This window comes from Paramicrobacterium agarici (assembly GCF_002563955.1).
GTDB classification, from domain to species: Bacteria; Actinomycetota; Actinomycetes; order Actinomycetales; family Microbacteriaceae; genus Paramicrobacterium; species Paramicrobacterium agarici.
Window position 1 is genome coordinate 2,210,662 of record NZ_PDJE01000001.1, and the last position, 57,043, is coordinate 2,267,704.

50 protein-coding genes, 3 tRNA genes and 1 other RNA gene (2 of these 54 running past the window's edge) are annotated in these 57,043 nt (G+C 63.1%); 31 read left to right on the forward strand and 23 right to left on the reverse strand.

Features of this window, described 5'->3' with window-relative positions:
- Together dnaG and ATJ78_RS10810 are read left to right on the forward strand one after the other, a co-directional pair.
- Nucleotides 1-988, forward strand: the 3' portion of a protein-coding gene (dnaG, locus tag ATJ78_RS10805; RefSeq protein WP_098407599.1) for a DNA primase. It extends 863 nt beyond the left edge of the window; 988 of the gene's 1,851 nt are visible here — the last part of the coding sequence; the start codon falls outside the window, past its left edge; the stop codon is at nt 986-988.
- Between the two features lie 35 nt (nt 989-1,023).
- Entirely contained in the window at nt 1,024-1,848 is an 825-nt protein-coding gene (locus tag ATJ78_RS10810) for an ATP-binding cassette domain-containing protein (RefSeq protein WP_169923441.1), read from the forward strand.
- 83 nt (nt 1,849-1,931) lie between these two features.
- Here ATJ78_RS10810 and ATJ78_RS10815 read toward each other — a convergent pair.
- Both ATJ78_RS10815 and def read right to left on the reverse strand, forming a co-directional pair.
- Nucleotides 1,932-2,004: transfer RNA gene (locus tag ATJ78_RS10815), tRNA-Asn, on the reverse strand.
- 81 nt (nt 2,005-2,085) lie between these two features.
- Nucleotides 2,086-2,655 (reverse strand): peptide deformylase, encoded by a 570-nt coding sequence (gene def, locus ATJ78_RS10820; RefSeq protein WP_098407601.1) that lies wholly within the window; start codon nt 2,653-2,655, stop codon nt 2,086-2,088.
- Nucleotides 2,656-2,700: 45 nt separating this feature from the next.
- Between def and ATJ78_RS10825 the strand changes: the two genes are divergently transcribed.
- The 4 genes from ATJ78_RS10825 to ATJ78_RS10840 all read left to right on the forward strand — a co-directional run bounded on the left by ATJ78_RS10825 (nt 2,701) and on the right by ATJ78_RS10840 (nt 6,661).
- A complete protein-coding gene (locus tag ATJ78_RS10825; protein WP_098407602.1) occupies nt 2,701-3,624 on the forward strand; it encodes a DMT family transporter in 924 nt (307 codons plus the stop codon).
- A gap of 134 nt (nt 3,625-3,758) precedes the next feature.
- On the forward strand, nt 3,759-5,018 hold the full coding sequence (locus ATJ78_RS10830; RefSeq protein WP_434061511.1) for a glycosyltransferase: 1,260 nt from the start codon (nt 3,759-3,761) through the stop codon (nt 5,016-5,018).
- Nucleotides 5,009-5,082, forward strand: a tRNA-Ile gene (locus ATJ78_RS10835). Before ATJ78_RS10830 ends, ATJ78_RS10835 begins: the two co-directional genes overlap by 10 nt.
- An 88-nt stretch (nt 5,083-5,170) precedes the next feature.
- Nucleotides 5,171-6,661, forward strand: a complete 1,491-nt coding sequence (locus tag ATJ78_RS10840; protein ID WP_143741409.1) for a glycosyltransferase — start codon at nt 5,171-5,173, stop codon at nt 6,659-6,661.
- Here ATJ78_RS10840 and ATJ78_RS10845 read toward each other — a convergent pair.
- Nucleotides 6,658-7,779 (reverse strand): acyltransferase family protein, encoded by a 1,122-nt coding sequence (locus ATJ78_RS10845; protein ID WP_098407604.1) that lies wholly within the window; start codon nt 7,777-7,779, stop codon nt 6,658-6,660. The genes ATJ78_RS10840 and ATJ78_RS10845 overlap by 4 nt on opposite strands.
- A 54-nt stretch (nt 7,780-7,833) precedes the next feature.
- Entirely contained in the window at nt 7,834-8,382 is a 549-nt protein-coding gene (locus ATJ78_RS10850) for a PadR family transcriptional regulator (RefSeq protein ID WP_169923442.1), read from the reverse strand.
- 222 nt (nt 8,383-8,604) lie between these two features.
- Here ATJ78_RS10850 and ATJ78_RS10855 point away from each other — a divergent pair, with 222 nt between their 5' ends.
- A complete protein-coding gene (locus ATJ78_RS10855) occupies nt 8,605-9,108 on the forward strand; it encodes a DUF3145 domain-containing protein (protein ID WP_098407606.1) in 504 nt (167 codons plus the stop codon).
- A gap of 84 nt (nt 9,109-9,192) precedes the next feature.
- Here the strand turns inward: ATJ78_RS10855 and ATJ78_RS10860 are convergent, their stop codons facing one another.
- From ATJ78_RS10860 to ATJ78_RS10880, 5 genes are all read right to left on the reverse strand, one after another.
- Nucleotides 9,193-10,431 carry a beta-ketoacyl-[acyl-carrier-protein] synthase family protein gene (locus ATJ78_RS10860; protein ID WP_098407607.1) on the reverse strand — a complete coding sequence of 413 codons (1,239 nt, stop codon included), beginning with the start codon at nt 10,429-10,431 and terminating at the stop codon, nt 9,193-9,195.
- A gap of 84 nt (nt 10,432-10,515) precedes the next feature.
- Nucleotides 10,516-10,764: an acyl carrier protein gene (locus ATJ78_RS10865; protein WP_098407608.1), complete on the reverse strand. Its 249-nt coding sequence runs from the start codon at nt 10,762-10,764 to the stop codon at nt 10,516-10,518.
- 72 nt (nt 10,765-10,836) lie between these two features.
- Nucleotides 10,837-11,841, reverse strand: a complete 1,005-nt coding sequence (locus ATJ78_RS10870) for a beta-ketoacyl-ACP synthase III (protein WP_098407609.1) — start codon at nt 11,839-11,841, stop codon at nt 10,837-10,839.
- A gap of 14 nt (nt 11,842-11,855) precedes the next feature.
- On the reverse strand, nt 11,856-12,773 hold the full coding sequence (locus tag ATJ78_RS10875) for an ACP S-malonyltransferase (RefSeq protein ID WP_098407610.1): 918 nt from the start codon (nt 12,771-12,773) through the stop codon (nt 11,856-11,858).
- 84 nt (nt 12,774-12,857) lie between these two features.
- Nucleotides 12,858-14,057 carry a PucR family transcriptional regulator gene (locus tag ATJ78_RS10880; RefSeq protein WP_098407611.1) on the reverse strand — a complete coding sequence of 400 codons (1,200 nt, stop codon included), beginning with the start codon at nt 14,055-14,057 and terminating at the stop codon, nt 12,858-12,860.
- Nucleotides 14,058-14,185: 128 nt separating this feature from the next.
- Between ATJ78_RS10880 and ATJ78_RS10885 the strand changes: the two genes are divergently transcribed.
- Entirely contained in the window at nt 14,186-14,650 is a 465-nt protein-coding gene (locus ATJ78_RS10885; protein ID WP_098407612.1) for a redoxin domain-containing protein, read from the forward strand.
- Nucleotides 14,651-14,683: 33 nt separating this feature from the next.
- Nucleotides 14,684-14,756 (forward strand) — tRNA-Val (locus ATJ78_RS10890).
- Nucleotides 14,757-14,791: 35 nt separating this feature from the next.
- On the opposite strand, the gene ATJ78_RS10895 is transcribed toward ATJ78_RS10890, so the two are convergent.
- On the reverse strand, nt 14,792-15,463 hold the full coding sequence (locus ATJ78_RS10895; protein WP_098407613.1) for a DNA alkylation repair protein: 672 nt from the start codon (nt 15,461-15,463) through the stop codon (nt 14,792-14,794).
- A gap of 71 nt (nt 15,464-15,534) precedes the next feature.
- Between ATJ78_RS10895 and ATJ78_RS10900 the strand changes: the two genes are divergently transcribed.
- The 3 genes from ATJ78_RS10900 to rnpB all read left to right on the forward strand — a co-directional run bounded on the left by ATJ78_RS10900 (nt 15,535) and on the right by rnpB (nt 17,495).
- Nucleotides 15,535-16,356: a Nif3-like dinuclear metal center hexameric protein gene (locus ATJ78_RS10900; protein ID WP_098407614.1), complete on the forward strand. Its 822-nt coding sequence runs from the start codon at nt 15,535-15,537 to the stop codon at nt 16,354-16,356.
- A gap of 14 nt (nt 16,357-16,370) precedes the next feature.
- Nucleotides 16,371-17,108 (forward strand): zinc ribbon domain-containing protein, encoded by a 738-nt coding sequence (locus ATJ78_RS10905; protein ID WP_169923443.1) that lies wholly within the window; start codon nt 16,371-16,373, stop codon nt 17,106-17,108.
- 23 nt (nt 17,109-17,131) lie between these two features.
- Nucleotides 17,132-17,495: RNase P RNA component class A (gene rnpB, locus ATJ78_RS10910), an RNA gene on the forward strand.
- Here rnpB and ppgK read toward each other — a convergent pair.
- Complete coding sequence (gene ppgK, locus ATJ78_RS10915; RefSeq protein WP_098407616.1) at nt 17,493-18,272, reverse strand: polyphosphate--glucose phosphotransferase; 780 nt, start codon at nt 18,270-18,272, stop codon at nt 17,493-17,495. The two genes, rnpB and ppgK, sit on opposite strands and share 3 nt — an antisense overlap.
- 18 nt (nt 18,273-18,290) lie before the next feature.
- On the reverse strand, nt 18,291-19,157 hold the full coding sequence (gene map / locus ATJ78_RS10920) for a type I methionyl aminopeptidase (protein WP_098407617.1): 867 nt from the start codon (nt 19,155-19,157) through the stop codon (nt 18,291-18,293).
- A 33-nt stretch (nt 19,158-19,190) separates the two neighbouring features.
- Between map and ATJ78_RS10925 the strand changes: the two genes are divergently transcribed.
- The 3 genes from ATJ78_RS10925 (at nt 19,191) to ATJ78_RS10935 (ending at nt 23,813) form a co-directional block, all read left to right on the forward strand.
- Nucleotides 19,191-19,379 carry a hypothetical protein gene (locus ATJ78_RS10925; RefSeq protein ID WP_098407618.1) on the forward strand — a complete coding sequence of 63 codons (189 nt, stop codon included), beginning with the start codon at nt 19,191-19,193 and terminating at the stop codon, nt 19,377-19,379.
- A 77-nt stretch (nt 19,380-19,456) separates the two neighbouring features.
- Entirely contained in the window at nt 19,457-20,794 is a 1,338-nt protein-coding gene (gene glnA, locus ATJ78_RS10930; protein ID WP_098407619.1) for a type I glutamate--ammonia ligase, read from the forward strand.
- Between the two features lie 7 nt (nt 20,795-20,801).
- On the forward strand, nt 20,802-23,813 hold the full coding sequence (locus tag ATJ78_RS10935) for a bifunctional [glutamine synthetase] adenylyltransferase/[glutamine synthetase]-adenylyl-L-tyrosine phosphorylase (protein ID WP_098407620.1): 3,012 nt from the start codon (nt 20,802-20,804) through the stop codon (nt 23,811-23,813).
- A 49-nt stretch (nt 23,814-23,862) separates the two neighbouring features.
- Here ATJ78_RS10935 and glnA (ATJ78_RS10940) read toward each other — a convergent pair whose 3' ends face one another.
- Nucleotides 23,863-25,287, reverse strand: coding sequence for a type I glutamate--ammonia ligase (gene glnA, locus ATJ78_RS10940; RefSeq protein ID WP_098407621.1), 1,425 nt, complete (start codon nt 25,285-25,287; stop codon nt 23,863-23,865).
- Between the two features lie 137 nt (nt 25,288-25,424).
- Here glnA (ATJ78_RS10940) and ATJ78_RS10945 point away from each other — a divergent pair, with 137 nt between their 5' ends.
- Nucleotides 25,425-25,880 carry an RDD family protein gene (locus ATJ78_RS10945; RefSeq protein WP_434061496.1) on the forward strand — a complete coding sequence of 152 codons (456 nt, stop codon included), beginning with the start codon at nt 25,425-25,427 and terminating at the stop codon, nt 25,878-25,880.
- A 4-nt stretch (nt 25,881-25,884) separates the two neighbouring features.
- Here ATJ78_RS10945 and ATJ78_RS10950 read toward each other — a convergent pair whose 3' ends face one another.
- Nucleotides 25,885-26,592: a DUF4191 domain-containing protein gene (locus tag ATJ78_RS10950; RefSeq protein ID WP_098407623.1), complete on the reverse strand. Its 708-nt coding sequence runs from the start codon at nt 26,590-26,592 to the stop codon at nt 25,885-25,887.
- Nucleotides 26,593-27,183: 591 nt separating this feature from the next.
- Here ATJ78_RS10950 and ATJ78_RS10960 point away from each other — a divergent pair.
- Nucleotides 27,184-28,125 (forward strand): hypothetical protein, encoded by a 942-nt coding sequence (locus ATJ78_RS10960; RefSeq protein WP_211288459.1) that lies wholly within the window; start codon nt 27,184-27,186, stop codon nt 28,123-28,125.
- Here ATJ78_RS10960 and ATJ78_RS10965 read toward each other — a convergent pair.
- The 3 genes from ATJ78_RS10965 to ATJ78_RS10975 all read right to left on the reverse strand — a co-directional run bounded on the left by ATJ78_RS10965 (nt 28,122) and on the right by ATJ78_RS10975 (nt 32,547).
- Nucleotides 28,122-29,552, reverse strand: a complete 1,431-nt coding sequence (locus ATJ78_RS10965; RefSeq protein WP_098407626.1) for a 2-oxo acid dehydrogenase subunit E2 — start codon at nt 29,550-29,552, stop codon at nt 28,122-28,124. The genes ATJ78_RS10960 and ATJ78_RS10965 overlap by 4 nt on opposite strands.
- Before the next feature lie 44 nt (nt 29,553-29,596).
- Entirely contained in the window at nt 29,597-30,970 is a 1,374-nt protein-coding gene (lpdA, locus tag ATJ78_RS10970; RefSeq protein ID WP_098407627.1) for a dihydrolipoyl dehydrogenase, read from the reverse strand.
- Nucleotides 30,971-31,068: 98 nt separating this feature from the next.
- Entirely contained in the window at nt 31,069-32,547 is a 1,479-nt protein-coding gene (locus ATJ78_RS10975; protein ID WP_098407628.1) for a leucyl aminopeptidase, read from the reverse strand.
- Between the two features lie 84 nt (nt 32,548-32,631).
- Here ATJ78_RS10975 and ATJ78_RS10980 point away from each other — a divergent pair, with 84 nt between their 5' ends.
- The 4 genes from ATJ78_RS10980 (at nt 32,632) to ATJ78_RS10995 (ending at nt 37,108) form a co-directional block, all read left to right on the forward strand.
- Nucleotides 32,632-33,549 carry a proteasome assembly chaperone family protein gene (locus ATJ78_RS10980; RefSeq protein ID WP_098407629.1) on the forward strand — a complete coding sequence of 306 codons (918 nt, stop codon included), beginning with the start codon at nt 32,632-32,634 and terminating at the stop codon, nt 33,547-33,549.
- A gap of 34 nt (nt 33,550-33,583) precedes the next feature.
- Nucleotides 33,584-34,903, forward strand: coding sequence for an MFS transporter (locus tag ATJ78_RS10985; RefSeq protein WP_098407630.1), 1,320 nt, complete (start codon nt 33,584-33,586; stop codon nt 34,901-34,903).
- A gap of 199 nt (nt 34,904-35,102) precedes the next feature.
- A complete protein-coding gene (locus ATJ78_RS10990) occupies nt 35,103-36,368 on the forward strand; it encodes an RNA polymerase sigma factor (protein ID WP_098407631.1) in 1,266 nt (421 codons plus the stop codon).
- Between the two features lie 38 nt (nt 36,369-36,406).
- Nucleotides 36,407-37,108 (forward strand): coenzyme F420-0:L-glutamate ligase, encoded by a 702-nt coding sequence (locus ATJ78_RS10995; RefSeq protein WP_098407632.1) that lies wholly within the window; start codon nt 36,407-36,409, stop codon nt 37,106-37,108.
- A 62-nt stretch (nt 37,109-37,170) separates the two neighbouring features.
- On the opposite strand, the gene ATJ78_RS11000 is transcribed toward ATJ78_RS10995, so the two are convergent.
- Nucleotides 37,171-38,190, reverse strand: coding sequence for a sugar-transfer associated ATP-grasp domain-containing protein (locus ATJ78_RS11000; protein WP_098407633.1), 1,020 nt, complete (start codon nt 38,188-38,190; stop codon nt 37,171-37,173).
- 128 nt (nt 38,191-38,318) lie between these two features.
- Between ATJ78_RS11000 and ATJ78_RS11005 the strand changes: the two genes are divergently transcribed.
- Together ATJ78_RS11005 and ATJ78_RS11010 are read left to right on the forward strand one after the other, a co-directional pair.
- Nucleotides 38,319-38,855, forward strand: a complete 537-nt coding sequence (locus tag ATJ78_RS11005; protein WP_169923444.1) for an alanine racemase C-terminal domain-containing protein — start codon at nt 38,319-38,321, stop codon at nt 38,853-38,855.
- A complete protein-coding gene (locus tag ATJ78_RS11010; protein ID WP_098407635.1) occupies nt 38,852-39,922 on the forward strand; it encodes an alanine racemase in 1,071 nt (356 codons plus the stop codon). The genes ATJ78_RS11005 and ATJ78_RS11010 overlap by 4 nt, the downstream gene beginning before the upstream one ends.
- Before the next feature lie 67 nt (nt 39,923-39,989).
- On the opposite strand, the gene ATJ78_RS11015 is transcribed toward ATJ78_RS11010, so the two are convergent.
- Entirely contained in the window at nt 39,990-40,214 is a 225-nt protein-coding gene (locus tag ATJ78_RS11015) for a DUF7455 domain-containing protein (protein ID WP_098407636.1), read from the reverse strand.
- A 171-nt stretch (nt 40,215-40,385) separates the two neighbouring features.
- Here ATJ78_RS11015 and ATJ78_RS11020 point away from each other — a divergent pair, with 171 nt between their 5' ends.
- Nucleotides 40,386-42,482 (forward strand): DNA gyrase/topoisomerase IV subunit B, encoded by a 2,097-nt coding sequence (locus tag ATJ78_RS11020; protein WP_098407637.1) that lies wholly within the window; start codon nt 40,386-40,388, stop codon nt 42,480-42,482.
- A gap of 24 nt (nt 42,483-42,506) precedes the next feature.
- Here ATJ78_RS11020 and ATJ78_RS11025 read toward each other — a convergent pair whose 3' ends face one another.
- Nucleotides 42,507-44,966 (reverse strand): DNA gyrase/topoisomerase IV subunit A, encoded by a 2,460-nt coding sequence (locus ATJ78_RS11025; protein WP_098407638.1) that lies wholly within the window; start codon nt 44,964-44,966, stop codon nt 42,507-42,509.
- 68 nt (nt 44,967-45,034) lie between these two features.
- Here ATJ78_RS11025 and ATJ78_RS11030 point away from each other — a divergent pair, with 68 nt between their 5' ends.
- Complete coding sequence (locus tag ATJ78_RS11030; RefSeq protein ID WP_098407639.1) at nt 45,035-46,165, forward strand: alkaline phosphatase family protein; 1,131 nt, start codon at nt 45,035-45,037, stop codon at nt 46,163-46,165.
- Between the two features lie 4 nt (nt 46,166-46,169).
- Here the strand turns inward: ATJ78_RS11030 and sepH are convergent, their stop codons facing one another.
- Entirely contained in the window at nt 46,170-47,237 is a 1,068-nt protein-coding gene (gene sepH / locus ATJ78_RS11035; RefSeq protein WP_098407640.1) for a septation protein SepH, read from the reverse strand.
- Between the two features lie 231 nt (nt 47,238-47,468).
- Here sepH and ATJ78_RS11040 point away from each other — a divergent pair, with 231 nt between their 5' ends.
- The gene (locus ATJ78_RS11040) at nt 47,469-47,762 is read left to right on the forward strand and encodes a DUF4193 domain-containing protein (protein WP_098407641.1); all 294 of its coding nucleotides are present in this window, start codon (nt 47,469-47,471) and stop codon (nt 47,760-47,762) included.
- Here the strand turns inward: ATJ78_RS11040 and ATJ78_RS11045 are convergent, their stop codons facing one another.
- Nucleotides 47,763-48,227 (reverse strand): DUF3093 domain-containing protein, encoded by a 465-nt coding sequence (locus tag ATJ78_RS11045; protein WP_245836290.1) that lies wholly within the window; start codon nt 48,225-48,227, stop codon nt 47,763-47,765. It lies immediately after the preceding gene.
- Nucleotides 48,228-48,266: 39 nt separating this feature from the next.
- On the opposite strand from ATJ78_RS11045, the gene dut reads away from it, so the two are divergent.
- From dut to dxs, 5 genes are all read left to right on the forward strand, one after another.
- Complete coding sequence (gene dut / locus ATJ78_RS11050) at nt 48,267-48,725, forward strand: dUTP diphosphatase (RefSeq protein ID WP_098407643.1); 459 nt, start codon at nt 48,267-48,269, stop codon at nt 48,723-48,725.
- Nucleotides 48,722-49,414, forward strand: a complete 693-nt coding sequence (locus ATJ78_RS11055) for a DUF3710 domain-containing protein (RefSeq protein ID WP_098407644.1) — start codon at nt 48,722-48,724, stop codon at nt 49,412-49,414. Before dut ends, ATJ78_RS11055 begins: the two co-directional genes overlap by 4 nt.
- Nucleotides 49,415-50,155, forward strand: coding sequence for a DUF3159 domain-containing protein (locus ATJ78_RS11060; protein ID WP_098407645.1), 741 nt, complete (start codon nt 49,415-49,417; stop codon nt 50,153-50,155).
- A gap of 144 nt (nt 50,156-50,299) precedes the next feature.
- Entirely contained in the window at nt 50,300-53,113 is a 2,814-nt protein-coding gene (gene acnA / locus ATJ78_RS11065; protein ID WP_098407646.1) for an aconitate hydratase AcnA, read from the forward strand.
- Nucleotides 53,114-53,212: 99 nt separating this feature from the next.
- A complete protein-coding gene (gene dxs, locus ATJ78_RS11070) occupies nt 53,213-55,159 on the forward strand; it encodes a 1-deoxy-D-xylulose-5-phosphate synthase (RefSeq protein ID WP_098407647.1) in 1,947 nt (648 codons plus the stop codon).
- A 54-nt stretch (nt 55,160-55,213) separates the two neighbouring features.
- Here the strand turns inward: dxs and ATJ78_RS11075 are convergent, their stop codons facing one another.
- Nucleotides 55,214-57,043, reverse strand: the 3' portion of a protein-coding gene (locus ATJ78_RS11075; protein ID WP_098409336.1) for a 3-hydroxyacyl-CoA dehydrogenase NAD-binding domain-containing protein. The gene runs 267 nt beyond the window's last position; only the last 1,830 of its 2,097 coding nucleotides appear in the window; its start codon lies beyond the right edge, outside the window; the stop codon is at nt 55,214-55,216.

The window sequence follows — 57,043 nt, forward strand, 5'->3', positions numbered from 1 at the left end:
GGCGTTCGGCGTCGATCACATCAAAGTCATTCGGCGCATCATGGGCGACGACTCGCGCAATGGAGAAGTCGTGTTCACATTCGATCCGGATGCTGCGGGGCAGAAGGCAGCGCTGAGGGCTTTCTCTGAAGAGAAGCGCTTCGCCGCGCAGACCTACGTCGCTGTCGCACCCGCAGGACTCGACCCGTGTGATCTCCGGCTCAAGCGTGGCGATGCCGCGGTCAGGCGTCTGCTCGAGACGAAAGAGCCCATGTTCGAGTTCGTGATCAAGCAGGTGCTCTCTGAGTACAACCTCGACACCGTCGAAGGGCGCGTCGGCGCCTTGCGTTCGGCAGCCCCGATCGTCTCTGAGATTCGCGATGCGTCGCTTCGTCCCGGTTACACGCGAGTGCTGGCCCGCCAGCTCGGCATGGACCTGGGAGAGGTGCAGCGCGCGGTGCGCTCGTCGGGGACGGGAGCTTCGCAGAATCGCCGCGAGCCCGCGGGCGAGTCGGACGGCGCGCACAGCGAGCGACCGGTCGGCCTCTCCGACCTTCCTCGCGATCCGTCGACACGGCTTGAGCGGGACGCTCTCATGGCCATCGTGCAGCATCCCCAGTCGATCGGTGCAGATCTCGTGCTCGCCGCGGTACACACCGGGTTCACCAACCACTCGCTGTCCGTCGTGCGCGACGCGATCGCAGCGCATATGGAGGTGTTCGGCTCCACGGACTGGTTCCAGAGAATCAGCGATGACACTCCCGAGCCATACCGTGATCTGCTGCATCAGCTGGGCGTCGCTCCTCTGCCCGAGAGAGGTGAGCGCGAACTCGAAGTGTATGTTCGCGACGTCACGGTGTCGCTCATCGAGCGAGACATGCTGCGCCGAAAGGCCGAGCTTCTCGGCTCTCTGCAGCGCCACGATCCACACGACGCCGAGGGGTCCCGCACCATTCAGCAGAAGCTCGTGCAGCTCGAGACAGAACGGCGCCGTCTCCGCGCGGGATGACCCGTCCCTTCAATCGCTGCGGCATGATGGGACTCATGCAGTCTGCGTCCGACCCTGTCCTGGCAGCATCCGACCTCACCGTGAGCTACCCGGCACACGGTGCAAGCCCGGAGCACATCGCTCTCGACGGCGTCACGTTCACCGTGGCTCCCGGGGAGATCGTCGGCGTCATCGGAGAAGCTGGTTCTGGAAAGTCGACACTTGCACGCGTGCTCTCCGCCGAATTCAAATCGACTCCGAACAAGAAGGTCGCGCCGGTGATCACGGGCGGCGAGGCCCGGCTCTTCGACACACCGCTGAGGGGCCGGGTCTCCAAACGGCGTCTCGCAGAGTTGCAGTTTCGCACGGCCTTTCTTCCGCAGGATGCTGCCATGCAGCTGCCCGCCGAGTACACGGTGTCGGAAATTCTCGGCCAGCCTATCCTCGAGCGCGACAAACGGTTCGACCGAGCGGTTCTCGGGCGACATGTCGCAACTCTGCTGGATGCTGTGCACATGCCGTTCTCGGCCCTCGAAGCGTATCCGTTCGAACTCTCGAGCGGCCAGCGTCAGCGCGTCGCGCTGGCCAGAGCACTCGTCCTCGGGCCACGGGTTCTGATTGCCGACGAACCCACCACGGGCATCGACGTTCTTGCACGTGAAGCGCTCCACGAACTCCTGCGCACGCTGCGCGATGAGAAGGGGCTTGCCGCACTCGTCATCAGTCATGATTTCGCTCTGCTGCGTCACGTCACATCACGCGTCATCGCGCTGCACAGGGGCGGGCTCGTCGGTCTCGACGCCATCGACTCTCTTCTGCAAGACCGCACTCACCCATATCTGAGCGCCCTGGGGGCGAACGAAGAAGGCGGAACGGCGTAGTTTCACCGCGCCCGGCCCCTCGAGCGCGGACACCGCGCCTCACCAACGCAAAAGCCCCCTCCGCGCACGGAGAGGGCCAGACGCTCCTCGAGTTGGACTCGAACCAACAACCTATCGGTTAACAGCCGATTGCTCTGCCAATTGAGCTATCGAGGATCACTGTCGAACAGCACAGCTACTTTACCAAAGGATTGGCACGCGCCAAATCCGGCGTTGCGCCCGGGCGTTTTCCCGACGCTACCCTTCCAAGCGCTCGTCCATCGGATTCCAGCTGTTGCCCGCGACACCCCAGCCGCGCTTGCGCACGATGCGCAGCAGCACGCGGTCGAACGCCGAGTCGAGCCGATCGATATAGATCGTGCCGTCGAGATGGTCGTACTCGTGCTGCAGAATCCGCGCGCGCCAGCCCTCCGCCTCGATCCTGAGCGGCTGCCCGTGCGCATCGAATCCGGTCACCACTACGCGCTCCGAGCGTCGCAGGGGGAATCGTTCGCCAGGAAACGAGAGGCAGCCCTCTGCCTCATCGTGCTCGTCGGGAACGCCCGCAGCTGGCGGCGTCATGTACAGGGTCGGATTCACGACAACGCCGCGCCATGGCTTCTCAGATGCATCGTTTCCGTAGCTGTACACGAAGACACGCAATCCGACGCCGACCTGGGGGGCCGCAAGGCCGACGCCCGGCGCAGCATCCATCGTCTCGAACATGTCGGCGACGAGGTGGCGCAGCGCGTCGTCAAATTCGGTCACGGGTGCCGCGGGTTCATGCAGGACGGGATCGCCGTGGATACGGATCGGAAGCACGGTCATGAAATCAGCCTATCTTTCGCACGCGCACGGTAGTCTCGGTTCGTGATGTTTCCGCTCGACGATCTCTCGGGGCTGACCGACCAGTTCACTCAGGATCCGGCGAGGCTCATCGGCATCCCCTTCGCTCTCGTTGGCGCGGTGCTGATGTCGCTCGGTGCGCAGTTTCAGCACCGTGGAGTGGTGAAGGTCGAGAGCTCCAGCGGGCGGGAAGCGGCGAGCGGCCTGAACTTCGCACAGCTCAAGGCGCTGCTGCAGAGGCCGTCGTGGGTGATTGGCACAGTCATGCTCGCCCTTGCGATCGTCTTTCAGCTCTCGGCACTGGCGTTCTCTCCGCTGATCCTCGTGCAGCCTCTCGGCGCGATCGCACTCGTGATCACGTCGGTGCTTAACGCCCGCATCGCGAAGATCACGCTCAATCGTCGGTCGGTCGTTGCCATCGTCGCCTGCGTCGCAGGTGTCGCGCTGTTCGTGACGACGGCGGCGATCGTCGGTGTCGACCGACCGGTTACGTCGACGGCCCTCATCGTCATACTCGTCGCGATGGTGGCGGTTCTGGCCATCTTCGCTGTGGTGTTTGCGGTGACGAGGTCGCGGGCGAAGGCCATCTTCTACATCGTGGCTGCCGGCTGCATCTACGGTTTCGTCGCCACACTTGCAAAGGTCATCTTGAGCCGCGTCTCGCACGGCAATGTCGGCTGGCTGACGATTCTGTGCATCGTGGGACTCATCGCCGGAACGGCCCTCGGGGCCTACTTCGTGCAGAATGCGTACGCTTCGGGGCCCCCTGATCTCGTGATCGCCGGTCTCACGGTGATCGACCCGCTTGTCGCTGTCGCCGTCGGCATCATCGTGCTGCGAGAGGCTGCCAACGCTCCACTGTGGGCGATCTTCTCGTTCGTCATCGCCGGGACCGTGGCGATCTGGGGCGTCTTCCAGCTCGCGCGCCACCATCCTCAGGCGAAACCGTGAGCTTGCTGACACGCCGCAATTCGCAAAAGCGACGACGCGCTTCATTTGACTAGACTGACCACGTCCGTGCGCGTCCCAACCGATCGCCGCACCTGTGACCGCGTGCGACCAGCACCGGCCGAGACGGAGGAACGATCCCCACCTTGTCTGAGAACGAACGTCGCACCGGCGATTCACGCCGCAGCCCTCTTCGCGTGCTGATCGCTGCAGATACGTTTGCTCCAGATGTGAACGGCGCAGCGCGCTTCGCAGAGCGTCTCGCTGCAGGTCTCGTAGAACGCGGTCACGATGTTCACGTCGTCGCACCGGCATCGTCGCGTCGCCACGGTACGTGGACGGAGACTCACGAGGGGCAGCGCATGACGGTCCATCGGCTGTACAGCTGGCGCTGGTTCCCGCACGACTGGCTTCGGTTCGCTCTCCCGTGGCGGTCGCGTAAGAACGCGGCACGAATCCTGGATGCTGTGAAGCCCGACGTCGTGCACTCCCAATCGTTCCTCGTCGTCGGGCGGGGAATGACCATTGAGGCAGCACGACGGGGCATCCGCGTCGTCGCGACGAACCACCTGATGCCCGAGAACCTGCTCGAGTTCACTCTTCTGCCGAGGTTCGTTCAAGAACCCGCCGTGAAGACAATGTGGCGCGACGCACGGAAGATTCTCTCGCTCGCGTCCGCGGTGACGACGCCGACCAGGCGCGCAGCCGACTTTCTCGAGCGCTCTGCCGGTCGCAACGACGTGCACGCGATCTCGTGCGGAATCGATGCGTCGCTCTACCATCCCGTCTTCGAGAAGCGCACCGAGAACCGCATCATCTTCGTCGGTCGCATTACTGGAGAGAAGCAGATTGATGTGCTCATTAAGGCGTTCTCCAGGCTCGACGAGAGCCTCGATGCCAAGCTCGAGATCATTGGCGGAGGAGACCAGAAGCGCAATCTCGAGGCGCTTGCTCAGCAACTCGGCGTCGCCGACCGTGTGACGTTTACGGGCTATGTCACAGATGAGCAGCTCAAAACCGCGTACAGCCGCGCGACTGTGCTCGCGATGCCCTCGATCGCTGAGCTGCAGAGCATTGTGACGATGGAAGCCATGGCGACGGCCTTGCCCGTGGTCGCGGCGAACGCTATGGCGCTGCCGCATCTTGTGCACGATGGCGAGAACGGATACCTGTTTACGCCGGGCGATGAACATGAGCTCGCTGCCCGTCTCACCGACGTGCTCACGCTCGACGAGAAGCAGCTTGAGGCGATGAAGCGCGCGTCACTGCGAATGATCCGGCCACACGACATCCAGAACACGCTCACGACCTTCGAAAGCCTGTATCGTGGTGAAGCGGTGATCGACCCGGTCACTGACGTCTCGGACGTGTCCGATGACGAGCGTCGGGGGCGTTAGCTCAGCCGGTTAGAGCAGCGGACTCATAATCCGTCGGTCGCGGGTTCAAGTCCCGCACGCCCCACCTCTGCGCCGAGACCTTTCAGTGCGCATCCCTGACCTATTCGGCGAGGTCACAGCTTCTGCAAAGTTCAGAGACCTAGCCTCTGAATGTGTCGATTGCACAAGTGCGATTCCCGCGGGGGCGGCAGTTCGCTCTGACATGGGGGATACCAGACCATTTCGGCGGCATGACTGCGGCCATGCTCCATCGATCGAGAGCCTTCGTCCGCGAAGGCGGTGGCTCGCTGACCGTCCTCACGCTCGACGATCGACCCGATTATCCGGAACTTGAATGGAAGCTCCGGGCCGAGGGTGAGCTCATCGACGAGATGCAACTGCTCAACATCTGGGACTGGCTCCGTGAGCATGGCGTCAAGCGCAAGCCTGGAGGGCACGACGCCGTGACGGAGCTTGAACCGCGTGCAGACGACGAGGTGCACGTTCGCGATGGCACCGTGCTGTGCCGTCGACGAAGCAAAGACTCGGGGGAGTCGGCTGTCGACCGGTTCCGTGAAGACGGCTCACTGCTGATGACTGACCGGGAGACCGACTCGAAGCGCGTGGTCGTCTTCTACGACGAGTCGGGGGCACCGGTGCGGTCCTGGAAGAGCGTGTGGGCCGTGTACCGTTACTGGCTCGACGCGCTGACAGAGGGCAAGCGCAGCTTCATTGTCATTGACTCCAAGACGGCCGCGCGCTTCGTTCACAGTTATCAGCGCGACAACGTGATCACCATGCATATCATGCACGGCTCGCACCGCCGATCCGGCGACTCCGACGCTCTCCGGGCGTCACGCCGAGAGCCATTCGAGCACGCGCAGGAGTACGACGCACTGGTCACTCTGACACAGCGGCAGCGCCATGACATGCTTGCCGACGGTGCTCATCCGAATGAGCTGTTCGCGATACCCAACAGCCGTGCTCAGACTCCGTCCGTTCCTGCATCCGCTCATCATCGCGGACGTGGCGTCATGCTCGCTTCGCTGACCAAACGGAAGCGCGTGGACCACGCGATCCGAGCGGTCTCTGTCGTGCGCAGCCGGGGGTTCGACGTGACCCTCGACATCTACGGCGACGGTCCGGAGCGCGATCGGTTGCAGCAGCTCGTCGACGAGCTCTCACTTAGTGATGTTGTCGTCTTGAGGCCCTTCGAACGCCACGCCGCTGCTCGCTTCGCCGATGCTGACTTCAGCCTGCTGTCGTCAACGGCGGAGGGCTTGCCGCTCGTGCTTGTCGAAGCAATGGCTTACGGGTGCATTCCGATCTCTTACGACATTCGCTATGGTCCCGCAGACATCATTGCAGACGGTCGTGCGGGTTTCCTTGCTGACGATGGGGACGTCGAGTCGCTCGCTCGCGCCATTCTGCGCGAGCAGACGACGACGCACGATCGGCTCGCGCGCATGAGGCGCCGAGCCCAGACAATTTCCCTCCGCTACTCAGACCCGGTTGTCTCACGCCAGTGGGCGCGCGCGATGGAGATCGCACTTGAATCGAAGCGCGCGCGACGGTCGGGAGACGTCCGTCCCCTGGTTCGTGCGCGAAAGAGTCTTGGTCGACTGAAGCGCCGAATTCAGCGCGTGACGGGACTCGACCGTTAGCTCGCTTGAGTGGCTGGCGCACGTCGCACCACTCGTCCGCTCCATCGCCCGACGCGTCGACTCAGTTTCTGGGATGGTGCTTCGACGAGACTGTAGAAGCCGGCAGCGACGGCGAGACTGACGGGAACTCCGACTACTCCGCTCATCCACCAGAGCTCGTCGCCGAAGAGGAACCCGAACGTGCCGAGGATCGGCGCGTGCACGAGATAGAGACTGAACGATATTTTCCCCAGCCATTGCACGGGCGCAACCTCAAGCAGTCTCCTGCACGCGGGCCATGCCACCGCGAGCACGATGATGATCGCAGCCCCGGTACCGGCCAGCCCCCAGAGAAAGAGATTGCCGATGGTTCCCGATTCGAAGATCGGGCGCGCCACCCAGCTGGAGACCATGAACAGCGCGGCGGTTGCCGCCAGGCCTATCCAGACCCGGCGCCTCCGCTCTCGAGCTCCCCAGGCGACGATATCTTCGAGTCGGACGGCGATGAGCGTTCCCATCATGAATACCGGCAGGTACACCAGCGCGTCAACACTCGTGATCCGTCCAACCACGGTCAATGCCCCGCATGCCGCACCCAGGAGAAGTGCATACTTGCGGAACGCCGATGCGACGATGACAAAGACCGGTAGCAGGAGCGAGAAGAAGAGCTCCCAGCGCAGTGACCACAGGACGTTATTGATGTCATACGTCGTCTGGAAGAGCGAGGCTTCGCTGAGCAAGCTCTCAAAGCTGACGGTCGAGGCCTGGGCATCGCGCATCCACGATCCCTCGGGTACCGTCGCTGGATCTCTGGGAATGAGCACGATGAGTATCGCAGCCAGCACAAGCGACATGATCACAGGCAGATACAGCCGAAGTACGCGGTGAGGATAGTACGTCGTCCACCCAAAGCCTTCCTTGAGGGCAGGCAGAGCGACCACGAGTCCGGAGAGCACGAAGAACACGAGAACGGACTCCGTACCGACGAAGAGGAGTTTGAGCGGACTCTGAGTCAGCCACGCCCAGAGTTCGCCAGAGACGTGCGGACGGGCGATGAGACTCACGTGATACAGCATCACCACAAGTGCGGCGACCCCTCGCACGCCGTCTAAGCTGCGGATTCTCCCCAAACTCGGCATTGATCACACGTTACGAGCGCGCGCTGGATGAACACTGGGTCAGTGCTCCGTGAATCATGACAGCGTTGCGCGGCGTCCCCGCCGTGGCCGCTCGTTCGAGAGCTCGAAGGCCGCGGATGTACTGAGCGATCGTGCGGCCTCGTCGATCCACTGACGGGCGGCATCGAGAAGCAAAAGCGTCGCGGAGTCGGCCACTTGGCGTTGCCGAGGTTGCGATTCGGCGCGTTCTGGGCTCGCTGGTGCGAGAGCGGCGCGATAGCTTCGAATCAGCTGGTCAATGGGAGCGTCGGGAATCGACGAAACAACGAGTACCTGATCGAGCATCTCCGACCAGTCGAGCGATGCGCCCTGGGCGGACGCGCGCATCCATTCGGCGGCAGCAGTGCGCCCCGACGACGTCAGGCCGTATCGCTGTAGGCCGTCGAGCGTTGTCCCAGCCTCAACCACGAGACCCGCTTTGCGGAGTCTTTCGAGGGTGCCGTAGACCTGTCCCACGTTGATTCCGTTGCGGTGAGGAGCGCGCGCCACAAGCTCGTCGCGAAGCTGCAGCCCGTACGCGGGCCCAAGCGTGAGGATCGCGAGCAACCCGTGTTTGACGGCCACACCTTCTCCTCTCTCACCTCTATACCGAGTATAGGCAGTCGTGAGCGCACGGCGGTGGTTCCCGACTCGCCGAGGAGGCGGGATGCTGCAAAGCTTGTCATCTTCTCAACACCTGGGGCATAATGTGCAGAGAACGACAGTTCGGATAACTTCATAGGGCAGTCGCACAGTCGCCGTCACTGGTCGTAGGGGAAGACGTACCGGTGAAACAAGGGAGACAAGATGACGACGCCAGCTGCTCGGGGAGTGATCTACATTCACTCGTCGCCACGCGCGCTGTGCCCCCATGTGGAATGGGCGGCCGGACGCGCTCTTTGTCGTGCGGTCAATTTCAACTGGACCGACCAGCCTGTCCTGCCCGGCAGCCAGAGAACCGAGTTCTACTGGGAAGGAAGCCAGGGCATGGGAGCCGCGATCTCGTCTGCCCTGCGCGGCTGGGAGCACTTGCGCTACGAGGTGACGGAAGACGCTACGCCAGGCTCCGACGGCGGACGCTGGATGCACACGCCTGATCTCGGAATCTTCTATGCCCAACTCGACACTGCCGGCAACACGGTAGTACCCGAAGACCGAATCCGAGCCGTCATGGAGTCCTCCCACGGCTCTGCCGATGCGCTCGTGGAAGGTCTCGGAGTCGCGCTCGGTCAAGCCTGGGACGACGAGTTAGATGTCTTCCGTCACGCGAGCGACACCGCGCCCGTCGTGTGGTTGCACAAGGTGGGCTGAACAACACATCACCGGACTCGAACGAGTGAGGGCTCCTTCCGCACGGAAGGAGCCCTCACTCGTCTACTCAGTACCGTCAAAGCGTCACGAGACGGAACGAAACGCAGCCACGGCGTTGTGTCCGCCGAAGCCGAACGAGTTCGAGATGGCCAGCTGGTCTCTCTGCCCGAGATCCTGGACATCGCCAGAGACCGTGAGAGGAATCTCTGGGTCCTGCGTCGTGATGTTGATCGTCGGCGGCGCGGTGCGCTCTGCGATGGCGTAGATCGAGAACACTGACTCGAGAGCACCCGTTCCTCCGAGCAAGTGACCTGTCGACGCCTTGGTTGCCGACACGGGGATCTCGCTGACACGATCACCGAAGACGGCGCGCAGGGCCGCATACTCGGCAACATCGCCAACAGGCGTGCTTGTGGCGTGTGCGTTGATGTGCGTGACGTCGTCGGCTGACGCGCCTGCCTGTGTCAGCGCGAGTTCGACAGCACGGCTCGCGCCACGCCCCTCGGGGTCGTTCGCCGTGATGTGGTAGGAGTCAGCGGTCACGCCGGTTCCGGCGAGCTCCGCGTAGATGTGAGCACCGCGCGCACGCGCGTGTTCCTCTGTTTCAAGAACGAGGCTTGCAGCGCCCTCGCCCATCACGAACCCGTCGCGGTCGATGCTGTAGGGCCTCGAGGCCGTCTCGGGGGAGTCGTTCCGCTTCGAGAGGGCCTGCATCGAGGCGAACGACGCGATCGTGATCGGGTGAATGGCTGACTCTGTGCCTCCGGCGATGACGACGTCGGCGAGGCCAAGCTGTAGATGCTCGTACGCGTTCGCAATCGACTCGGTGCTCGACGCACAGGCGGAGGCGACGGTTCGCGCGAATGCACGAGCACCAAAGTGCATGGACACCGCCGCAGATGCAGCATTCGGCATGAGCATGGGAACAGTCATCGGCAGAACGCGCCGCGGGCCGCGCTCACGCAGCGTGTCCCACGCGTTCAAAAGCGTCCACACGCCGCCGATGCCGGTTGCATAGTCGACGCCGAGACGTTCTGGCTCCACGTCTGGCTCACCAGCATCCGCCCATGCCTCCATTGCGGAGATCAGCGCGAACTGACTGGACGGATCAAGACGCTTCGCCACCGGTCGTTCCAGGACCTCGCTCGGGCGGACCTTAGCCTCCGCAGCGAACGTTACGGGGATGGAGTACTCGTCGATCCAGTCGTACTCGAGGTTGTGCGCTCCAGACTCCTTGGCCAACAGCGCCTTCCAGCTTTCACGGGCGGTTCCGCCGAGCGGCGAGGTCGCGCCAATTCCGGTGACGACGATCTTCTTGGTCATTCCTACGACTCTCTCAGGGTCAATCGTGCTTGCTCGACGTCCGCGCGGGCACGCGTTTCGCGGCCCGCGCCGGAGTCGTGCGAGCTAGGCCTGGGCCTTGACGATGTAGTCGACGGCGTCGCGGACGGTCTTGAGGTTCTTGACCTCTTCGTCCGGGATCTTGACGTCGAACTTCTCTTCAGCGTTCACGACGATGGTCATCATCGAGATCGAGTCGATGTCGAGGTCGTCTGTGAACGACTTGTCGAGCTCGACCGTGTCCGCTGCAATGCCGGTCTCATCGTTGACGAGCTCGGCGAGGCCAGCGAGGACTTCTTCGTTGGACAGTGCCATGTGTTTCTCCTTGAGTGTCGATTGACCGATGAACAGTCTAGAGGTCAGGACGGTGATGAGCCGAGAGGCTGCCTACGGCAGAACGATGATCTGCGCGCCGTACACGAGCCCCGCGCCAAATCCGATCTGCAGCGCAAGCCCTCCCGAAAGCTCCGGGTGCCCCTGAAGGAGCCGGTGCGTTGCAAGCGGAATGGATGCTGCCGAGGTGTTGCCCGTCGACTCGATATCGCGCGCGATCACAACGCTCTCCGGCAGGCCGAGCTGCTTGGCGAACTCGTCGATGATCCGCATGTTCGCCTGGTGCGGCACGAACGCGGCGAGGTCAGACGGGGAGATTCCCGCCTCGTCGATCGCCTTGCGCGCAACCTTCGCCATCTCCCACACGGCCCAACGGAAAACGGTCTGTCCCTCTTGACGAAGGGTCGGCCATTCGGCTTTGCCGTCACGGTAATCGACGAGTGTCCCGTTCATCCCCACCGCGTCAGCTCGAGATCCATCGGATCCCCATACCGTGGGGGAGATTCCCGGCGTGTCGCTCGGCCCGATGACGGCGGCCCCGGCGCCGTCTCCCAGCAGGAATGAGATCGTCCGATCCGTTGGGTCGACGACGTCGGACAGCTTCTCAGCCCCGATGACGAGAGCGTAGCGCGCTGCACCCGAGCGGATGAGGGCGTCGGCCTGGGCGACAGCGTACGTGTATCCAGCGCACGCAGCGTTGATGTCGTATGCGGCTGCTGGGTTAGATCCCACGCGGTCGGCGACGACGGCGGCCATGGACGGGGTCTGCTGGACGTTGCTGATCGTTGCGATGACGACAAGGTCGATGTCTGCCGGGTCGACGCCTGAGACGCGAATTGCCTCGTGTGCGGCATCCGTCGCCATATCGATAGCGAGAACGCCAGCTGAGGCGCGTGTGCGCGACACGATTCCCGTGCGCTGCTGAATCCACTCATCGGAGGAGTTGATCGGCTCAACGAGGTCGTCGTTGGGAACGGCCAGGTCTCCGCGTGACGCACCGAATCCGAGAAAGCGCGTGTGTGCGGATCCTGCTGACTGATTGATCGTGGGGGTAGTCATGGCTCTTTCGTGGGTCAGGCGGCAGTAATCATGTCGGCGGCGGCATCGAGGTCATCGGGCGTGTTGACAGCGAGCGTTGGAATGCCCTTGAGACCGCGCCTGGCGAGGCCGATCAATGCGCCAGCAGGTGCCACCTCGATCACCCCGGTCACACCGGCGTTGACGAACGACTCCATGCACAGGTCCCACCGGACGGGTGAGGCCACTTGCGTGACGAGCAGATCGCGGAATTTCGCACCGTGGCTGATCTCCGAACCGTCGTTGTTCGTCCAGAGTCGGAGCGAGGGGTCGGTCGCGGGGAACGTGTCTGCCCGCGCCGCGAGGAACTCTCGTGCGTCGCTCATGTATCGAGTGTGGAAAGCACCGGCGACTTTGAGGGGCATGACGCGCGCCTTGGCCGGCGGCTCATCAGCGAGGCGCGCAAGTGCCGGAAGCTCACCCGCCACGACGATCTGCCCCCCGCCGTTGAAGTTCGCCGGCTCGAGTCCCACCGCTCGTGCCGTTGCGACCACGTCGTCCGGATCGCCTCCGAGCACTGCGCTCATTCCGGTCGACACCTGCCGAGCAGACTCTGCCATCGCCGCTGCCCGCTCGCTCACGAAGGCCATCGCGTCTGCCGATGTGAGCACGCCAGCGCCAGCCGCGGCCGTGATCTCGCCAACCGAGTGCCCGGCGATGCCGCCAATACGGTGGAGAACGTCGCGCTGGGCGAGCTGATGCAGAACGAGGAGGCCCGCCGCGACGATCAGCGGCTGCGCAACAGCGGTGTCTTTGATGGTCTCGGCGTCGCTCTCGGTGCCGTACGCGACAAGATCGAGTCCAGCAGCATCCGAATAGTCGGCGAGAAGCGCTCTCGCCTCAGCTGATTCGATCCAGGGAGCGAGAAAGCCAGGTTTTTGTGAGCCCTGTCCAGGGCAGACGATGACAATCACCGTTCTAGTCTGCCGCGCCAGCGCGACTCGCGTGTGTTGAACACCGACGAAGAATCAGAGGATCCTTTGTGGCACTGCTCACGGTCACCCTCGTCTTCTGCGCGTTGGCTCGTGCTCGGCGATGGAACCGAGGATCAACGCCGCTTGCAGTATGAGCGCTTCACGCGCTCCCGTGGCGTCCCACCCGATGACCTCAGACACACGCTTCAGCCGATAGCGGACCGTGTTTGGGTGCACGAAAAGCTCGCGGGCCGTCGCCTCAAGCGAGCGTCCATTGTCGAGATAGCACCAGAGCGTCGTCGCGAGTTCGGTGGAATGGTCTTTCAACGGCCGGTAGACACGGTCGACGAGCGTGCGCTTTGCGAGAGGATCGCCGGCGAGAGCTCGCTCCGGAAGCAAGTCGTCAGCGAGCACGGGGCGCGGCGCGTGTCGCCAGGCGCGCGCGACGGCGAACCCGGCAAGTGCTGCGCGGGCGCTCTGCGATGCCTCGATCAGCGTGGGCACGGGATGACCGAGCACGAGGTGGCCATCGCCGAATCCTGACTCGAGCTGCGATGCGATCTCCTGGAACGAGAGGGCAGGTGCAGTGCCAACGGTGTCGTCGCCTTCTGCGCTTCGTGGCTCAGACCGTCCGATGACAAGGACGAGCCGTTTGCCCTGCACGCCGATGAGCACGTCCGCCTGCATATGCCGGGCAGCGCGCCTCAGATGGTCGACGTCGAGCTGCGGGGGAGCCGTGCCGACGAGCACGCAGACCTCGCCGTGACCATGCCACCCCAGCGCGGCGATTCTGCTCGGAAGCTCGTCATCGGTCTCGCCGGTAAGAATGGAGTCGACGACAAGTGCTTCAAGGCGCGCGTCCCAGAGTCCTCTCGCTTCTGCAGCGCGTGCGTAGACGTCCGCGGCGGCGAACGCGATCTCGCGCGAATAGAGCAGGATCGCCTCTCGCAGTTGTTCATCGCGCCCAGCGACTCTTTCCTCGACCACTTCCACCGTGACCCGGATCAGCTGGAGTGTCTGCTGGAGGCTCACAGATCGGAGCAGTTCACGCGGCGCGGCACCAAAGACGTCCGCGGCGATCCACGGCGTCGACCGCGGATCGTCGAACCAGGCGATGAACGACGAGATGCCCGCTTGAGCCACCAAGCCGACGGAGCTGCGCCTGCCGGGCGGCATGTCGGCGTACCACGGCAGAGTGTTCTCCAGCCGTTTGATCGTGACCGTGGCGAGCTCTCCCGAAATTCGGCGCAGCCAGGCGAGTGTTTCTTCTTTGTTCCGTGGCACGTTAGAGCTGTCTCCTCGCTGTCACCAACGATTCTGTCAGGGCGGGAAAGAACATCGCTCCCGACCACTCAGCCTAACCATCTCTGCGGTTAGCCTTGTTCGAGTTCTTCTTCAGAAAGGTACGGCAGATGCTCTCCATCGGTGACGTCGCTCCCGAGTTCGACCTGCCCGACCAGCACGGGCGGCGCCTTCGGCTCAGCGATCTGCGCGGCACACGGACGGTGCTCGTCTTCCTTCCACTCGCATTCTCCGCCGTCTGTGCGGGCGAGCTCGAGCAGCTTTCCGCCGACGAGCGGATCTTTGAGGCGGCTGGCGCAGAGGTCGTCGGCGTGACCGTCGACTCGATGTTCAGCTTGCGCGCTTGGGCCGATTCGGTGGCAACCAGCATCCGCCTGCTCTCGGACTTCTGGCCCCACGGAGCCGTGTCTGCTCGCTACGAAGCTTTCGACGCCGCACGGGGCCGAGCACAGCGCGTCACGGTGGCGATCGACGGCGAGGGCAGGGTGGTCACGACGTTTTCGACGCCCGCCGACCGGGCTCGGACGACCGAGATGTATGTCAGCGCCCTCGCCGAGTTCGATCGCAGCGCGTGACCCGCTATCATTGACACGTCGCGCACGCGGCAGGGGCCTTTAGCTCAGTTGGTAGAGCGCCACGTTTACACCGTGGATGTCGTCGGTTCGAGCCCGGCAGGGCCCACCTCAAAGGCGGCGATGCCGCGACGCCACGGGCTGTCAGCCGTCACGTCTCCGTGCGACGATCTCCCCGATCCACGTGGGAGCGTAGGGTGACGTGCAGCCTGGCGGTGTCGGATAGTCCTTCAGAACCTCGAGCCGCTCGCCAATGGTGATCGCTCGAGTGCGGTGCTCGGGGTGCATGATCCCGATCTGAGCGAGACACGCGTTCATCTGCCACTGGAGTGGATCGGGAGCAGTCTTCATCGACAACTCGATCGCATCGAGCAGCCCACGAAGATCGATACCGTCCGGGTTCTTGACGACACGATCGGAAGTCAGCGCCCACCCGGCGCTCCGGACGAGCGGATCGTCAGCGCCGAGCCAGGACACGCGGAGTTCTTCTGCATGGGGTGACTTCTTTGCGACGTAGTTGACAAACCACTCTCGCACCTTGGGAGCACGTGCTTCACGCAGCATCCGATCGAGCTGAGCAGAGTCGTACTGCCGCGGGCTACTGATCAGAACCGCGAGAAGCTGCAGCCCGGTCTCGTGAGTCGCCCAGAGTTCGCGTGCCAGTTCTGGCTGCTTCTTCAGCCTCTTTGCGATCGAGCGCAACGCGGTCAGGTTGATCCCGTGGTCGTCTCCCCGGCGTTCATTGGCCGCGCGCAGACCAGGATCCTCCAGTTGGGAAAGCTCGGTTCTGAGATCAGCGACGTTCTCGCCTGTCATGCCCACACCCCACTCCCCGTCAGGCTTCAAGACTAAGCCGCCGGGGCCGCTGGGTCGCGTAGGCTGGGCGAGTGGCCGTTTTACTCGCAGATATCCTTGCCGTCGCAGACGAGCTGTGGCCGCGCTCCGGTGCCGAGGACTGGGACGCCGTGGGGCTTGTGAGCGGGGACCCGCGTGCGCACGTCGAACGCGTGATCCTTGCCGTCGATGCCGTTCGCGGAACCGTGGACGAGGCCGTCGACGAGAACGCGCAGCTGATGCTGGTGCACCATCCGCTCCTCATGCGCGGAGTGACGAGCGTGGCAGCTGATCGCTACAAAGGAGACCTGCTCACGCGACTGATTCGTCACGACTGCGCGCTCGTGACCGCGCATACGAATGCTGACGTCGTCGATGGGGGAACATCGTCGGCCATGGCGAATGCGCTCGGCGTCGTCGACAGTGAACCCATCACCCCCGCTCGGAACGGCGTCGGGGGAATCGGGCGCGTGGGAGACCTGACAGGCGAACTCACCCTCGAGCAGTTCGCCGCGCGTGTGGCAGATGCGTTGCCCAAGACCGTCAGCGGCGTTCGCGTGGCGGGCGACGCGACGGCATCCGTTCGGAGAATCGCGATCTGCGGCGGGGCGGGGGACTCTCTGCTTGCGCACCCCTCCGTAACCTCCGCTGACGTGTACGTGACGAGCGACCTGCGCCACCATCCGGCGTCGGAATCGCGAGAGCAGTCGATGCTCACGGGGGGCCCCGCGTTGATCGACGTCTCGCACTGGGCGGCCGAGTCGCTCTGGCTTTCGAACGCAGCGGCGCAGCTCACCGCACGATTCCCCACGCTCGACGTACGAGTGAGCGACGTCCGAACCGACCCGTGGGACTTCTCCGTCCGCAACGCTTGATGAAAGAGACATACGTGAAGGCACCGAACTCCGAGCAGAAGAAGCTCCTCGATCTTCAGCAGTCCGACTCCGGTATCGACCGGCTCCGCCATCGCGAAAGGAATCTCCCCGAAGACCACGCGCTCACCGAAGCGAACGCTGAGCGTGACGCCATCACGCGTCGGCTCGCGACAGAGGTCGGCGCCGTCGAAGATGCGCAGGCCGATCTTGCACGCCTCGAATCGGATGCGGCGACAGTTGCGGCGCGCATGCAACGAGATGAACAGCGATTGCAGCAGACGTCGTCCGTCAAGGATGTCGCAGCGCTCGAGGCAGAACTTGATTCCCTGAGAAAGCGCACGTCGGCTCTCGAAGAGCAGCAGCTCGAGGTGATGCAGGCGGTCGAGGACGCCACGGTCGTCGCCGATAGCACCCGAGCGGAGAGCAGCGCCATCAGCGACCGCATCTCGGAGATCACCGCGCAGCGACAGTCGTCCCTTGACGCGATCGCCGCCGAAATGGGCACGCTCAACGGTGCTCGCACAGCCCTCGCTCAGTCGCTCGATACAGCCTTACTGGAGATCTACGAGAAGCAGAGGGCGAAGACCGGGATCGGCGCAGCGCTGTTCCGGGCTGGGACGTGCGGTGGCTGCACCATGACTCTCACCGGTCAGGACCTCGCCGACGTGCGCGCTGCAGCCATCGACGATGTCGTGCGCTGCCCCGAGTGCAACTGCATCGTGGTTCGTACGGAAGAGTCCGGACTCTGGTGAGCACGCTACGATAGAAGCGTGAACGGGTCGGCAAGACGGTCGCGTCACCGGTAACGGTGCCGAGGAACGTCCGGGCTCCGCAGAGCAGGGTGGTGGGTAACACCCACCCGAGGTAACTCGCGAGACAGTGCAACAGAAAGCAGACCGCCACACGGTCAAACCGTGCGGTAAGGGTGAAAGGGTGGTGTAAGAGACCACCAGCATCCGAGGTGACTCGGATGGCTCGGTAAACCTCGCCCGGAGCAAGGCCAGACAGGGAACCATGAGGCTGCTCGTCTCGTTCCCGGGTAGGCCGCTAGAGGGCCGTGGCAACACGTCCCCGAGAGAGATGGCCGTCGATGGCGTTCGTCGCCTGAACAGAACCCGGCGTATCAGCCGACCCGCTCACACCCTCGCGACATGCTTGTCGGAGGCTCGCGCCGCAGCGCCGAGAATCCCCGCATTGTTGCGCAGCTTGGCGGGCACGATCTTCGCAGTGAGGTCGAGCAGGGGCAGGAAGTGCTCGTGGTGCTTCGACACGCCGCCCCCGACGACGATAAGGTCGGGCGAGAGATACACTTCGCACGCGCTGTAATACCGCTGGAGACGTTGTGCCCACTGGCTCCAGGAGAGATCCTCTCGTTCTCGAGCAGCGTTCGACGTCGTCGTCTCGGCATCCTTGCCGTCGAGTTCGATGTGACCAAGCTCGACGTTAGGCACGAGCTTGCCGCCCGAGAGAATCGCGGTTCCGATGCCCGTACCCAGAGTGGTCATCAACGTGACCCCACGAACATCGCGTGCAGCTCCATAGCGAAGCTCAGCGAGCCCGGCAGCATCCGCGTCATTGAGAAAGCTGATGTCTCGGGACAGCGCGTCTTCGAAGAGCTTCTCGGCACCGAGGCCAATCCACTCGTCGGAAACGTTCGCAGCCGACATCGTCACCCCGTGTTTCACGACTGCGGGAAAGGCGACACCGAGCGGTGCATCTGCGATGTCTTCTGTCGAGAGCCTCTCGAAGAGCGTCGCCACCGCCTCGATGACATCGTCAGGGCGCGCTCCCTCTGGAGTCGGAACCTTGATGCGCTCGCTGATCAGCGACCCTGTGCGGACATCGACAGACGCCCCCTTGATGCCCGTTCCGCCGATATCGATTCCGATGGCGACGTTCGTGTCATGCGAGCTCATAACGACAGATTACCGGTGTCAGGGAAGAGTGAGCACTTCGGCGCCGCGTTCGGTCACGACAAGCGTGTGTTCGAACTGCGCGGTGAGTGATTTGTCCTTCGTCGTCACCGTCCAGTCGTCTGCCCACATGTCCCATGTGATGTCGCCCGCCGTCAGCATCGGTTCGATCGTGAAGACCATTCCCGGCTGCATCACGGTTGAGTATTCTGGCGCGGCATCGTAGTGAGGCACGATCAATCCCGAGTGGAACGCCTCTCCGACGCCGTGGCCCGTGAAGTCGCGAACAACTCCGTACCCGAACCGCTTAGCGTAGGACTCGATGGCACGACCGATCACGTTGAGTTCGCGGCCCGGCGCGACCGCCTTGACTCCGCGTCTCAACGCCTCTTCCGTGCGTTCGACGAGATCGCGGGCCTCACGCGTCGCGTTGCCGACGACGAACGTTCGATTCGTGTCTCCGTGCATGCCGTCGTGGAAGGCAGTGATGTCAATATTGATGATGTCGCCGTCCTCAAGGACCGTGTCGTCGGGGATTCCGTGACAGATGACCTCGTTGACCGAGCTGCACAGCGACTTGGGGTATCCGCGATAGCCGAGTGTCGATGGGTACGCTTCGTGGTCGACGAGGAACTCGTGCCCGACGCGATCGAGCTCGTCAGTAGTGACTCCGGGTCGGATGTGCGCTCCGACCGCCTCGATCGCGCGAGCGGCGATGATGCTCGACTCTCGAATTCGCTGGATCTGCTCCGCAGAATACACGTCGTTTCCCCTGTAGGGGGTTGGCGACTTCTTGCCGACATATTCCGGCCGGGGGATCGATCGAGGTACCAGCCGCTGAGGTCCGACACGTCCGGCAACCAGATGACCGTGAGAATCCTTGGGCATAGACTCGATCCTAATTGAGCGGAAGGAGCACCGATGACTGACGATCCATCGACCAAATACTGGTACAACCTCAAGACCGGCGAAGTCGAGCAAGGCTATGTGTCGCCCTCCGTCGACCGAGCAGGTCCTTTCGAGACGGCTGAGGAAGCGTCGCACGCGTTGGAGCGCCTCGCGGAGAACAGCCGCAAGTGGGCCGAGGAAGAAGAATCCGAGAACAACTGAGGCGCGACGGACTGCGCAGCACGTCACTCAACGACTAGCCTGGAACAAGGCGTCAGCAGCGGGTGAAAGGGGAGTGGATGGACAAGCAGCGTGACTTCGTTCTTCGCACGATCGAAGAGCGTGGCATCAAGTTCGTGCGGCTGTGGTTCACCGACGTCGTCGGAACTCTCAAATCCGTGGCCATCGCCCCGGCAGAAGTCGAGGGCGCGTTCGCTGAGGGTCTGGGATTCGATGGTTCCGCGATCGAGGGGTTCACGCGAAGCTACGAGTCCGACCTGCTCTCAGTGCCGGACCCGGGAACCTTCCAAGTGCTTCCCTGGCGCGGCGAGATCGACCCGACGGCGCGCATGTTCTGCGACCTCACAACCCCAGACGGACAGCCAGCGGCTGCCGACCCGCGACACGTTCTCAAGCGGACTCTCGCGAAAGCCAAGGACCTCGGCTTCACGTTCTACACTCACCCCGAGGTCGAGTTCTATCTGATGAAGTCAGCGTCGCTCGTGGACGGCGGACCTGTGCCCGTCGACGACGCGGGCTACTTCGATAATGTTCCCGGAGGCACAGCCCACGACTTCAGGCGTCGTGCCGTCACCATGCTGGAAGACATCGGGATCTCCGTGGAGTACAGCCACCACGAGGGCGGACCGGGCCAGAACGAGATCGATCTTCGCTACGCCGACGCGCTCACGACCGCTGACAACATCATGACGTTCAGAACCGTCGTCAAAGAAGTCGCCATTGAGCAGGGCGTCCATGCTACTTTCATGCCCAAGCCGATGTCCGGGCAGCCCGGCTCAGGCATGCACACCCACATGTCGCTGTTCGAAGGCGACACCAACGCGTTTTACGAAGCCGGATCGCAGTACCAGTTGTCGAAAGTCGGCCGCCAGTTCATCGCCGGGCTGCTGACGCACGCGCAGGAGATCACGGCCGTCACGAACCAGTTCGTGAATTCGTACAAGAGAATCTGGGGCGGCGACGAGGCACCGAGCTTCGTCACATGGGGTCACAACAACCGCTCTGCGCTCATTCGCGTTCCAATGTACAAGCCGCACAAGGGCCAGAGCTCGCGCGTCGAGTACCGCGGCATCGATTCAGCCTGCAATCCCTATCTCGCCTTCTCGCTCATGCTCGCTGCCGGTCTCAAGGGGATCGAAGAAGGATATGAGCTTCCAGCAGAGGCCGAGAACAACGTATGGAGCCTGTCTGACACGGAACGACGGGCCCTCGGATACGAGCCGCTGCCGTCGAATCTCGATCACGCGGTGCAGTACATGGAGCAATCGGAACTCGTGGCCGAAACCCTCGGCTCGCAGGTGTATGACTATTTCATGTTGAACAAGCGACAGGAGTGGCACGACTATCGGGCTCAAGTGACTCCGTACGAACTCCGCACGAACCTCACCGCTCTCTGACGCGCTCATGGTCGCACGTGATCAATCGGCGCTGAGCGGCCTGGCTCGCTCCGGATTCTCACGATTGACGGAAGCGAAGCAATGGCTGGCCGAACTCAGCGAGCTTCTCGATGTTCCGGCGGACGCTCTCGCCCCGGAACTGAGCGTAGCGGCGGACCCGGATTCCGCGCTCACGCACCTTATAGCTCTCGAGCGCACGCACGAGGGATCCGTCGGCGGCCGATGGGCCGAGGAGACGCAGCGGCACGCGCTCATCCGCCTGCTCGGCGCGTCGAGCGGTCTTGCTGAGTTCTTTCTGAGACACCCGGAGCATCTCGATGTCCTTGCCCTGACCCGAGAGGACATCCCTTCAGCATCCGACATGCGCGCCGATTTCTTCACAGCTCTCGGCGTAACCAACGGCTTCGCGGCCTCAGGTGGTGACGACGCCGCGTGTCTGCTGAGGGAGCGTTATCGGCGCCTTCTTGCGCGCATCGCCATCGTCGATCTCTCGGCGCAGGACCCGAAAGAGGTTCTCGAGCGGGTGACAGCACATCTCTCGGATGCTGCCTCCGCAGTTCTCGAGGCCGCACTCGCCATCGCTCGGACACGACTCACGGCACCGGATGTCGGGCGAGCCCTCTTCCCGAGAGCAGATGTTGAACTCACGCGATTCGCCGTGATCGGCATGGGAAAGGCGGGCGCCCGGGAGCTCAACTATGTCAGCGACGTCGATGTCATATACGTGGCCGAGGGCGATGGCGAACTCAGCCAAAGTCGCGCGATCGACGTCGCAACGCGGCTGGCAATGCACATGCAGCGGATCGTCGATGAACCGGCCGTCGAACCGGGTCTCTGGGAAGTGGATCCGAATCTGCGCCCTGAAGGCAAAGATGGCGCTCTCGTTCGCAGTCTGGATTCGCACCTGGCGTACTACGAACGCTGGGCGAAGAGCTGGGAGTTTCAGGCACTGCTCAAGGCGCGTCCCCTCGCGGGTGACACGGTGTTGGGCCGCGAGTACGTCGACGCGGTATCACCGCTTGTCTGGGACAGTGCGCACCGGAGTGACTTCGTCGAGTCCGTCCAGGCCATGAGAGGACGTGTGACCGCGAACATTCCTGCAGACGAGGTGCAGCGCCAGATCAAGCTCGGACCGGGCGGTCTCAGGGACGTCGAGTTCACCGTGCAGCTGCTGCAGCTTGTTCACGGTCAGGCCGATGAAAGCGTGCGCCATGGTGGCACGCTTCCTGCTTTGAGCGCGCTCTCTGATGCTGGCTACATCGGCAGGCAGGAGGCAACAGACTTCGCCGATGCCTATCGGTACCTCCGCGTTCTCGAGCATCGACTTCAGCTCGCGCGTCTACGACGCACGCACCTGATGCCACGCGAAGAGGAGAACCTTCGGGTTCTCGCACGCTCCGCTCGGCAGTCCGGCGGCGCTTCTTCGCTCGTGCGCACGTGGGAGAAGACGAAGCACGACGTCCGTGAACTGCATGAACGCCTCTTCTTCCGACCGCTCCTGAGCGCAGTGGCGGCGTTGCCTGAAGACGAGCTCACCCTGAGCACGGATCAGGCGAAGGCGCGACTCACCGCGATCGGATTCCGGGACCCGCGCGGTGCGCTCGGTCACATCGCCGCCCTCACTGCGGGAGTGTCTCGCCGCGCGACGATCCAGCGGCATCTTCTGCCCGTCATGCTTCGCTGGTTCGCTGAAGGCGCAGACCCCGACTATGGCCTCCTGGCATTCCGCCGCCTGAGTGACGCGCTCGGTTCGTCTCACTGGTTCTTGAGGATGCTGCGCGATTCATCGATGGTCGCCGAGCGGTTGACGCGGGTGCTTTCGAGCTCACGCTATGTGGGAGAGCTCCTTGCCGCATTCCCCGAGTCTTCGGCCTGGCTCGAAGACGACACGGAGCTTCGCCCCATCGGGTTCCCGGCACTCCGCGACGAGATGCGGGCCATCTTCTCACGGCACGAATCTCTCGAGCGTGCGGCGAAAGCCGTGCTCCGAGTGCGCCGCCGCGAGATTCTGCGGCTTGCCCTTGGCGCGATTCTCGACATCGACGGTGTCACTGAGCTCGGTCCAGCGCTTGCAGACGTCACGGACGCGACGCTCCAGGGAATGCTGCGTCAGATTCGTGCGACAGTTCCCGGCGGTGAGCTCCTCGAGTTCGCAATTGTCGGCATGGGGCGATTCGGGGGAGCAGAACTCGGCTTCGGGTCGGACACCGACGTTATTTACGTTTTCCGACCGCTGACTGAAGACACGGCGAAGGCACAAGACGTCGCGCAGAAGTATGTTGCGGAACTCACCCGGCTCACCGACGACCCCGTGCTGCCTTTGGACCTCGATGTTGATCTCCGCCCGGAGGGCAAAAACGGCCCCGTCGTCAGGTCGCTCGAGTCGTATCGCGCGTACTACGCGCGATGGTCGCTCACCTGGGAGGCACAGGCTCTCCTGCGAGCTCGAGGTGTCGCGGGCGATGAAGGCCTCATCCGCGACTTCATCGAGCTTGCGGACACCGTCCGCTATCCCGCGCAGATCAGCGAGAACGATGTTCGCGAGGTCAAACGAATCAAAGCGCGTGTCGAGAACGAGCGGCTGCCGAGGGGCGCCGATCCATTGCGACACGTCAAGCTGGGTCGCGGCTCGCTCAGTGACGTCGAGTGGTTTGTGCAGCTCATCCAGTTGCAGTACGCCCACGAGGTCGTCTCTCTCCGGACCACGTCGACTCTCACGGCGCTTGAGGTGGCGGTCGAGTCCGGGCTCGTCAAGCCCGATGAAGCCGAGCAGCTGCGTGAAGCGTGGACTTTTGCATCACGGGCGCGCTCGGCGATGACGCTGTGGCTGAACCGCACGACGGACGTCCTGCCGATCGAGCGCAGGCAGCTCGAAGGTATCGCACGCATACTCGAGTACCCTCCGGGTTCCGCCGGCGCTCTCGAGGAGGACTATTTCGCCATCACACGTCGCGCCCGTCGCGTCTTCGAGCAGTCGTTCTACGGACGCCCCGACGTACCTCACACGCGAGCGTTCTGACTCCGATGACGTGAGGGGCCGGCGGTTGTCACCGCCGGCCCTCCACGCTCTAAACGCCGTAATACAGCTCGAACTCGAACGGGTGCGGTCGCAGGGCGAGTGGTTTCAACTCGTTCTCGCGCTTGTAGTCGATCCACGTGTCGATAAGCTCGCGAGTGAAAACGCCTCCTTCGAGAAGGAAGTCGTGGTCGGCTTCGAGAGCATCGAGAGCTGCACCGAGTGAGGCCGGAACCTGAGGAATGCCCTTTGCCTCCTCTGGCGGAAGCTCGTAGAGGTCCTTGTCGATCGGCTCGAGCGGTTCGATTCGATTCTTGATGCCGTCGAGCCCGGCCATGAGCTGTGCCGCGAAAGCCAGGTACGGGTTCCCCGATGCGTCCGGAGCACGGAACTCCACCCGCTTCGCCTTTGCGTTCGTGCCCGTGATGGGGATGCGAATGGACGCAGAACGGTTTCCAGCCGAATACACGAGATTCACCGGTGCCTCGAACCCCGGCACGAGCCGGTGATACGAGTTGACCGTCGGGTTCGTGAATGCGAGCACCGCGGGCGCGTGCGCGAGGAGCCCGCCAATGTACCACCGTGCGACGTCAGAGAGCCCGCCATAGCCGTTCTCGTCATAGAACAGCGGCTGATCCCCGTTCCAGAGCGACTGGTGGGTGTGCATTCCCGATCCGTTGTCGCCGAACAGCGGCTTCGGCATGAACGTCGCCGTCTTTCCCCATTGAGTCGCTGTGTTCTTGACCACGTACTTGAACTTGAGAATATCGTCGGCCGCGTGAACCATCGTGTCGAAACGGTAGTTGATCTCGCCCTGCCCCGCCGTGCCCACCTCGTGGTGACTGCGTTCGAGCTCGAGTCCGACGTCGGTCAGCTTCAGGCAGATGTCGTCGCGGAGGTCGGCGTGCTGGTCCACTGGGCTGACGGGAAAGTAGCCGCCCTTGAACGGCGTCTTGTTGGCCAGGTTGCCTCCCGGCTCCTCACGCCCTGAGTTCCATGCTCCTTCGCTGGAATCGACGCTGTGGAAAGCCGAGTTCTCCTTTACTTCGTACCGAACGTCGTCGAAGATGTAGAACTCAGCTTCCGGCGCGAAGAATGCGGTGTCGGCGACGCCCGTCGACGTGAGGTACTTCTCGGCTTTCTTCGCGACCTGCCGGGGGTCCTTCGCGTAGATCTCTCCCGTGCGCGGGTTGTAGATGTCGAAGATCAAGACGAGCGTGCGCTCGCGACGAAACGGGTCCACATAGCCGGTCGAGACGTCGGGGATCAGCTGCATGTCCGATTCATGGATGCTGGCGAAGCCACGAATCGAGGAGCCGTCGAACAGCTGGCCGACCGTGAAGAAGTCCTCATCGACGGTGGACGCCGGAATGTTGAAGTGCTGTTGCACTCCCGGCAGATCCGTGAAGCGGATGTCGACGAACTTGACATCTGTCTCCTTGATGAATTCGAGAACTTCCGTTGGGGAACTGAACATTCGTAGGTCACTCCAGATGTCTGACTCTGATCACGCTGCACCGTGCAACGACATCACCATAGGTCGAGGCGATTTCTCGTCGATATCGCTCATGTTTCCACGATGTTTCGTCCAGACGGCGCAGCTAGAATGGCGTGGTGCCACCTTCCAACATACCCGGTCAGACTTTCGGGGACCTCGCTCCCAGCGCCTATCCGGGTGAAAGACTCGGTCTCCCGCGCGAAGGGCACGGAAGCGTGGCCCGCTTCGGACGCCGGCTTATGGCGCTGGTGATCGACTGGGCGATCGCGTCGCTCGTCGTCTCTGGGATCGCTGCGCTGGTGCCGGCGTGGAACGCTGTCTCACAGCATCCGGCGACGATTCCCCTCGTCTTTGCGGTTCTGCAGATCGTCTTCATCTCGACGATCGGGGGGAGTATGGGGCACCGCCTGCTCGGCCTGCGAATCGTCCCGCTCGCCGGCGGGTATGTCGGGCTGTGGCGCCCCGTCGTGCGCACGGTGCTGTTGTGCCTCGTCGTGCCCATCCTGGTCTGGGATTCAGATCAGCGCGGATTTCACGACAAGATCGCGGGTACGATGCTGATTCGCGGGTGATGAATCAGCGCGCCCGCTGCGGTCGAACCTTGAACGGGTCGACGCCTTTCGGGATGGGCAGCTGGTTGTTCAAGGAGCCAAGGCGATTCGTTACCGCGAGAACTTCTGCCTTCGTCAGTTCGCGCTTGACCTTGCGCATGGACTTGGCGAGCTTGTACAGAGGAATCGAGTTTTCATCGGGGCCGACGTGGAACACAGAGATCGGCACGTTGGGGAGCACGCGCTTGACCTTGCGCCGCTCGTCTTCAAGCATCTTCTTTGTGCGAGACGCAGGACCTTCCGCGACGAGTGCGACGCCACCGCGGCCGACGGCGCGGTAGATGGCGTCTTGCGTGCGCCCATTAACGTTTACCGGCATTTCGCTTCCCGCCCAGCCTCGAGGAAGAGAGCTCTTGAACACCGCGCCAACGGCACCTGCCTGGCCGCTGATCTGGCCGTATGCCGCACGTTCCGCGCGACGTCCCAGAATGATCATGGCGACAAGCAGCCCTGCGAGCACGCCCGCGAGAATCCACATGATCATCATAAAGACGTTTCCGCCAGCCAGGAACACGGCGAGCAGTACGCCAGCGGCGACGGGGAGCACGAAGCCCAGCAGCATCCACCATTGCGCCATGGAGTCGTAGCGGCGCGTCATCTGGAAGACCTGCCACATCTGCTTCAGGCGACCGGGTTCCTTTGGTGCTTTCGCGCGCTTTGACTCTCGTGCCATGACATCAAGGATACGTCACCGCGCATGCTGGTTTCTCCGCCCGCTACCGGTCTCCGATGTTTCTTTCGCCCACAGCGGACAGTTTGCACGCGCTATGCACAGCGGGCACGTGCTTCGGTCTGATTGCAGTGCAGACGGGGCACACTCGTCTCATGACACGATCTGACACGACCGAGGCGAACCTGACCCAGCGTTCCGTGTCCCATGACGACGTCGTCTGCGGTTTTCGTGTGCTTCGTCGATTGCACACGGGGGAGCGGACACACGCATTCCTGGCCAGTGATGCGCAGAGCAGGCACGTTGTTCTTCGAGTCTTTCTCGGCTCTGAAGGTCCTGCACGCTCGCGTGAGGAACTCGAGCTCGCGGCACGCGTCGCTAACGATCACGTGCAGTCCGCCGACGATGTCGGTGCTGCCGCGCTTGACGAGCCCGTTCTCGTGTGCGAACGACTGGGACGACGGCTCAGTGAGTTGCTCGAGAACGCCGGATTTGTCGCTGCCGGCTCAATCGTGACGCTCGCAGCACCCCTCGCGTCAGCGTTGAAGGAGCTTCATTTCGCCGGTATCGCACATGGATCCGTGGATGTCGCCCATGTGCGATTCGCCGGAGACGGGCGTCCTGTGCTTGTCGGTGCAGACGGAGGTCTGCCCGCGACCCCCGGCAACGATCAAGGCCGACCTGGAGGGACTCGCGTATGTCGTCGCCTCTGCGCTGCACCACAGCGATGAGCGAACACGTTCCCAGGGGGCGTCCCAGGTCACGTCGTGGCTGCAGGATCAATGCTCGGGGCCCGAGAAGCCACCAGGCGAACTGTACGACGATCTCGAGTGCCGCATCTTTGCGCTCGCCCCGCCTCTGCCTTTCGCCGTCGGCCGTGAAGCGACGTCCAACGAGTATCACGGTGAGGGGCGTCGTTCACGTCAACTGCGCGAACGGCACCGTGACAGCACGCTGTCCGCGCTTCTCGAGGGGGAGCTGTCATTCTCACTACCCGCTGCCGTTGCGGTGCTGCGCCGTATCCGCGAAGGGATGCGGGCGAGGAGCAGAGCGGCAAGGCTCGCGGGCGTGGCGGCTCTGGTCTTCGTGGTCTGCCTGGTCGGTGCCTTCTTGCTCCTGCCGCAATCGACGTCAGCGCGTGAACCCGCGCACGGCACCCCTGTGCGAACGACTGCGCCGGCCGCCGTCGTCCCTGCCGCCTCTCCGGATCTGCCACCAATCGATGCTCTCGACGCACTTCTCGATGCTCGCACCGAGTGTCGCCATTCCGCGCAGGTTTCGACATGTCTTGGCGAGCTGTATGAGCCCGATTCTCCCGCGCTCGACGCAGACCTGTCAGCGGCCGAATCTCACAAGGCTGATCCGTTTCCCACCCTCAGCCTCCCGGCCACCGCCCGCACGTATTCGAAGCCCGAGACGAGTGGCGGAGCTGTCGTAGTCACGATCGGCGACGCGCAGAGCACGCAAAAGCCGGTCTCCGTCCTCATGATCAGGACGGAGACCGGCTGGCTGCTTCGCGACGTGTTCGCCGTTTAGAGACCGAGCTGACCTTCGAAATCCTCGGTTTCCAGCGCATTCGTCATGGACGCGAGGAACCTCGACGCGTCCGTGCTGTCGATGATGCGCTGGTCATACGAGAGAGACAGGTAGACGACGGACCGAATGGCGATTGCGTCAGTCCCCGCAGAGTCGACGACAACCGCGCGCTTCGACACTGCACCGACGCTGAGCGCGGCAGACTGCGGCAGAAACACCAGTGGCGTCTCGATGAGCGTGCCACGAGCGTCCGAGCTCGCGATCGTGAACGTTCCGCCAGACAGCTCGTCTGGCTTCAAGCTGTTCGACCGGGTGCGTTCTGCGAGGTCGTCAATTGCCGCGGCAAGTCCGGCGACGTCAAGCGACGACGCGTTCTTGACCACGGGGCTGAGCAGGCCACGATCGGTGTCAACAGCAACGCTCAGGTTCTCGTCCGACGGGTACACAATCTGGTCCCCGTCGACGGTCGCGTTGATGACGGGCTGCTCCTGCAGCGCTTGAATCGCCGCCTTTGCAATGAACGGCAGGATCTCGAGGGCTTTGCCCGTCTTCTTTGTGAACGCGTCCTGCACCCGATCGACGAGCTGCGTCACAGTTGTGATGTCGGCCTCGATGACCGTCGTCACCTGCGCGGTTGCCTGACGCGACGAGACCGCCTGTTCGGCGGCGACCTTGCGCAGACGCGTCATCGGCTGCGTCGTGCCGCGCAACTCGGAGACAGTGGCAGGAGCTGGAGTTTTCGCGGACGACGTGTCATTGCGCGACGCAGCCTCGAGGACGTCCTCCTTGCGAATGCGTCCGCCCACGCCCGTTCCCTCGACTGTAGAGAGGTCGACGCTGTGCTGGTTGGCCAGGCGCCGCACGAGGGGCGTCACGTAACCCGCATTGCCAGAGACGTCAGCGGACTCCTGCTGCGAGGATGCGGTGTCGGCTTCGCTCTGGGACGACGACGATGTTTCTGCGCCACGCTGTGTGGAGGACTCAGCGGAAGCCGGCTCGGACTCCGCCTGTTCTGAATCGGTGTCACCGCCCTGGTCATCAGATTCGTCGGACGATTCACCGCTCGAGGAGGCCGGCGGCTGCGCTGGCGACTCTTCTTCTGCTTCGGGCTCCGGCTCGGGAGCTTGAGACTCTGGCTCGCTTTCCTGAGCCTCCGGCTCCGCTGGAGCATCAGAGCCGCTGGTTCCTGAGCCGTCGCCGACCTTCGCGAGTGGCGCACCAACGTCGATTGTGTCGTCTTCTTGAGCGAGGATCTCCTCAAGGACACCCGCTACAGGCGACGGGATCTCCGTGTCGACTTTGTCGGTTGACACCTCGAGAAGCGGCTCGTCGACGTCGACGTGATCGCCCACGCTTTTCAGCCAGCGGGTGACCGTTCCTTCAGTGACACTCTCGCCGAGTGCCGGAAGGTTCACCGTTTCGCTCATGACCTAGTCTCCTTTGAAAGCAATTCGTACTCCTAGCGTACCGATCAGAGAGCGTGAAGCGGCTTGCCCGCGAGCGCGAGGAATGCTTCGCCGAGGGCCTCGTTCTGCGTGGGGTGGGCGTGGATGAGAGGCGCGACGTCCTCCGGGTATGCCTCCCAGTTCACCGCGAGCTGAGCTTCTGCGATGAGTTCGCCGACGCGTGCACCGATCATGTGAACACCGACAACAGGCCCGTCGTTGACACGCACGACCTTGATGAGGCCGCTCGTGTCGATGATCTCGCTCTTGCCGTTGCCTGCGAGGTTGTAGTCGTACGCCGTGATCTTGTCGTCGCCGTACTCTTCCTTTGCCTTCGCCTCCGTGAGTCCGACCGATGCGACCTCCGGGTCACAGTAGGTGACCTTGGGAATGCTCGAGTCGGGAATGATGACAGGATTCTGGCCGGCGATCTCTTCAGCGACGAAGATTCCCTGCTGGAACCCGCGGTGTGCGAGCTGAAGGCCCGGGACGATATCTCCGACGGCGTACACGCCCGTGACGTTCGTCTCGAGACGATCGTTCGTGAGCACGAACCCGCGGTCCATCTCGACACCGACCTCGTCGTATCCGAGGCCTTCCGTCACGGGGCCGCGACCCACCGCGACGAGGAGCAGGTCCGCGTCGATCGTCTCGTCGTTCTCGAGCGTGACGTGAACGCCGTTGTCGTTTTGCTCAACGTCTTTGAACTTGACACCAATCTTGTAGTCGATGCCACGACGGCGGAACTGGCGCTCCAGCAGCTTACTAATCGTCTCGTCTTCGTTCGGTACGAGGTGCGGGAGTCCTTCGATAATTGTCACCTCGGCCCCGAACGAACGCCACACACTGGCAAACTCGACGCCGATGACGCCTCCGCCGAGAACAGCGACCTTCTCGGGCACGTAGTCGAGCTGCAGCGCCTGCTCACTCGTGATCACGCGGCCGCCGATCTCAAGCCCAGGAAGCGAGCGGCTGTATGACCCCGTGGCGAGAATGATATTCTTGCCCGTCACCGTCGTGTCACCGACCTGCACCGTCGTCGGGGACGTCAGGCGTCCCTCGCCCTCGATGGTCGTGATCTTGCGAGCCTTGACGAGGCCCTGAAGCCCCTTGTACTTCTTCGCGACAATTCCCTCGCGGTACTTCGTCACTCCCTCAATGTCGATTCCATCGAGTGACGTCTTCACTCCGAACTTTGCGGAGTCGCGTGCGTAGTCAGCAACTTCGGCGGCGTGCAAAAGGGCCTTCGTTGGGATGCACCCGCGGTGGAGGCATGTGCCGCCGACCTTGTCCTTTTCGATCAGCGCGACAGAGAAGCCGAGCTCGCTCGCTCGGAGCGCCGCTGCGTATCCGCCACTTCCGCCGCCGAGTACGACGATGTCAAAATTCTGCTCCGACACTGAGCTTCTCCCTTTGCCGATTGTTGATGCGGTTTCGATCGTCCGCCGGTGTGCAGCAAGCGACCGTTCGGTTGCGCTGAAGCGCCTCTTCGACCTTACTACGCAGCGGCCTGCTGTTCGGCTAGCGCAAGGAGGGTTCGCACCGTCACGCCGGTCGCGCCCTTTCCGTTGTATCCGTATGTCGCCGACCCGTTGTCCCCGGGACCGGCGATGTCGAGGTGCACCCACGAAATCTGCTCGTCTGAGCCCTCACGTGTGCCCACGAACTCGGCCAGGAAGTGGCCAGCGAGAAGCATCCCGCCCTCTCGCCGTGACAGGTTGGCGTTCACGAGATCCGCGACGTCGGAGTCGAGGTTTGCGCGAAGCTCGCTCGGGAGCGGCATCCGCCAGAATTTCTCACCAATGCTGTCGGCAAGGGCGACGACATCTGAGGCGCGCTCGTCGTTACCCATCACTCCTGTGTAGCGCTTACCGAGAGCGATCACGGCTGCGCCCGTCAGGGTTGCCACATCGACGATCAGGTCGGGCTGCTCTTCGCTCGCAACAGCGAGTCCGTCGGCCATGACGAGGCGTCCCTCGGCGTCGGTGTTCGTGACCTCGACCGTGCGTCCGCCGTACATCTTCAGAACGTCGCCGGGACGCGTCGCGGACCCGGACGGCATATTCTCGGCAAGGCACAGCCAGGCCGTCATGCGCGTCTTAATGCCGATGCGGGCCGCGGCGGTGATCGTTGCGAGAGCGGTCGCGGCGCCGAGCATGTCGTACTTCATGCCCATCATGCCGTTCGCGGGCTTGAGCGAGAGCCCACCCGTGTCGAAGGTGATCCCTTTGCCCACAAGAGCGATGTGTGAAGTCGCACCATCGGGCGCGTACTCAAGCTTGACCAGGCGCGGTCCGTGAACCGATCCACGACCGACCCCGAGGATTCCTCCGAAACCGCCTGCTTCGAGCTTCGGAACGTCCCACACCGTCACGTCGATCGGGAGCTCCGAAGCCGAGTCCACGGCGGCGTCTGCGAAAACCTCTGGTGTCAGCTCCGACGCCGAGGTGTTCCCGAGGTCACGAACCAGGTGTACAGCGCGAGCAGTCTCGAGCACGCGCTTCGCTTCGTCATCGGAAAGCGGCTCTGGCGCAACGATCGTCACGGACTCCACAGCGGTCTTACGCTCGCTCAGCCCCTTCTCGCGGGTGTAGCTGTATGCCCCAATCGCCGCTCCTTCTGCGACGGCCACCACGTCGGCGTGGGCGCTCAGACCAAGAGCCAATCGAACGGATGCTGTTCCAGCAAGCTGCCTGACCGCGGAACCGGCAGCCGCACGAAGCGTCTCGGGCGTCACCTCGCGTCCGATTCCGATAACGGCGACGACGGTCGACGGCGCGTCGGGAAGGATGACCCTCGCGAAAGAATCAGGCGAACCGGTCACACCGAGCTGCGTCAGAACCTCTTCCAGGCTCTCGAAGCCGGGTGCTGCATGGAGTCGGGGGCCGTCTTTTGTGGAGACGGCGCCGACCACCGTGACGTCTGCGGCGGAGTGACCCGCGGAATCCGATACGAAGTCAAGCGAGATTGTGCTCATCCCCTCATGCTATCGGCGCGTGCGTTCGCTCTGGGCGCGACGAAAGAGAGCCCTGGCGCGCCGACGCGCGAATAGCATGGAGGTATGAGCATCCCTGAAGACCTCGTGCGTTTCACGGAGTCGGCGTCAGCCGTCCCCGAGGGGCTTCCGCTGGTCATCGGTCTGACCGGGTTTGCCGACGCCGGCAGCACGATCGCTCAAGCGGTCACCTACTTGCGCGACAGCCTGAGCTATGAAGACGTCGCGATATTCGACAACGATGCGCTGCTGGACTATCGAGCGCGTCGTCCCATCATCCAGTTCGAGCACGATCATCTCACCGACTACGAACCGGCCCGGCTCGCTCTGTCGCTGGCGTACGACGAGCTGCACCGGCCTTTCCTGCTGCTCACGGGCTACGAGCCGGACTTTCGGTGGGAAGCATTCACACAGACCATCGTCAGTCTCGTCGAGAAGTTCAAGGTCACTCACACGACGTGGGTTCACGGCATCCCGATGCCGGTTCCGCATACGCGACCGCTTGGTGCCGCGGTGAGTGGCAATCGTGAGGAGCTCATCGACGCCCTCTCAATCTGGCGTCCGACGACGCAGGTTCCCGCGAATGTCCTGCACGTGCTCGAGTACCGGCTTCAGCAGGCGGATCACGCTGTCGCGGGGTTCGCGCTCCTGGTGCCGCACTACCTGACCGAGACGGAGTATCCCGCTGCCGCCCTCACAGCGCTTGAACTCTACAGCGCGGCTTCCGGACTTGTGTTCCCGAGCGACGAGCTGCGCGAAGACGGCCGCCAGTTCGTCGCGCGAGTGGATGAACAGGTCGCCGAGAACGGCGAGCTGAACAAACTCGTGTCGTCCCTTGAAACGCGGTACGACACCTATATGGAGGGCACCGAGCAGAGGCCGCCGCTCACCATGGATGAACAGGATCTGCCGTCTGCCGATGACATCGCGGCGGAGCTTGAGCGCTATCTTGCGGGAAGGCGCCCGACCGACGGCGATGCGTGACGTCCCGCTTCAATACGGCCGATAGCATTCACATGTGAATTCTCGTCGCTCCTGGATCATCTTCGTCGTCGGAGTGGCGGCCTATGTCGTAGCGATTCTTCAGCGCAGCACGCTCGGAGTCTCCGGTGTCGCAGCTGTCGAGCGATTCGACATTACCGCGGCAGCGCTCTCGTCTCTCGCCGTCGTTCAGCTTGTCGTCTATGCGGCCATGCAGATTCCGATCGGCCTGCTCATCGACCGCTGGGGTCCGCGACGATTGCTCGTGCTCGGACTCATTTTGATCAGTCTCGGGCAGGCGGTCCTCGCTGTGGCTCCGGATCTTTCTATCGCGGCGCTCGGTCGCGTCTGCGTCGGGATCGGAGATGCAGGGATCTTCGTGTCGGTGCTTCGCCTTGTCAACTATTGGTTCAGCGGCCCGATCGTCCCGTCGCTGAGCCAATGGACGGGCAACATCGGACAGCTCGGTCAGGTGCTCTCTGCCGTTCCATTCGCTGCGCTGCTCAACACTGTCGGATGGGAGAGCGCGTACCTCGCCGCCGCATCCCTCGGCGTTCTCATGCTGATCGTCGTGTTCATCTGTATCGCCGATCGTCCCGTCGACGACTCGACGGGACCCGTGCAGCGATCGTGGGGGAGCTCTCTCGACATCCTCCTCGACTCACTCAAGCGGCCAGGAACCCGGCTCGGATTCTGGGCCCACTTCATCACTCAGTCAAGCGGCACTGTCTTTTCGCTCCTCTGGGGATATCCGTTCATGGTCTTCGCCCTCGGCATCCCCGAATCGGCCGCCGCAGCATTGCTCCTGGTGATCGTCTTCTCCGGGGTCGTATTCGGGCCGATCCTCGGTGTCCTCACCGCGCGGTTCCCAACACGACGCAGCAACCTCGTGCTCGGCGTCGTCTCTGTCATGGGTATCGTCTGGACGACGTTCCTCGCATGGCCGGGGCACCCGCCGATGTGGCTGCTCATCGTTCTTCTCATCTCTATGGGCATCGGCGGACCCGGCTCACTGATCGGCTTCGACTTCGCCCGCACGTTCAACCACAGCCGTGCTCTCGGCTCTGCAAATGGCATCGTCAACGTCGGCGGGTTTCTCGCAAGCTTCACGATGATGTTTGTCATCGGCTTCGTTCTCGACGTTCTGAGCGCCGGGGCCACGTCCCCAGACGAGACGTATTCGCTCTCATCATTCAAAATCGCCTTCCTCGTGCAGTACATCGTCATCGGCTTCGGAGTCGTGATGCTGTTTCTTGCACGCCGCACGACACGCTCACGCCTGGCTGAACAGGAGGGAATAAAAGTGGCCCCTCTGTGGGTTGCATTGGTGAGATGGATGCGACGTGACCGCTCGTGAGGGAGACGTGTCACGCAGCGAGGGAAATCCATGACATAATAGGTAGTGGACCCATTGTGGCCCGACGTATGTCTGCACAGGCTTGACTGTCTGTTTGGGTGTGCGGCGGGACTTGACATGGGTCTTAGTACTGTCCGAAATCGATACACGTCGGTGATTCCGCGCTACCCGGCGCGCCACGGACCGAAAGGGTGCTCGCATGGCCAGCAAGCCTGCACAGAAAACGGACGCCACACGAGAGGCCGACCAGGCGGAGGCGACGTCGACAGCCAGCGCGCCGAAAACGAAGGGCGCAACGGCGAAGAAGACAGCCGCGTCTGCACCAGCGAAGAAGTCGGCAGCGCCGAAGTCCGCAAAGGGCAAGAAGAAGGCCGTCGATCCTGTCGCCGAAGTTGAGGCGGAGGAGACAGCTGCCGAAGCACCGACGGATGCCCAGGCGCCCAAGAAGACGTCCACCGCGAAGGACGAGCCGCTGCCCAAGGGGGCTCTCGTTCTGTCGCAGGGTGACGACGAAGACGAGATGCCCGTCTACTCGACGACGATCACGGGCGCGACGGCCGACCCCGTCAAGGACTACCTGAAGCAGATCGGCAAGGTTCCGCTGCTGAACGCCGCCGAAGAGGTCGAGCTTGCAATGCGCATTGAAGCCGGCCTGTTCGCCGAAGACAAGCTCAGTCAGATGACTGACGCCGAAAAGCGGCAGAAGCTCGGCCGGGAGCTCCAGTGGGTCTCACGCGACGGTCAGCGCGCGAAGAGCCACCTCCTGGGTGCCAACCTCCGTCTCGTTGTGTCGCTCGCCAAGCGCTACACCGGTCGCGGAATGCAGTTTCTCGACCTGATTCAAGAGGGAAACCTGGGTCTCATTCGCGCGGTCGAGAAGTTCGACTACACGAAGGGCTTCAAATTCTCGACGTACGCGACGTGGTGGATCCGCCAGGCCATCACTCGCGCGATGGCCGATCAGGCTCGCACGATCCGCATTCCCGTCCACATGGTCGAGGTCATCAATAAGCTCGCCCGCGTGCAGCGGCAGATGCTGCAGGATCTCGGACGTGAGCCGACGCCGGAAGAGCTCAGCAAAGAGCTCGACATGACGCCGGAGAAGGTCGTCGAAGTTCAGAAGTACGGTCGCGAGCCGATTTCTCTCCACACCCCGCTTGGCGAAGACGGCGACAGCGAGTTCGGTGATCTGATCGAGGACACCGAGGCAGTGGTTCCCGCTGACGCCGTGGGATTCACAATGCTGCAGAAGCAGCTCGAGTCGCTTCTCGATTCTCTCTCTGAGCGCGAGGCCGGGGTGATCCGCATGCGCTTTGGTCTCGGTGATGGAATGCCGAAGACCCTCGACCAGATCGGCGATACTTTCGGAGTCACGCGCGAGCGCATTCGCCAGATCGAATCGAAGACGATGGCGAAACTGCGTCACCCCAGCCGGTCGCAGTCCCTGCGCGATTATCTCGAGTAGTCTCGGCTCGCTGACGACACTCGACGAAAGGCAGGGGTATGGCCGCGGAGGCAAACGAAGGCAAGGCGCTCGAAACGACCGTTGACGGCATCAGCTACCAGCGGATACCGGTAAAGACGCGCCTCGTCGGTCCTGATGATGACATCGTGGAGGTCGTGACGACGTTCGCGCGCGAGCACATCGTCGACGGCGATATCGTCTTCGTCACAGAGAAGATCGTAGCGATCACGCAGGGCAGGGCCTACCCGGTCAATTCCATCAAGACACGGCCGCTTGCCCGTTTCCTCTCGAAGTACGTCACCAAAACGTCGTACGGGATCGGTCTCGGCATGCCCGAGACAATGGAGATGGCTCTTCGCGAGTGCGGAACACCGCGCATTATGTTTGCCGCGGCCGTCTCCGTCGTATCCAAGCTGCTCGGCCGATCGGGCGATTTCTACCGCATCGCGGGGGAGAAGGCGCGCGCCATCGACGGCCCGACCCGACACACGATACCGCCGTACAATTCGCACGTCGTACTCGGACCGGAGCGCCCAGACGACGTTGCCAACGAGCTCAAGACGGCACTTGGCGGGCGGGTCGATGTCATGGTCGTCGACATCAACGACCTCGGCGGAAACATCCTCGGCAACACTCTCGGTCACAGCAAGGATGACCACATGGTTCGCGTGCTGAAAGACAACCCACTCGGTCAGAAGCACCAGAGCACGCCTATTGGCATCATCCGCACGATCGCGTAGCACCATGCAACGGCTCTGGCCCCGCCTCGGCGGGGCCAGAGCCGTTTTCCGGGACGGTCCGGTCAGAAACCGATGATGCTCTGAAACCGCGGTCGGCTTCCCGTGCGGATGCCCGTGACACTCGGCTTGTTCTCGTAGACGCCGGCAGCCCAGTTTCCCTCAACGAGAACCGGCCCCTCCTCGCTCATCACGATGTCCCATCCGATGTACCTCATATCGGGAACCACGCGAGCGACGTCGTCGAAGAACGGCTGCACGGTCTCGACGAGCGGCAACTCGAAGTCGGGAATCGAGACGCCCGATTCAGGATGCGTGGCATGCACATTGTCATGCGAGTCGTATCCGCGGCCCATCGACTTCCCGTCGAGGCTCAGCATTGTGTAGAAGCCGCCGAACGTCTGCTGGTCGCTCGCCTGCCCGCGCCCGAACTTCTGCGCCATCGAGAGAATATGCGTCTTCTCGCCGTCAAAATAGGTAGTGACACGGGTCGTGTTCGCTGTCCCGGCACACACGGCGGCAAGTGTCGGATGCTGCTGGATGACCTCTTCGAGCAAGAACTGTCCTTCATCGAGCAGTCGCGTGCGAAACCCCTCCCAGTCCGTCACGTCGTCTGCAGTGTGGCGGTGCACTCCGTGCCCGGCACTGCTGAACGGCACCTTCCCGATGACCGTGCCCGCACGCTGCACGAAGTCGCGAACCTCATCGACTGACGCCTCGCGCACATCGAGCCACTGCCGCTTAAGAAACGCGTTGAAGACCTTGTTGAATTCGATCTTGTCGTGGAAGATCCCGCGGTGCGCCTCGGCGTCATGCTCCATCGCGATGTGATTCGAAATGGAGTGCGTCATGAACGTCTCGCGCTCAGCACGACTCAGAATCGCGTAGTCCCAATCCACGTAGTCCTGAAAAGCCGTCTGGCGGAATGCGGCAGACCACAGCATGTCGACCATGATGACCGGCAGCGCCTTGTGATGCTGCGCCGAAACGTCCTTCGCACGCTCGACGAGGGAAGAGATATCGATGCGCCGCGCACGATTCTTAATGTAGTCGAGGCGGATCTTGAGGCGATTTGCCTTCGGCATGGCGCGGGGCACTCCCATCGTCGTGTGGTCGGAACATCCAATTATAGAGAGACGCCGCCTGAGCGCCGTCTTGGTCGCACCGCGCTAGACTGTGCTCGCGCATTCGCTCGGGGAGGAAAGTGGTCTTGTTGACGTCTGAGTCTCAGACAGCCGGCACTCGTGTTCTGCACCTCTCTTCGGCGCAGCTCGCTCGTGTCTCCAGAGCTTTAGACGGCGACGAGGCAGCTGCCGCCGAGTTCGATTCGGCGCTGTCGTCAGATCCAGTCCGGCTGCTCGTCGAGGTGCTTTCGACGAAGTCTGTGCCCGCGGGGTCAGGGGTGTCGTACGGACACACCTTCGTCACGCAGCATCCCACTGTGCTCGCACGTGTGGCGATCGGGTATGGCCATGGCCTGCCGCGCAAGGCGGGGAATCGTGCATGGGTCACGTGGTCTGCCGCCGGAGGGCCTGCGGTGCGGCTGCCGATCGTCGGACGCGTTGCGATGGACGAATTCGTCGTGGATGTCGGCAGGACTCCGGTCGAACCAGGACAGCTCATGTGCGTATTCGGAGATTCCGATGAGGGCGAGGTACCCCTGGGTGACTGGGCCGCCGCGATCGGGGAGTCTCCGGTGTCAGTCATCGCCTGCCTCGACCGGCGAGTGACGAGGAGCGTCGTCGAATGACCGCCAGTGTGCGCGCACGCGCGGTCATCTCGCGCCGTGCTCTCGTCGATAATGCTCGACGCGTCGCCGAGCGCGTCGCCCCTGCGCAGCTCGCGATCGTCGTCAAGGACGACGCCTACGCGCATGGCGTACCTGAGGTCGTCTCGACGCTCATCGCAGCCGGATTCCATCGTTTCGGCGCCCTCGATCTCACGACCGCGCTCACCGTTCGCGAGCTTGCGCCTGACAGCATGATCTTCACCTGGGTGTTCGGCGAGCACGACGATCTCGACGTCGCTCTCAGGGAACGGCTCGATCTTGGCGTTTCGTACCCGTCGATGCTCGAGCGGGTCGCCGAATCAGCAAAGCGCACGGGACAGCGTGCAACTGTGCACCTCAAGATCGATACAGGGCTGCATCGCGCCGGCGTTCTCGCCGACACGTGGCCGCGTTTCGTCGCACGCGCAGCCGAGTTGCAGAAGGCGGGCGCGATCGATGTCACAGGCATCTGGACGCACATCGCCGAAGCCTCGTACGAGCGCGACAGCGCGGCAATCCTGCGCTTTGAGCAGGCGATCCAGATTGCCCAGGAGGCGGGACTTCACCCTCGCGTGCGTCACCTTGCGGCAAGCGCTGCATCGTTCGAACGTGCGGACGCCCGCTTCGACATGGTGCGCGTCGGCGCGTTCGTGTACGGCATCGCTCCCGGCGACGGCATCGGACCTCACGAGCTCGGGCTGACTCCCGCCTTGACGCTCTCGACCACGGTCACGCACATCGAGCGGGCCAACGGCCGTTCACACGCGCAGATACCCATCGGGCACGTGCACGGTCTCTACAGCGACGCCGTGAACGGTGTCACGGTGGCCGTGCGCGGGGAGCGCTTCCCGATCGTCAGCGTCGACCGCACGATGGCGCGCATCGACGTCACGGGATCGTCCATTGCGACCGGCGACGCTGTTCACCTGTTCGGCGACGGCGCACACGGCGAGGACTCGCTGCAGGTGTGGGCTGACGCCATGGGGACGATCGGCGAAGAGGTGGCGATCCGGCTGGCGCGAGCAGCGGAACGCCATTACGTGGACTGAGCGCCGCGCGGGCGAACGACAGAGCGGGTGGATGCTGTGACAGCATCCACCCGCTCTGCTCTGGGCGTCAGGCGCGCGTGTCTTCGAGGAGCCGGTCAGACTCGTCGTGCCAGCTCTCGGCAACAGCCATGAGCTTCTCTTCGTATTTCTTTCCGTGATGTGCGCAGAACAGCAGCTCCCCGCTGTTGACGACAGCACGAATGTACGCTTGCGCGCCGCAGCTATCGCATCGATCGGCCGCGGTCAGCTGGGGCTGAACGGCGTCGACAGTCTGTGTACCGGTGTGCGACATGAGCTCCTCCTGACCTCACGGAGCGCCCTTTACGCCCCTCTTGTCCCTATGTAACCACGCCTCGCCTGAATACCTTCCTCATGTGCGGCGAGTTCGCTCACCGCGTAGCGTCGCAGCGCGGAGGGGTGTCGATGCCTGATCCCTGGCGGGGAGCGAACTAATGTTGGGGTCGTGAGTTCTGATTATTCCGCGCGCCATCTCTCCGTTCTCGAGGGTTTGGAGGCCGTGCGCAAGAGGCCAGGCATGTACATCGGCTCGAACGGCTCCCGCGGCCTCATGCACTGCCTCTGGGAGATCATCGACAACGCCGTCGATGAGGCTCTCGCCGGATACGGCGATCACATCGAAATTCGCTTGAGAGACGACGACAGCGTCGAGGTCATCGACCACGCACGCGGCATCCCCGTTGATATCGAACCCAAGACCGGGCTCACCGGCGTTGAGGTCGTGTTTACGAAGCTGCACGCGGGAGGAAAATTCGGAACAGGCTCCTACGCATCGTCGGGAGGACTACACGGCGTGGGAGCATCCGTCGTCAATGCCCTCTCTGAACGCCTTGATGTCGAAGTCGATCTCAACGGCAAGACATGGGCGATGTCGTTCCACCGCGGTGAGCCGGGAATCTTCGATGACGGGGGCCGTGAACCGAGTCCCGACGCTCCGTTCACTCCGTTCAAAGAGAAGAGCGAACTGCGCGTCGTCGGCAAGGTGAAGAAGGGCGTCTCGGGTTCGCGTGTGCGCTACTGGGCCGACCGGCAGATCTTCGAGAAGGGCGCGACATTCAACGTCGACGATTTGCAGGGTCGCGCCCGCCAGACGGCCTTCCTCGTTCCAGGGCTCACGATCCGCATCGATGACGAGCGCGCTGCTTCCGCTGATTCGAACGAGATCGTGACCTCGGAGTACCGCTTCGATGGGGGCATCTCGGAGTTCGTTGAGTATCTTGCGGCCGACGTGCCTGTGACCGACATATGGCGGGTCTCCGGATCGGGAAGCTTCACCGAGACGGTGCCGACGCTCCAACCCGACGGATCGATGGTCTCCGCCGAGGTCGAGCGCACGTGCGAGGTGGACGTCGCCCTGCGCTGGGGGACCGGCTACGACACGACTGTGCGGTCGTTCGTCAACATCATCGCCACCCCGAAGGGTGGCACGCATCTCGCCGGGTTCGAGCAGGGCTTGCTCAAGGTCGTGCGCAAAGAGGTGGAGAAGAACGCACGACGTCTGAAGGCCGGAAACGACAAGATCGAGAAAGACGACGTGCTCGCGGGCATGACGGCCGTGCTCAATGTTCGCATTCCCGAGCCGCAGTTCGAAGGGCAGACCAAAGAGGTACTCGGCACCCCGGCCGCGCGAACGATCGTCTCGAAGGTGCTGACCGACGCCCTGACCGAGAAGTTCTCGTCGAACAAGCGCGAAGACAAGAACCAAGCATCTGTCGTTCTCGACAAGGTCGTCGCCGAGATGAAATCGCGCATCTCTGCCCGCGCGCACAAAGAGACCCAGAGGCGCAAGAATGCCCTCGAGAACTCCACGCTGCCTGCGAAGCTCGTCGACTGCCGGTCCAGCGACGTGGAGCAGAGCGAGCTGTTCATCGTCGAGGGCGACTCTGCGCTCGGAACAGCCAAGCTCGCGCGCGACAGCAGCTACCAGGCACTTCTTCCCATCCGGGGAAAGATCCTCAACGTGCAGAAGGCTTCCGTCAGCGACATGCTCTCGAACGCCGAGTGCGCCGCGATCATCCAGGTTCTCGGCGCGGGCTCTGGGCGCACGTTCGATCTGGACGCCTCACGCTACGGCAAAGTCATCTTCATGAGCGACGCCGACGTCGACGGTGCCCACATTCGGATGCTGCTGCTCACGCTGTTCTTCCGTTATATGCGCCCCATGATCGAAGCCGGGCGCGTGTACGCTGCCGTGCCGCCGCTGCACAGAATCGTCGCGATCAACGGAGGCTCAAAACCGAACGACGTTCTGTATACGTATTCGGAGCAGGAACTCCACGGCGTGCTGAAAGGCCTCGAACGCAGCAAGAAGCGTTACAAGGAGCCGATTCAGCGCTACAAGGGGCTTGGGGAGATGGATGCCGACCAGCTCGCCGAGACCACGATGGACAGGCGCAACCGCACGCTTCGCCGCGTTCGCGTCGAAGACGCCGAAGCGGCCGATGCGATCTTCGAGCTGCTGATGGGAAACGACGTACCCCCGCGCAAGGAGTTCATCGTCGACAACTCCCGCAACCTCAGTCAGGACCGCATCGACGCGTGACCGGCGCGTGGCAGCGCACCCGGGTCAGATGTGGTGCCCGAGCGCTGCCACGCTTCCCTCGAGCGGCTCGCCTGACCCATCGCGCTTCGCTCCCGCCGCGGGCAGAACGCGTGGCGTCCCGTCGGCAGCCACGGCGAAAGCGGGGGCTGGCCCGACCCACGCGGCAGAAAGCTGATCCTCACCCTTGAGCAGTCGCTGCGCACGGACGCCGCCCGTCGCACGCCCCTTGACGGGGAAGTCCGCCAGGTACGAGACTTTCGCAGATCCGGGATCCGTCCCCGTGAGCATCTGCGAGTTCACCGCCACCGTCGCGACGACGTGCCTGCCTGCATCTGCCTTCGCCACGCCGAAGAAGATGGCAGATGAGCCAGCGCCGAGTTTAATGCCTGCGACTCCGGATGCTGTCCGCCCCTGAGGGCGAACGGACGACGCCGCGTAGGTGAGCAATTGTGTGTCAGACGAGATGAAGACCAGCTGATCGTCATCTGTGGCGAGAGCGGCGCCCACAACACTGTCGCTGTTTTTGAGACTGATGATCTCGAAGTCCGGCTTGTTCGGCCACGCGCCCATCTGAAGACGCTTGACCGTTCCCTGCGCCGTCCCCAACGCAAGCGTGCGCGTCTCGTCGAGCGCGATGATCGCAAGCACGCGCTCACCGCGGTCGCCGAGCGCGAGATACTCGCCGATTCGCACGCCGGCTCGCATCTGGATGCTGGAGGGCGGAACGGACGGCAGGTCGACCGGTGTGAAGCGCACAAGGCGGCCCGTGCTGGTCACCGCCCCGAGCTCGCTGCGCGTCGTGGTGTCGAGAGCAGTGAGAATCGCGTCGTGCTTGCTCCGTCTCGTTGGATGGGTGATCTCAGTACCTTCGGCGAGATCGACTCGCACCGCCCGACCGGTTGCGCTGAGATACACACGGCAGGGCGCATCTTGGATCTCGAGAACGGGCGAGGCACCCTTGCTTCGCCCAGTCGCTGCAATGCTCGGCTTGGCCTCTGTGAGCAGCGTACGTCGTGGCGTGCCGAACTGCTCAGCCGCCTCGTCGAGCTCGCTCGAGACCTGCGCGCGGAGAAGGGCTTCTGACGCAAGCAGCTGCTCGAGCTGCTCGATCTCCCGCTTCAGCTCGTCACGCTCGGACTCGAGCTCGATTCTCGAAAACTTGGTGAGCCTGCGCAGGCGCAGTTCAAGGATGTACTCCGCCTGCAGCTGCGTGAGGTCGAAGACATCCATGAGCCGTGTGCGCGCTTGCTCGGTGTCGTCGCTGGTGCGAATGACCTGAATCACTTCGTCGATGTCGAGAATCGCAATCAGAAGGCCCTCGACCAGGTGCAGCCGTTCCTGGCGACGCGCCAGGCGGTACTGCGACCGCCTCGTGACGACATCGACCCGATGGTCGATGTACACCTGAAGGAGCTCCTTGAGCCCGAGTGTCCGCGGGCCCCCCTCGACAAGCGCCACGCTGTTGATGCTGAACGAGCTCTCGAGCGGCGTGTATCGGTAGAGCTGCTCCAGGACAGCTTCCGGGCTGAATCCTGTCTTCAGCCCGATGACGAGACGCAAGCCATGAGCGCGGTCCGTCAAGTCCGTCACGTCCGAAATGCCGCTGAGTTTCTTCGACTGCACACCGGTCTTGATCTTCTCAATGACCTTTTCAGGGCCGACAAGGTACGGAAGCTCCGTGACGACCAGGCCGTTCTTGCGCGCCGTGATCGGCTCGATGGAGACGCGGGCACGCGTCTTGAACGCTCCGCGACCCGTCGCGTACGCGTCTTTGACGCCGTCGAGACCGACGATCGTTCCGCCGGAGGGAAGATCTGGTCCAGGCACGAATGCCATCAAATCGTCGAGCGTCGCATCGGGGTTGTCGATCAGGTGCCGTGCGGCACCCACCACCTCGATGAGATTGTGCGGTGCCATGTTCGTCGCCATTCCGACGGCGATTCCGGTGGTTCCGTTGACGAGGAGGTTGGGAAAGGCCGCGGACAGAACGGCGGGCTGCTGAAATTGGTTGTCGTAGTTCGGGACAAAATCGACGACGTCCTCGTCGAGGCTCTCGGCGAGGGCAAACGCGGCCGCGGCGAGGCGGGCCTCGGTGTAGCGCTGTGCTGCCGGCCCGTCATCGAGCGAGCCGAAGTTTCCGTGCCCGTCGATGAGCGGAAGCCTCATGGTCCAGGCCTGCGCCATGCGCACGAGCGCATCGTAGATTGCGGTGTCTCCGTGGGGGTGCAGCTTTCCCATCACCTCACCGACAACGCGCGCGGACTTGACGTGACCGCGATCGGGGCGAAGCCCCATCTGCACCATCTGATAGATGATGCGCCGCTGTACCGGTTTCAGCCCGTCACGCGCGTCAGGCAGCGCACGGGAGTAGATGACGGAGTACGCGTACTCAAGAAACGACCCCTGCATCTCGGAGGAGACATCGATATCCTCGATGCGTTCGGCGATCTGGTCAGGGGGCGTTGAGTCTTTCGAGCGGGCCATTCGGGTATGCGGGATCTCTCTGGTGTGCTGACGGCTCGTCTTCACACCCGTGTGGAAGACTGGCCACGATGACGACAATGCTACCCACGGAAGGCGCCCAATCCCGGAGCCTTGCCGTACTTGCCCATGATTTCCTCGCCACGCTGCGCGGGCACCAGGGCGGCCTGGGTCTCGCACCCGTCACATCCGTCATTGTCGTCGTCGTCGACGGGCTTGGAACATCAAACCTCGCCGAACGAGCGGGACACGCGCGATTCCTCACGGCCCACCGTGGCCGTTCCCTGCGCGCTCCCATTCCCTCGACAACCGCTGCGGCTCTGCCCACGCTTCTCACCGGTGCTCGGCCCGGGGAGCACGGGATGCTGGGCTACAAGGTCCGCGATCCGGCCTCAGGTCGCCTTGTCAACCAGCTCACGGGGTGGGATGAGCTCGCGAACCCCGAAAGCTGGCAACGGTCGTCGACGGTCTTTGAGACGATAGCGGCGGCGGGAATCGGCGCCGCAGCCGTCGGGCCGCGGAAGTTCGCTGACTCCGGATTCACCCGCGCCGTGTTGCGCGGCGCCCGTTACGAAGCGGCAGACGGCATCGGCGATCGAGTGGATGCTGCCGCGCATCTCGTGAGCTCGAGCGAACCGCAATTCGTGTACCTGTACATTCCCGAGCTCGACAAAATCGCCCATAAGCACGGCTGGCGCAGCGAAAGGTGGATCGCCGCCCTCGAAACCGTGGATTCCGAGCTGTCACGGCTTCACGCGCTCGTCGATACGAGGCGTACGGGAATCCTCGTGACAGCCGACCACGGCATCATCGACGTTCCGCCTGAAGACCAGGTTCTCTACGACGCGATTCCCGGGCTTCTCGACGGCGTCGAAGCGGTTGGGGGAGAGCCGCGCTTCGTGCAGCTCTATGCAGACGACCATGTGCCCGTCGACGAGATCGCGACCCGCTGGCGCGAATCGCTCGGCCAGAGCGCCATCGTTGCGACGCGTGACGAAGCAATCGCTGCCGGATGGTACGGACCCGCCGTGCCCGCCACCGCTGCGAGAATCGGTGACGTCCTTGTCGCGGCACGCACTCGCGTGGCCTTCTATGACAGCGCCCCGCAGTCCGCGTCGTCACGAAAGATGATCGGACAGCACGGCTCGCTGTCTGACGAAGAACGGAGCGTGCCGTTCATTCGCCTTGGAGCGTGGGTGTGACGGGTTAGTCGTCGGAGTCGGATCGTGCTCCGAAGACGATCTCGTCCCACGACGGCATCGACGCCCGGCCTCGCTTGCTGCGTCCGGTCGCGCGCTTCTCATCTGGAGCGGGAGCCGATTCTGAGCTCTGCTCCTGATCCGGTGTGATCGAACCGAAATCGAGCGGAGTGCTCACGTCATCGCCTGCCGCATCCTCGGATTCGACAGGTTCAGCGGCGGGAGGCCCTTCGCGCCGCCCTCGGCGTTTCCGGAGAGCCTCAAGCAAGTCGGCCGTCTGATTCGACGAATCGCTCTCGTTCGCGCCGGCACCGCGATTGATCGCCGCTTGAGAGGCTGCCGATGGATGCCGAGGCGAGAGCGCAGCGGGTTCAAGCTGCGCGATCGTCTGGGGAGCCTCAGTCTCTACCGGACGAAAGCGAAAAGCGCCGCTGTCAAATCGTGACTCATCAGTCTCGTGCGGTTCTGGCTCAGTGTGCGAGTGGTCTTCGACTGCCCGCAGCCGCGGAATCATTCCGTGAGGCAGGTCGCCTTGCTTGGAGAGCAGGATCGCCTCTTGGTTCAGTGGTGCGAGAGTGTGCTTCTTCGGCTCATAACTCCAGCGGGCGTCATGATCGATCGTCGCAGCGGTGAATGAGAGTTTCACGATCCAGCCGTCCGCCGGGTCCTTCCAACTGGTCCACCGCTCCCCGGTGGCGGCAAGACCTTCGAGGCGTGCGGCGATGGCTGCACCGAATGTCGGTTCGTCACCGTGCACATCGATCGCAGAGAGGACGGGGACGCTTAATGCTGCTCCCACGATGTGTTCGCGCTCGGCAAGCACAGGCCCCTCGAAACGACGAACATACTCCACGCTGACCCCTGTGAGTTCGGCGACCTCGGCCGCCGACAGTCCGGAGCGAATGTGTGACTGAACCTCGCGAGGACTTAGCCGACGCTCTTCGACGTGAGACTCCTTCGGCGGCTTCAGATGCGAGAGCAGAACCTCGTTGATGACGATGCGGAAACGTTGCCCCTGCTCTGTGGCAGCGACGAGGGCACCGTCCTCGACCCCGATGACCTTCAGATCTTGCATGAGCGAAACGCCTTTCCGGCTGGCTACTTCTTCAGGGACATCGTCACACGGGAATGCCCGATTTCGCGGGAATAACGTGGGCGTGCCGTGAGTTGGTCCAGAGACGCAGCCGCGACCGCCCATATCACTCGATCGCGGTGAGCGGAAAGCGGTTTGCTCTTTGCAGTTCGATGGTGCAAACTGTGGCCGCCGATTTTGTTTGGCCCCCCTGAAAGCGAGAAGTGGAAAAGAATGGCAACGGATTACGACGCTCCCCGTAAGTCGGAGGAAGACTCCGACTCCATTGAGGCACTCAAGGAGCGTGTTCCCGACAAGATGTCGGGCACCGTTGACGTCGAAGACGCGGATAACCCCGGTGGATACGATCTCCCGGGTGCAGACCTCTCCGACGTCGACTTGGACGTGGTCGTCCTGCCTCCTCAGGCAGACGAGTTCACGTGCGTCAGCTGCTTCATCGTGAAGCACCGCTCACAACTCGATCACCAGGAGAAGCTTGGTCCTGTGTGCATCGAGTGCGCCTCCTGATTATTCGCTCTCAAAAGAAGCAGCCGGCCGCCGCGCATCGTTGATCGCGGCGGCTAGTTCATGTGCGGAGCGCGTCGACAGCAGCCAGTAGGGCGTCGGATCGTCCTCGTCCGTCACAGGCACCCGCACGACGTCTTTCACCCCGCCGCGAATCATGAGCCACGCTCGCGGGTCGAGGTCCCTGCCTCGTGCCGCGAAAGCATCCTCGGCATAAAGGGCATGCGCCTCGCCGAGAAAGCCGACATCGATCGTCGCGCGCCCCGCCGACAGCATCCCGTCGCGGAGCTCCAGAGTTCCGGCCGCTGCGAACCAGAGAGCCAAGCACGCAACGTAGAGAATCACGCCCGTTCCCACTCCGGCGATCCATGACACGGGCAGCAGCACGAGAAGCGACGCCGGAATAACGAGCAGAAGCGCCCAGGGGATCCATTTGGCTGGCCAGACGCGTTCGTGGTAAGTGGTCACTGTCCCTCTTCGATCAGGTTTCTGCACTACTCTCGATCTGTGACTGAAAGCGCAGACATACCCATTATCGCGCCCCAGCCTCCGAGCTACGCCCATCCCTACGACGCGGGGGCCGATCTCATGGCGGCCGAGGCCGTAACGCTGGAACCAGGGGAGAGGGCGCTCGTCGGCACGGGAGTCTCTCTTGCTCTACCCGACGGCTTCGCCGCATTCGTCGTTCCCCGCAGCGGTCTCGCGGCCAAGCATGGGATCACGATCGTCAACAGTCCCGGAACGATCGATGCCGGCTATCGGGGAGAAGTGAAGGTCATCCTTCTCAACACAGACAGACACGAAAGCTACAGCGTCGCCGTCGGTGACCGGATCGCTCAGATGATCATCATGCCCGTGACCCAGGCGAGGTTCGTCCCCGTGGAGGTGCTGCCGGAGAGCGCACGAGGAGCATCCGGTTTCGGTTCTACCGGCTATCAGGCACGCCAGACAGGAGCAGAGTCATGATCTTGCGAAAGAAGAAGAACGACGCACGGGACGTCCCGGCCGATGAAGACGTCACGGTTGATGAGGGCGCGGATGCTGTTGAGGATGCTGAGCCGGAAGACGCCGAGTTTGACGCTCTCGAGAAGTCGGCGCCGGAAGACCGAGACGAAAACGGCCCCTTCGATGAGAAGGAGGCGAATCCGGTGCGCCCCTACATCGATCTGGGTGGTGTCAAGGTTCTGCCTCGGGAGGGCCTGAATCTTCGATTGGAAGTCGAAGAGTCGTCAAAGCGCATCGTCGCCGTCGGGCTCGACTACGCCGATTCGACACTCCAAGTGCAGCCATTCGCGGCTCCGCGAAGCAGAGGGCTCTGGCACGAGACGCGTGACCAGATCCGTGATCAGATCGACAAGCAGGGCGGCACGACTGAAGAGCTCGACGGTCCGTTCGGTCCAGAACTCATCGCGCGCGTTCCCGTCGCCGCACAAGGCGACAGCGCGAAAACCCGCGATGCGCGCTTCATCGGAGTCGACGGGCCTCGGTGGTTTCTTCGGGGTGTCGTTGCGGGCGCTGGCGCGCGCGCGGGCGACGCTGCTGACAAGGTCGACGACCTCTTCCGCAGCATCGTCGTCGTGCGCGGCGGACAGGCGATGCCGCCGCGCGACCTGATTCCGCTCAAGATGCCCGAGCAGCCTGGCCAAGCGACATAAATGAGTTCTGACGCAACGCCGTCCGGCGACGAGAAGCCATCACCGAGCGACGCTCTATCTGCTGAACTTCGGAAGGCGGCCGCCAGATCGTCTCTGTCTGCACTCGGGAACACAGAGTCGCTTGATGCCAAAGCGCTGATCGCCGCAATGGGCGGCGTCCGCGGCATCCTTGAGGCGATCCTGCCCGGGCTGATCTTCCTCGTCGCCTACACAATCACTCGCCAACTCGTTTTTGCGATCGTCGCTGCGGGGATTGTGGGGGTTCTGTTCACGATCGTGCGCCTCATTCAGCGGCAGACTCTCATGCAGGCGGTGACCGGACTCATCGCGATCGGCGTCTCGGCGGCACTCGCCGCACTGACCGGAAACGCCGAGGACTTCTACCTTCCCGGGTTCTGGACGAACGGGATCTATCTTGTTGCGCTCGCTGCGTCGATCTTCGCCCGCTGGCCTCTCGTGGGAGTCATCGTCGGGCTGATCACCGGGGACGGAAACAGATGGCGCAATGATCGTGCTCTCCGGCGCACGTACGCCGGACTCACCTGGATGTGGGTGGCGATGTTCGCCGTCCGGCTCGCTGTACAGCTTCCGCTCTATTACACCGATAGTTTCGTGGCTCTCGGCACCTTCAAGCTGGTTCTGGGCATTCCCCTGTACGCCCCGCTTCTGGTTGTGACCTGGCTCACTGTCACCGCGCTCCGCAAGCGGCGCGCCGCCGCGGAGCAGCATCCTCGAACCTGATAGAGTTATCTCGACATCAAGATAAATTGTGAACGGCACTCGCCGGCACCTGTTAGGTGCGCCTTGCTAGCTGTGGGAGTGCCGGGAAGCCAGAATTGACTCTGAGCGTGCGTTGACAGCAAACGCCAATGAAGGAGAGGCAACGTGTCCACGGTAAATAGCTTTGGAGCTAAGAGCACCCTGACAGTCGGTGATTCCGACTACGAGATCTTTCGTCTCGATGCCGTTGACGGCTACGAGAAGCTGCCGTTCAGCCTGAAGATCCTCCTCGAGAATCTGCTTCGCACCGAGGATGGCGCGAACATCACGAAGGCGCACATCGACGCGCTCGGCTCGTGGGACCCCACGGCTGAGCCGAACACGGAGATCCAATTCACTCCCGCACGCGTGGTGATGCAGGACTTCACGGGCGTCCCCTGCATCGTCGACCTCGCGACAATGCGCGAAGCATTCGCCAAACTCGGCGGCGATCCCAATAAGATCAACCCGCTTTCGCCCGCTGAGCTCGTGATCGACCACTCGGTCATTGCCGACGTCTTCGGCTCCGAGGAAGCGCTCGAGCGGAACGTCGAGATCGAATATGAGCGCAACGGCGAGCGATACCAGTTCCTTCGCTGGGGCCAGACAGCGTTCGAAGACTTCAAGGTCGTTCCTCCCGGCACCGGAATCGTGCACCAGGTGAACATCGAGTACCTGGCCCGCGTGACGTACGCGCGCGAGGTCGACGGGGCCGTGCAGGCGTACCCTGACACGCTTGTCGGAACAGACTCGCACACCACCATGGTGAATGGGCTCGGCGTTCTCGGCTGGGGCGTCGGCGGCATCGAGGCCGAGGCCGCGATGCTCGGTCAGCCCGTGTCGATGCTGATTCCGAAGGTTGTCGGCTTCAAGCTGACCGGAGACATCCCCTCGGGCGTCACAGCAACCGACGTTGTTCTGACGATCACGGAGATGCTGCGCAAGCACGGCGTTGTCGGCAAATTCGTCGAATTCTATGGTTCCGGCGTCGCGGCCGTGCCGCTCGCGAACCGCGCGACCATCGGAAACATGAGCCCTGAGTTCGGCTCGACGGCAGCAATCTTTCCGATCGACGATGTCACTCTCGATTACCTGCGCCTCACCGGGCGCAGCGAGGACCAGATCGCTCTCGTCGAGGCCTACTCGAAGGAGCAGGGTCTCTGGCACGACGCGGATCGCGAACCGAACTACAGCGAATACCTCGAGCTCGATCTGTCGACGGTCGTTCCCTCGATCGCTGGGCCGAAGCGCCCGCAGGACCGCATTCTCCTGACCGAGGCGAAGAGCCAGTTCGAGTCCGACCTGCACAACTATGCGACCGTGGAGCATGACCTCGTCGACCTCGAAGTGTCGGAGTCGTTCCCAGCCTCGGACCCTCCGGGAAACACCCCGGAAGACGAGCACGTCGTGCACTCCCATACTCACCGCAGTCATGCTCCGCGTACGGCATCCAAGCCCACCGAGGTTGCACGCGATGCAGACAACTCCTTCACGATCGATCACGGTGCTGTCGCCATCGCTGCCATCACGTCGTGCACGAACACCTCGAACCCCTCGGTCATGCTCGCTGCGGGTCTGCTCGCACGCAACGCCGCGAACAAGGGGCTGAAGGCGAAGCCGTGGGTCAAGACGACGCTTGCGCCTGGTTCGAAGGTTGTTACCGACTACTACGAGAAGGCTGGCCTCACCGACGATCTCGAGGCTCTGGGCTTCTACACGGTCGGGTACGGCTGCACGACGTGCATCGGCAACTCTGGTCCCCTTGATGACGACATCTCACAAGCCGTCAACGACAGCGACCTCGCGGTCACTGCCGTGCTCTCGGGCAACCGCAACTTCGAGGGACGCATCAACCCCGATGTCAAGATGAACTACCTCGCGAGCCCGCCGCTCGTGATCGCGTACGCTCTCGCCGGCTCGATGAACTTCGACTTCGAGACGGACCCGCTCGGCACCGACTCTGACGGGAACGACGTGTTCCTGGCCGACATCTGGCCTCAGCCGGAGGAAGTGCAGAAGACGATCGACTCGTCGATCTCAAGCGACATGTTCTCTCACCAGTACAGCGGGGTGTTCGACGGCGACGACCGGTGGCGGTCGCTGCCGACGCCGACGGGTTCGACGTTCGACTGGAACGCCGAATCGACATACGTGCGCAAGCCCCCGTACTTTGACGGGATGACGGTCGAGCCGAGCCCTGTCAGCGACATCTCCGGCGCCCGCGTCCTTGCGAAGCTCGGTGACTCCGTCACGACGGACCACATCAGCCCCGCCGGTTCGATTAAGGCAGACAGCCCCGCCGGACGCTACCTGACGGAGCACGGAATCTCGCGACGCGACTTCAACTCCTACGGTTCCCGGCGAGGCAACCACGAGGTCATGATCCGCGGAACCTTCGCCAACATTCGACTGCGCAACCAGCTTCTCGACGACGTCGAGGGGGGTTTCACGCGCGACTTCACCAAGGCGGATGCTCCTCAGGAGACGATCTACGACGCGTCGCAGAACTATCAGTCTGCCGGCACGTCACTGGTCATCCTCGCGGGCAAGGAGTACGGTTCCGGTTCGAGTCGCGACTGGGCGGCGAAGGGCACGCGCCTGCTCGGTGTGGATGCCGTCATCGCCGAGAGCTTCGAGCGCATTCATCGTTCGAACCTCATCGGAATGGGTGTCATTCCGCTGCAGTTCCCCGAGGGCGCGTCCGCGGCGAGCCTCGGTCTCGACGGCACAGAGGTCTTCGCGATCTCGGGCATCGAGGCGCTCAACAACGGCTCGACGCCGTCGACAGTTCACGTCACGGCGACACCGAGCGAGCACTCGGCAGCCGACAAGGCGCCCGTTGAGTTCGATGCTGTGGTGCGCATCGACACCCCAGGAGAAGCCGATTACTACCGCAACGGAGGAATTCTGCAGTACGTTCTTCGCAGTCTCGCCTCCTAGCTGACTGAATCGTCGCTGCCCCCGAGTGCTCTCTGCGAGTGCTCGGGGGCAGCGGCGTAGAGTTGGCATTATCGGAATCTTCGTGCGAGGAGCTGCTGCATGACGCTACTTGAGTCCATAGCGGGACCGCGGGACCTCGATGCCCTGTCACACGCGCAACTGGAGCAGCTCGCGGAGGAGATCCGCCAGTTTCTCATCGCAGAGGTTTCGCAGACCGGGGGCCACCTGGGTCCGAATCTCGGTGTCGTCGAGCTCACACTGGCTCTGCATCGCACATTCGATTCGCCGCGCGACGCCGTGATTTTCGACACGGGACATCAGTCGTATGTGCACAAGCTGCTCACAGGCCGTCACGATTTCAGGCGTCTGAGGCAGCGTGGTGGACTCGCGGGCTACCCGCAACGCTCCGAGTCCGAGCACGACATCGTCGAGAGCTCGCACGCGTCGAGCTCGCTCAGCTGGGCCGATGGGATCTCGCGCGCCTTCGAGCTCACGGGCCAGCACGACAGATGCGTTGTCGCCGTTGTCGGCGATGGCGCACTCACGGGCGGTATGACGTGGGAGGCCCTCAACAACATCTCCGACGACAACACGCGTCGACTCGTGATCGTCGTGAATGACAACGGCCGTTCGTATGCTCCAACGATCGGCGGAATGGCACGTTACCTCAACAGCATCCGCACCGGACGCACCTACCGGTCGCTCTACCGCTCGAGTGAGGCGGCCTTCAACCGAATGGGAAGACCAGGGCGCGCCGTGTATCGCGGCGTTCGAGGAGGCATCCACGGCTTTCTGAGCCGATTCACGAACAACGCAGCGCTGTATTCGAACCTCGACATCAAATACATCGGACCGATCGACGGTCACGACATCGATGCCATGCGCGAAGCCTTCGAGCAGGCACGCGACTACGCGGCGCCGGTCATTGTGCACGCCATCACCGAGAAGGGCCGCGGCTACGCCCCAGCGCGGCACGATGAAGCCGACCAGTTTCACGCCGTCGGCAAGATCGATCCAGTGACGGGCCGGCCGACGGCAGCGGATGCCGGTGAAACCTGGACGAGCGTCTTTGCCGAGAGTCTTGTGACGCACGGCTCTCAGAACGAGAAGATCGTAGCTATCACGGCGGCAATGCTGCGGCCGACAGGACTTCATCGGTTCGCGGAGAAGTTTCCGCATCGCGTTCACGACGTCGGAATTGCCGAGCAGCACGCTGTGACAAGCGCCGCCGGTCTCGCCTACGGAGGGCTCCACCCCGTCGTGGCCCTCTATGCGACGTTCGTCAACAGGGCGTTCGACCAGGTGCTCATGGACGTCGCGCTGCACAGGTGCGGCGTGACGTTCGTCTTAGACCGTTCCGGAGTCACAGGTCCTGACGGTCCGTCGCATCACGGCATCTGGGATCTGTCGATCCTGCAGGCCGTCCCGCACATTCGCATTGCTGCACCACGGGACGCCGAGAGACTGCGCGAAGAACTCGGAGAGGCCCTGAGCATCGACGATGCTCCGACGGTGATTCGTTTTCCGAAGGGGCCGACGACAGAAGAGCTCCCGGCAGAGCAACGGCGTGCAGACGGTGTCGATGTCCTGCGATCGAGCAGCGAGAACGACGTTCTGATCGTCGCCGTCGGATCCATGGCGGCGACCGCGCTCGATGTTGCGTCGCGGCTCGAGGCACAGGGAATTGGGGCGACGGTCATTGACCCGCGGTGGGTCGTTCCCGTCGCTGACAGCATCGTGGACCTCGCCAGAGACCATCGTCTCGTGATCACGATCGAAGATGGAATCAGGGTCGGCGGGATCGGAACGCGCATTCGACAGGTGCTGCGAGGTGCCGGGGTTGACACCGCCGTCGATGAACTCGGCGTTCCCGACGAATTCATACCCCACGCGTCGCGTGAGCAGATACTCGAAGATGCTGGCCTGACAGCGCGCCAGATCGCGAGAGACGTCGTCGCTCAGGTGCTGGGCAGCCGTATTCCGGTCGCACGCCCCGTCTCCGAGGCATCGCTGTCGCCCGAGAAGACGACGGAGAATCGGGGCTGAGGCACGGGAGAAGCGGACCGTCCCGAGGATCCGGCCCGCTTCTCGTGTGCTTCCTCAGGCGCTCAGTGCCGTCATAGGCGGGTGATGGAAAGTGTCAGAGAACACCCGCTCGCTCGCACCGACACGATCGAGGTATGGCGTGACGCCGCCCATCTGGAACGGGTAGCCCGCACCGAGAATGAGACAGAGATCGATGTCTTCCGGTGCATGCACCACGTCGTCCTGCAGCATCCGATGGATCTCATCTGCCAAGCCGTCTTGCACGCGGCGGAGGATCTCGCTCTTCGCAAGCGGTGATTTGCCTCCCGAGACGATCTTGAGTGCCTTCTTGTCGAAGCCCTTGATCTTGCCCTTTGAGTCCTTCTCGAACAGGGCGCCGTAATCGGCGAGCTTGTGCAGGTTCTCTGAGTCGTAGAAGCGATCGGGAAACGCGCGGTGGTGTGTGTCGAGAACGTGGGCTCCGACCCGGAGCCCAACGAGGTCGAGAAGCTCTGACGGTGCCATCGGCAGGCCAAGAGAGGAAAGGGCCTCGTCGACGTCGGAGAAGCTCGTCCCGTTGTCGACGGCGTACATCGCCTCACCGAGAAGCTTCGCCAGAACGCGATTCACGACGAAACCGGGGGTGTCGCGCGTGATGACAGCGTTCTTTCGCAGGTTCTTCGCCGTCGCCATCGCCGTCGCCAGAGCCACATCGGTGGTTTTCGGGGTGCGCACGACTTCGATGAGCGGCATGACGGCAACGGGATTGAAGAAGTGAAAGCCGACAAGCCGCTCCGGGTGCTCGAGCTTCGCGCCGATCTGATCGACGGAGAGTGACGAGGTGTTGGTCGCGAGGACGGCTTCGGGCGCGACGTGCTTCTCGACATCGGCAAAGACGTCTTGTTTGACTCCGAGCTCCTCGAACACGGCCTCGATGACCCAGTCGCAGTCGGCGAAGTCCGCCTTGTCGGTCGTGCCGTGCACGAGAGCCTTGAGGCGATTCTGCTCGTCAGACGAAATCCGTCCTTTGTCGGCGAGTTTGTCGATCTCTGCGCGAATGCTCTCGACGCCCTGATCGACGCGTGTCTGGTCCAGGTCTGTGATGACGACAGGAACCCGGAGCCGACGCACGAACAGCACAGCGAACTGCGTGGCCATGAGGCCGGCACCAATGATGCCGACCTTCGTCACACGCTGAGCGAGGTCCTTGTCCGGCGCGCCGGCAGGGTGCTTCGCACGCTTCTGCACGAGGTTGAACGCGTACACGGAGGCACGGAACTGCTCACCCGCGATGAGGTCGGCAAGTGCCGCGTCTTCGAGAGCAAAGCAATCCGCTTTCGAGCCCGATTTGGCCGCTTTCAGCAGCTCAAGAGCCTTGTACGGAGATTCGGGCACCGTGCCGATCTTCGACTCGAGCATCTTGCGAGCAATGCCGATCGCGGCATCCCACTTCACTGTGCGTTCGATCTTTCCCGGCACATTCTTGCGCTTCGGCTTGATCGAACCGTCGATCACGTCGGAGGCCCACCGAATGGAGTCCTCGAGAAAGGTCGAGGCTCTGAACATGGCGTCGGCAATGCCCAGTTCGAAGGCCTGGGGTGCCTTCAGCATCCGGTTCATCTTGAGGGGGTTCTCGATCATCACGGTGAGGGCGTTCTCGATGCCGATGAGGTTCGGCAGCAAATACGATCCTCCCCAGCCGGGGATGAGCCCGAGGAAGACCTCGGGAAGGGCGATGCCCTGAGCAGACGCGTCGATCGTTCGATAGTTCGCATTGAGCCCGATCTCGAGGCCGCCGCCGAGGGCGAGCCCGTTGATGAACACGAACGTCGGGGCACCGAGGTCCTCGAGCTTGCCGAAGACGTGGTGGCCCAGCTTGGGCAGAAGTGCAGCGATCTCGCGCGA

Bases quoted from the DNA above. Each gene is read 5' to 3' on its own strand.
- ATJ78_RS10865 (WP_098407608.1), bottom strand. From the start codon at position 10,764: ATGGCACTGTCCAACGAAGAAGTCCTCGCTGGCCTCGCCGAGCTCGTC.
- map (WP_098407617.1), bottom strand. From the start codon at position 19,157: ATGCCCAAGGATTCTCACGGTCATCTGGTTGCCGGACGTGTCGGACCT.
- ATJ78_RS10960 (WP_211288459.1), top strand. From the start codon at position 27,184: ATGTGCGATTCGCCGGAGACGGGCGTCCTGTGCTTGTCGGTGCAGACG.
- ATJ78_RS10995 (WP_098407632.1), top strand. From the start codon at position 36,407: ATGGCCGCGGAGGCAAACGAAGGCAAGGCGCTCGAAACGACCGTTGAC.
- ATJ78_RS10845 (WP_098407604.1), bottom strand. From the start codon at position 7,779: ATGCCGAGTTTGGGGAGAATCCGCAGCTTAGACGGCGTGCGAGGGGTC.
- ATJ78_RS10975 (WP_098407628.1), bottom strand. From the start codon at position 32,547: ATGAGCACAATCTCGCTTGACTTCGTATCGGATTCCGCGGGTCACTCC.
- ppgK (WP_098407616.1), bottom strand. From the start codon at position 18,272: ATGAGCTCGCATGACACGAACGTCGCCATCGGAATCGATATCGGCGGA.
- sepH (WP_098407640.1), bottom strand. From the start codon at position 47,237: ATGCAAGATCTGAAGGTCATCGGGGTCGAGGACGGTGCCCTCGTCGCT.
- ATJ78_RS11010 (WP_098407635.1), top strand. From the start codon at position 38,852: ATGACCGCCAGTGTGCGCGCACGCGCGGTCATCTCGCGCCGTGCTCTC.
- dxs (WP_098407647.1), top strand. From the start codon at position 53,213: ATGACGCTACTTGAGTCCATAGCGGGACCGCGGGACCTCGATGCCCTG.
- ATJ78_RS10870 (WP_098407609.1), bottom strand. From the start codon at position 11,841: ATGACTACCCCCACGATCAATCAGTCAGCAGGATCCGCACACACGCGC.
- ATJ78_RS10965 (WP_098407626.1), bottom strand. From the start codon at position 29,552: ATGAGCGAAACGGTGAACCTTCCGGCACTCGGCGAGAGTGTCACTGAA.
- ATJ78_RS11000 (WP_098407633.1), bottom strand. From the start codon at position 38,190: ATGCCGAAGGCAAATCGCCTCAAGATCCGCCTCGACTACATTAAGAAT.
- ATJ78_RS10935 (WP_098407620.1), top strand. From the start codon at position 20,802: ATGGTCGCACGTGATCAATCGGCGCTGAGCGGCCTGGCTCGCTCCGGA.
- ATJ78_RS10895 (WP_098407613.1), bottom strand. From the start codon at position 15,463: ATGACAGGCGAGAACGTCGCTGATCTCAGAACCGAGCTTTCCCAACTG.
- ATJ78_RS10860 (WP_098407607.1), bottom strand. From the start codon at position 10,431: ATGACCAAGAAGATCGTCGTCACCGGAATTGGCGCGACCTCGCCGCTC.
- def (WP_098407601.1), bottom strand. From the start codon at position 2,655: ATGACCGTGCTTCCGATCCGTATCCACGGCGATCCCGTCCTGCATGAA.
- glnA (WP_098407619.1), top strand. From the start codon at position 19,457: ATGGACAAGCAGCGTGACTTCGTTCTTCGCACGATCGAAGAGCGTGGC.
- ATJ78_RS10885 (WP_098407612.1), top strand. From the start codon at position 14,186: ATGCTCTCCATCGGTGACGTCGCTCCCGAGTTCGACCTGCCCGACCAG.
- ATJ78_RS11030 (WP_098407639.1), top strand. From the start codon at position 45,035: ATGACGACAATGCTACCCACGGAAGGCGCCCAATCCCGGAGCCTTGCC.
- ATJ78_RS11060 (WP_098407645.1), top strand. From the start codon at position 49,415: ATGAGTTCTGACGCAACGCCGTCCGGCGACGAGAAGCCATCACCGAGC.
- ATJ78_RS10990 (WP_098407631.1), top strand. From the start codon at position 35,103: ATGGCCAGCAAGCCTGCACAGAAAACGGACGCCACACGAGAGGCCGAC.
- ATJ78_RS11040 (WP_098407641.1), top strand. From the start codon at position 47,469: ATGGCAACGGATTACGACGCTCCCCGTAAGTCGGAGGAAGACTCCGAC.
- ATJ78_RS10855 (WP_098407606.1), top strand. From the start codon at position 8,605: ATGACGACGCCAGCTGCTCGGGGAGTGATCTACATTCACTCGTCGCCA.
- ATJ78_RS10950 (WP_098407623.1), bottom strand. From the start codon at position 26,592: ATGGCACGAGAGTCAAAGCGCGCGAAAGCACCAAAGGAACCCGGTCGC.
- glnA (WP_098407621.1), bottom strand. From the start codon at position 25,287: ATGTTCAGTTCCCCAACGGAAGTTCTCGAATTCATCAAGGAGACAGAT.
- ATJ78_RS10925 (WP_098407618.1), top strand. From the start codon at position 19,191: ATGACTGACGATCCATCGACCAAATACTGGTACAACCTCAAGACCGGC.
- ATJ78_RS11015 (WP_098407636.1), bottom strand. From the start codon at position 40,214: ATGTCGCACACCGGTACACAGACTGTCGACGCCGTTCAGCCCCAGCTG.
- ATJ78_RS10810 (WP_169923441.1), top strand. From the start codon at position 1,024: ATGCAGTCTGCGTCCGACCCTGTCCTGGCAGCATCCGACCTCACCGTG.
- ATJ78_RS10825 (WP_098407602.1), top strand. From the start codon at position 2,701: ATGTTTCCGCTCGACGATCTCTCGGGGCTGACCGACCAGTTCACTCAG.
- ATJ78_RS11025 (WP_098407638.1), bottom strand. From the start codon at position 44,966: ATGGCCCGCTCGAAAGACTCAACGCCCCCTGACCAGATCGCCGAACGC.
- ATJ78_RS11055 (WP_098407644.1), top strand. From the start codon at position 48,722: ATGATCTTGCGAAAGAAGAAGAACGACGCACGGGACGTCCCGGCCGAT.
- ATJ78_RS10980 (WP_098407629.1), top strand. From the start codon at position 32,632: ATGAGCATCCCTGAAGACCTCGTGCGTTTCACGGAGTCGGCGTCAGCC.